The organism is Salipiger mucosus DSM 16094, from assembly GCF_000442255.1.
Lineage (GTDB): Bacteria > Pseudomonadota > Alphaproteobacteria > Rhodobacterales > Rhodobacteraceae > Salipiger > Salipiger mucosus.
The window spans coordinates 66,467-119,808 of sequence record NZ_KE557274.1 but is presented as its reverse complement, the minus strand read 5'-3'; the positions used below and the strand labels follow the sequence as shown (position 1 = coordinate 119,808).

At 60.8% G+C, this 53,342-nt stretch carries 63 protein-coding genes (1 of these 63 cut by a window edge); 32 read left to right on the top strand and 31 right to left on the bottom strand.

Translation table 11 applies throughout. The features are described from left to right. Positions 1 to 298: the 5' portion of a helix-turn-helix domain-containing protein gene (locus tag SALMUC_RS06695; RefSeq protein ID WP_020038352.1), read on the bottom strand. 122 nt of this gene lie to the left of the window's left edge; 298 of the gene's 420 nt are visible here — the first part of the coding sequence; the start codon lies at positions 296 to 298; its stop codon lies off the left edge, out of view. Next, complete coding sequence (locus SALMUC_RS06690) at positions 298 to 594, bottom strand: type II toxin-antitoxin system HigB family toxin (protein WP_020038351.1); 297 nt, start codon at positions 592 to 594, stop codon at positions 298 to 300. Before SALMUC_RS06690 ends, SALMUC_RS06695 begins: the two co-directional genes overlap by 1 nt. 189 nt (positions 595 to 783) lie before the next feature. On the opposite strand from SALMUC_RS06690, the gene SALMUC_RS06685 reads away from it, so the two are divergent. Continuing rightward, entirely contained in the window at positions 784 to 1,221 is a 438-nt protein-coding gene (locus SALMUC_RS06685; RefSeq protein ID WP_020038350.1) for a hypothetical protein, read from the top strand. 261 nt (positions 1,222 to 1,482) lie between these two features. Here SALMUC_RS06685 and SALMUC_RS29580 read toward each other — a convergent pair whose 3' ends face one another. Beyond that, complete coding sequence (locus tag SALMUC_RS29580; protein ID WP_156883405.1) at positions 1,483 to 1,731, bottom strand: hypothetical protein; 249 nt, start codon at positions 1,729 to 1,731, stop codon at positions 1,483 to 1,485. A gap of 99 nt (positions 1,732 to 1,830) precedes the next feature. Further along, the gene (locus SALMUC_RS28050; RefSeq protein WP_021119943.1) at positions 1,831 to 3,936 is read right to left on the bottom strand and encodes a helicase-related protein; all 2,106 of its coding nucleotides are present in this window, start codon (positions 3,934 to 3,936) and stop codon (positions 1,831 to 1,833) included. Positions 3,937 to 4,296: 360 nt separating this feature from the next. Here SALMUC_RS28050 and SALMUC_RS06670 point away from each other — a divergent pair, with 360 nt between their 5' ends. After that, positions 4,297 to 4,704 (top strand): phasin family protein, encoded by a 408-nt coding sequence (locus tag SALMUC_RS06670; protein WP_020038347.1) that lies wholly within the window; start codon positions 4,297 to 4,299, stop codon positions 4,702 to 4,704. 76 nt (positions 4,705 to 4,780) lie between these two features. On the opposite strand, the gene SALMUC_RS06665 is transcribed toward SALMUC_RS06670, so the two are convergent. The 6 genes from SALMUC_RS06665 to SALMUC_RS06640 form a co-directional block, all read right to left on the bottom strand. Beyond that, entirely contained in the window at positions 4,781 to 5,167 is a 387-nt protein-coding gene (locus SALMUC_RS06665) for a hypothetical protein (protein ID WP_020038346.1), read from the bottom strand. Between the two features lie 139 nt (positions 5,168 to 5,306). Continuing rightward, positions 5,307 to 5,651, bottom strand: a complete 345-nt coding sequence (locus SALMUC_RS06660) for a hypothetical protein (RefSeq protein ID WP_020038345.1) — start codon at positions 5,649 to 5,651, stop codon at positions 5,307 to 5,309. An 18-nt stretch (positions 5,652 to 5,669) separates the two neighbouring features. Beyond that, complete coding sequence (locus SALMUC_RS06655; protein ID WP_020038344.1) at positions 5,670 to 6,044, bottom strand: hypothetical protein; 375 nt, start codon at positions 6,042 to 6,044, stop codon at positions 5,670 to 5,672. Beyond that, the gene (locus SALMUC_RS06650) at positions 6,028 to 6,576 is read right to left on the bottom strand and encodes a hypothetical protein (protein WP_020038343.1); all 549 of its coding nucleotides are present in this window, start codon (positions 6,574 to 6,576) and stop codon (positions 6,028 to 6,030) included. The genes SALMUC_RS06655 and SALMUC_RS06650 overlap by 17 nt, the downstream gene beginning before the upstream one ends. A gap of 25 nt (positions 6,577 to 6,601) precedes the next feature. Then, a complete protein-coding gene (locus SALMUC_RS06645; RefSeq protein WP_020038342.1) occupies positions 6,602 to 6,904 on the bottom strand; it encodes a hypothetical protein in 303 nt (100 codons plus the stop codon). A 102-nt stretch (positions 6,905 to 7,006) separates the two neighbouring features. Next, on the bottom strand, positions 7,007 to 7,648 hold the full coding sequence (locus SALMUC_RS06640) for a hypothetical protein (protein WP_020038341.1): 642 nt from the start codon (positions 7,646 to 7,648) through the stop codon (positions 7,007 to 7,009). Between the two features lie 124 nt (positions 7,649 to 7,772). Here SALMUC_RS06640 and SALMUC_RS06635 point away from each other — a divergent pair, with 124 nt between their 5' ends. Then, complete coding sequence (locus SALMUC_RS06635; protein WP_020038340.1) at positions 7,773 to 8,345, top strand: RNA 2'-phosphotransferase; 573 nt, start codon at positions 7,773 to 7,775, stop codon at positions 8,343 to 8,345. A 57-nt stretch (positions 8,346 to 8,402) separates the two neighbouring features. On the opposite strand, the gene SALMUC_RS06630 is transcribed toward SALMUC_RS06635, so the two are convergent. Both SALMUC_RS06630 and SALMUC_RS28730 read right to left on the bottom strand, forming a co-directional pair. Then, entirely contained in the window at positions 8,403 to 9,023 is a 621-nt protein-coding gene (locus tag SALMUC_RS06630) for an ApaLI family restriction endonuclease (RefSeq protein WP_020038339.1), read from the bottom strand. 282 nt (positions 9,024 to 9,305) lie between these two features. Beyond that, positions 9,306 to 9,818, bottom strand: a complete 513-nt coding sequence (locus SALMUC_RS28730; RefSeq protein WP_245584677.1) for a hypothetical protein — start codon at positions 9,816 to 9,818, stop codon at positions 9,306 to 9,308. A gap of 1,038 nt (positions 9,819 to 10,856) precedes the next feature. On the opposite strand from SALMUC_RS28730, the gene SALMUC_RS06620 reads away from it, so the two are divergent. Further along, a complete protein-coding gene (locus SALMUC_RS06620; protein ID WP_020038337.1) occupies positions 10,857 to 11,153 on the top strand; it encodes an integration host factor subunit beta in 297 nt (98 codons plus the stop codon). A gap of 60 nt (positions 11,154 to 11,213) precedes the next feature. On the opposite strand, the gene SALMUC_RS06615 is transcribed toward SALMUC_RS06620, so the two are convergent. Continuing rightward, positions 11,214 to 11,432, bottom strand: coding sequence for a hypothetical protein (locus SALMUC_RS06615; RefSeq protein WP_020038336.1), 219 nt, complete (start codon positions 11,430 to 11,432; stop codon positions 11,214 to 11,216). 33 nt (positions 11,433 to 11,465) lie between these two features. Further along, positions 11,466 to 12,935: a hypothetical protein gene (locus SALMUC_RS06610; RefSeq protein WP_020038335.1), complete on the bottom strand. Its 1,470-nt coding sequence runs from the start codon at positions 12,933 to 12,935 to the stop codon at positions 11,466 to 11,468. 1,049 nt (positions 12,936 to 13,984) lie between these two features. Between SALMUC_RS06610 and SALMUC_RS06605 the strand changes: the two genes are divergently transcribed. Then, positions 13,985 to 14,224 carry a hypothetical protein gene (locus SALMUC_RS06605; protein WP_020038334.1) on the top strand — a complete coding sequence of 80 codons (240 nt, stop codon included), beginning with the start codon at positions 13,985 to 13,987 and terminating at the stop codon, positions 14,222 to 14,224. A 61-nt stretch (positions 14,225 to 14,285) separates the two neighbouring features. Here SALMUC_RS06605 and SALMUC_RS06600 read toward each other — a convergent pair whose 3' ends face one another. From SALMUC_RS06600 to SALMUC_RS06585, 4 genes are all read right to left on the bottom strand, one after another. Further along, positions 14,286 to 14,888, bottom strand: a complete 603-nt coding sequence (locus tag SALMUC_RS06600) for a L,D-transpeptidase (protein WP_084513915.1) — start codon at positions 14,886 to 14,888, stop codon at positions 14,286 to 14,288. A 131-nt stretch (positions 14,889 to 15,019) separates the two neighbouring features. Then, the gene (locus SALMUC_RS28045; protein ID WP_198014509.1) at positions 15,020 to 16,390 is read right to left on the bottom strand and encodes a D-alanyl-D-alanine carboxypeptidase family protein; all 1,371 of its coding nucleotides are present in this window, start codon (positions 16,388 to 16,390) and stop codon (positions 15,020 to 15,022) included. Between the two features lie 468 nt (positions 16,391 to 16,858). Continuing rightward, a complete protein-coding gene (locus tag SALMUC_RS06590; RefSeq protein ID WP_020038331.1) occupies positions 16,859 to 17,170 on the bottom strand; it encodes a hypothetical protein in 312 nt (103 codons plus the stop codon). Continuing rightward, positions 17,170 to 18,138, bottom strand: a complete 969-nt coding sequence (locus SALMUC_RS06585) for a hypothetical protein (protein WP_020038330.1) — start codon at positions 18,136 to 18,138, stop codon at positions 17,170 to 17,172. Before SALMUC_RS06585 ends, SALMUC_RS06590 begins: the two co-directional genes overlap by 1 nt. A 208-nt stretch (positions 18,139 to 18,346) precedes the next feature. Between SALMUC_RS06585 and SALMUC_RS06580 the strand changes: the two genes are divergently transcribed. The 13 genes from SALMUC_RS06580 (at position 18,347) to SALMUC_RS06520 (ending at position 26,499) form a co-directional block, all read left to right on the top strand. Next, a complete protein-coding gene (locus SALMUC_RS06580) occupies positions 18,347 to 18,730 on the top strand; it encodes a DUF6750 family protein (protein ID WP_020038329.1) in 384 nt (127 codons plus the stop codon). A 271-nt stretch (positions 18,731 to 19,001) separates the two neighbouring features. Further along, positions 19,002 to 20,762 carry a hypothetical protein gene (locus SALMUC_RS06575; protein ID WP_156883404.1) on the top strand — a complete coding sequence of 587 codons (1,761 nt, stop codon included), beginning with the start codon at positions 19,002 to 19,004 and terminating at the stop codon, positions 20,760 to 20,762. A 270-nt stretch (positions 20,763 to 21,032) separates the two neighbouring features. Next, positions 21,033 to 21,281, top strand: coding sequence for a hypothetical protein (locus SALMUC_RS06570; protein ID WP_020038327.1), 249 nt, complete (start codon positions 21,033 to 21,035; stop codon positions 21,279 to 21,281). 101 nt (positions 21,282 to 21,382) lie between these two features. Then, on the top strand, positions 21,383 to 21,667 hold the full coding sequence (locus SALMUC_RS06565) for a hypothetical protein (protein ID WP_020038326.1): 285 nt from the start codon (positions 21,383 to 21,385) through the stop codon (positions 21,665 to 21,667). Between the two features lie 81 nt (positions 21,668 to 21,748). Further along, positions 21,749 to 22,555, top strand: a complete 807-nt coding sequence (locus SALMUC_RS06560; protein WP_020038325.1) for a hypothetical protein — start codon at positions 21,749 to 21,751, stop codon at positions 22,553 to 22,555. Continuing rightward, the gene (locus SALMUC_RS06555) at positions 22,524 to 22,820 is read left to right on the top strand and encodes a hypothetical protein (protein WP_020038324.1); all 297 of its coding nucleotides are present in this window, start codon (positions 22,524 to 22,526) and stop codon (positions 22,818 to 22,820) included. The genes SALMUC_RS06560 and SALMUC_RS06555 overlap by 32 nt, the downstream gene beginning before the upstream one ends. After that, a complete protein-coding gene (locus SALMUC_RS06550; RefSeq protein ID WP_156883403.1) occupies positions 22,813 to 23,127 on the top strand; it encodes a hypothetical protein in 315 nt (104 codons plus the stop codon). Before SALMUC_RS06555 ends, SALMUC_RS06550 begins: the two co-directional genes overlap by 8 nt. A gap of 192 nt (positions 23,128 to 23,319) precedes the next feature. Beyond that, positions 23,320 to 23,613, top strand: a complete 294-nt coding sequence (locus SALMUC_RS06545; protein ID WP_020038322.1) for a hypothetical protein — start codon at positions 23,320 to 23,322, stop codon at positions 23,611 to 23,613. A gap of 17 nt (positions 23,614 to 23,630) precedes the next feature. Further along, positions 23,631 to 24,032, top strand: coding sequence for a hypothetical protein (locus SALMUC_RS06540; protein ID WP_020038321.1), 402 nt, complete (start codon positions 23,631 to 23,633; stop codon positions 24,030 to 24,032). Positions 24,033 to 24,044: 12 nt separating this feature from the next. Further along, positions 24,045 to 24,311, top strand: coding sequence for a hypothetical protein (locus tag SALMUC_RS06535; RefSeq protein ID WP_020038320.1), 267 nt, complete (start codon positions 24,045 to 24,047; stop codon positions 24,309 to 24,311). Positions 24,312 to 24,395: 84 nt separating this feature from the next. Further along, the gene (locus tag SALMUC_RS06530) at positions 24,396 to 25,070 is read left to right on the top strand and encodes an SOS response-associated peptidase (protein ID WP_021119933.1); all 675 of its coding nucleotides are present in this window, start codon (positions 24,396 to 24,398) and stop codon (positions 25,068 to 25,070) included. 148 nt (positions 25,071 to 25,218) lie between these two features. Next, on the top strand, positions 25,219 to 25,431 hold the full coding sequence (locus tag SALMUC_RS06525) for a DUF1127 domain-containing protein (RefSeq protein ID WP_020038318.1): 213 nt from the start codon (positions 25,219 to 25,221) through the stop codon (positions 25,429 to 25,431). A gap of 111 nt (positions 25,432 to 25,542) precedes the next feature. Continuing rightward, positions 25,543 to 26,499, top strand: a complete 957-nt coding sequence (locus tag SALMUC_RS06520; protein ID WP_156883402.1) for a hypothetical protein — start codon at positions 25,543 to 25,545, stop codon at positions 26,497 to 26,499. 30 nt (positions 26,500 to 26,529) lie between these two features. Here SALMUC_RS06520 and SALMUC_RS06515 read toward each other — a convergent pair whose 3' ends face one another. After that, on the bottom strand, positions 26,530 to 26,751 hold the full coding sequence (locus SALMUC_RS06515; protein WP_020038316.1) for a hypothetical protein: 222 nt from the start codon (positions 26,749 to 26,751) through the stop codon (positions 26,530 to 26,532). A 142-nt stretch (positions 26,752 to 26,893) separates the two neighbouring features. On the opposite strand from SALMUC_RS06515, the gene SALMUC_RS29575 reads away from it, so the two are divergent. The 9 genes from SALMUC_RS29575 to SALMUC_RS06475 all read left to right on the top strand — a co-directional run bounded on the left by SALMUC_RS29575 (position 26,894) and on the right by SALMUC_RS06475 (position 37,749). Further along, positions 26,894 to 27,157: a hypothetical protein gene (locus SALMUC_RS29575; protein WP_156883401.1), complete on the top strand. Its 264-nt coding sequence runs from the start codon at positions 26,894 to 26,896 to the stop codon at positions 27,155 to 27,157. 115 nt (positions 27,158 to 27,272) lie between these two features. Then, positions 27,273 to 27,746 (top strand): hypothetical protein, encoded by a 474-nt coding sequence (locus SALMUC_RS06510; protein WP_156883400.1) that lies wholly within the window; start codon positions 27,273 to 27,275, stop codon positions 27,744 to 27,746. Then, entirely contained in the window at positions 27,739 to 28,446 is a 708-nt protein-coding gene (locus SALMUC_RS06505; protein ID WP_020038313.1) for a hypothetical protein, read from the top strand. Before SALMUC_RS06510 ends, SALMUC_RS06505 begins: the two co-directional genes overlap by 8 nt. Positions 28,447 to 28,711: 265 nt before the next feature. Next, positions 28,712 to 29,158, top strand: a complete 447-nt coding sequence (locus SALMUC_RS06500) for a CRISPR-associated endonuclease Cas3'' (RefSeq protein WP_084513913.1) — start codon at positions 28,712 to 28,714, stop codon at positions 29,156 to 29,158. Between the two features lie 246 nt (positions 29,159 to 29,404). Then, entirely contained in the window at positions 29,405 to 30,694 is a 1,290-nt protein-coding gene (gene iscB, locus SALMUC_RS06495) for an RNA-guided endonuclease IscB (RefSeq protein ID WP_021119928.1), read from the top strand. A gap of 30 nt (positions 30,695 to 30,724) precedes the next feature. After that, positions 30,725 to 32,911 carry a type I-C CRISPR-associated protein Cas8c/Csd1 gene (gene cas8c / locus SALMUC_RS28040; protein ID WP_020041696.1) on the top strand — a complete coding sequence of 729 codons (2,187 nt, stop codon included), beginning with the start codon at positions 30,725 to 30,727 and terminating at the stop codon, positions 32,909 to 32,911. After that, on the top strand, positions 32,904 to 33,812 hold the full coding sequence (cas7c, locus tag SALMUC_RS06485; RefSeq protein WP_020041697.1) for a type I-C CRISPR-associated protein Cas7/Csd2: 909 nt from the start codon (positions 32,904 to 32,906) through the stop codon (positions 33,810 to 33,812). The genes cas8c and cas7c overlap by 8 nt, the downstream gene beginning before the upstream one ends. A 2,116-nt stretch (positions 33,813 to 35,928) precedes the next feature. Then, a complete protein-coding gene (locus SALMUC_RS06480; RefSeq protein WP_020041698.1) occupies positions 35,929 to 36,996 on the top strand; it encodes a hypothetical protein in 1,068 nt (355 codons plus the stop codon). Between the two features lie 102 nt (positions 36,997 to 37,098). Beyond that, a complete protein-coding gene (locus SALMUC_RS06475; protein WP_020041699.1) occupies positions 37,099 to 37,749 on the top strand; it encodes a class I SAM-dependent DNA methyltransferase in 651 nt (216 codons plus the stop codon). 281 nt (positions 37,750 to 38,030) lie between these two features. Here the strand turns inward: SALMUC_RS06475 and SALMUC_RS06470 are convergent, their stop codons facing one another. Next, entirely contained in the window at positions 38,031 to 38,324 is a 294-nt protein-coding gene (locus tag SALMUC_RS06470; protein ID WP_020041700.1) for a hypothetical protein, read from the bottom strand. Positions 38,325 to 38,496: 172 nt separating this feature from the next. Between SALMUC_RS06470 and SALMUC_RS06465 the strand changes: the two genes are divergently transcribed. Then, on the top strand, positions 38,497 to 39,009 hold the full coding sequence (locus tag SALMUC_RS06465) for a hypothetical protein (RefSeq protein ID WP_020041701.1): 513 nt from the start codon (positions 38,497 to 38,499) through the stop codon (positions 39,007 to 39,009). A 131-nt stretch (positions 39,010 to 39,140) separates the two neighbouring features. On the opposite strand, the gene SALMUC_RS06460 is transcribed toward SALMUC_RS06465, so the two are convergent. From SALMUC_RS06460 to SALMUC_RS06450, 3 genes are all read right to left on the bottom strand, one after another. Next, the gene (locus tag SALMUC_RS06460; protein ID WP_020041702.1) at positions 39,141 to 39,893 is read right to left on the bottom strand and encodes a helix-turn-helix domain-containing protein; all 753 of its coding nucleotides are present in this window, start codon (positions 39,891 to 39,893) and stop codon (positions 39,141 to 39,143) included. Positions 39,894 to 40,462: 569 nt separating this feature from the next. Continuing rightward, positions 40,463 to 41,515, bottom strand: coding sequence for a 2,3-butanediol dehydrogenase (locus tag SALMUC_RS06455; RefSeq protein ID WP_021119926.1), 1,053 nt, complete (start codon positions 41,513 to 41,515; stop codon positions 40,463 to 40,465). A gap of 72 nt (positions 41,516 to 41,587) precedes the next feature. After that, the gene (locus SALMUC_RS06450) at positions 41,588 to 43,387 is read right to left on the bottom strand and encodes an NAD(P)/FAD-dependent oxidoreductase (RefSeq protein WP_020041704.1); all 1,800 of its coding nucleotides are present in this window, start codon (positions 43,385 to 43,387) and stop codon (positions 41,588 to 41,590) included. 428 nt (positions 43,388 to 43,815) lie between these two features. Here SALMUC_RS06450 and SALMUC_RS06445 point away from each other — a divergent pair, with 428 nt between their 5' ends. Further along, the gene (locus SALMUC_RS06445; protein ID WP_020041705.1) at positions 43,816 to 44,787 is read left to right on the top strand and encodes a calcium/sodium antiporter; all 972 of its coding nucleotides are present in this window, start codon (positions 43,816 to 43,818) and stop codon (positions 44,785 to 44,787) included. Between the two features lie 77 nt (positions 44,788 to 44,864). Here SALMUC_RS06445 and SALMUC_RS06440 read toward each other — a convergent pair whose 3' ends face one another. Further along, positions 44,865 to 46,172 (bottom strand): TadE/TadG family type IV pilus assembly protein, encoded by a 1,308-nt coding sequence (locus SALMUC_RS06440; RefSeq protein ID WP_020041706.1) that lies wholly within the window; start codon positions 46,170 to 46,172, stop codon positions 44,865 to 44,867. Positions 46,173 to 46,174: 2 nt separating this feature from the next. Continuing rightward, entirely contained in the window at positions 46,175 to 46,570 is a 396-nt protein-coding gene (locus tag SALMUC_RS06435; RefSeq protein ID WP_020041707.1) for a TadE/TadG family type IV pilus assembly protein, read from the bottom strand. Between the two features lie 445 nt (positions 46,571 to 47,015). On the opposite strand from SALMUC_RS06435, the gene SALMUC_RS06430 reads away from it, so the two are divergent. Beyond that, a complete protein-coding gene (locus tag SALMUC_RS06430; protein WP_021119925.1) occupies positions 47,016 to 47,420 on the top strand; it encodes a cupin domain-containing protein in 405 nt (134 codons plus the stop codon). A 191-nt stretch (positions 47,421 to 47,611) separates the two neighbouring features. On the opposite strand, the gene SALMUC_RS06425 is transcribed toward SALMUC_RS06430, so the two are convergent. The 4 genes from SALMUC_RS06425 to SALMUC_RS06410 all read right to left on the bottom strand — a co-directional run bounded on the left by SALMUC_RS06425 (position 47,612) and on the right by SALMUC_RS06410 (position 50,678). Continuing rightward, positions 47,612 to 48,106 carry a copper-binding protein gene (locus tag SALMUC_RS06425; protein WP_020041709.1) on the bottom strand — a complete coding sequence of 165 codons (495 nt, stop codon included), beginning with the start codon at positions 48,104 to 48,106 and terminating at the stop codon, positions 47,612 to 47,614. Between the two features lie 83 nt (positions 48,107 to 48,189). Beyond that, positions 48,190 to 49,605 (bottom strand): multicopper oxidase domain-containing protein, encoded by a 1,416-nt coding sequence (locus SALMUC_RS06420; RefSeq protein WP_020041710.1) that lies wholly within the window; start codon positions 49,603 to 49,605, stop codon positions 48,190 to 48,192. A gap of 62 nt (positions 49,606 to 49,667) precedes the next feature. Beyond that, on the bottom strand, positions 49,668 to 50,003 hold the full coding sequence (locus SALMUC_RS06415; RefSeq protein WP_020041711.1) for a hypothetical protein: 336 nt from the start codon (positions 50,001 to 50,003) through the stop codon (positions 49,668 to 49,670). Between the two features lie 135 nt (positions 50,004 to 50,138). Further along, on the bottom strand, positions 50,139 to 50,678 hold the full coding sequence (locus SALMUC_RS06410) for a DUF6647 family protein (protein WP_020041712.1): 540 nt from the start codon (positions 50,676 to 50,678) through the stop codon (positions 50,139 to 50,141). 115 nt (positions 50,679 to 50,793) lie between these two features. Here SALMUC_RS06410 and SALMUC_RS06405 point away from each other — a divergent pair, with 115 nt between their 5' ends. Continuing rightward, positions 50,794 to 51,705: a LysR substrate-binding domain-containing protein gene (locus SALMUC_RS06405; RefSeq protein WP_020041713.1), complete on the top strand. Its 912-nt coding sequence runs from the start codon at positions 50,794 to 50,796 to the stop codon at positions 51,703 to 51,705. 120 nt (positions 51,706 to 51,825) lie between these two features. Further along, positions 51,826 to 52,530 carry a hypothetical protein gene (locus SALMUC_RS29570; RefSeq protein ID WP_156883399.1) on the top strand — a complete coding sequence of 235 codons (705 nt, stop codon included), beginning with the start codon at positions 51,826 to 51,828 and terminating at the stop codon, positions 52,528 to 52,530. A 138-nt stretch (positions 52,531 to 52,668) separates the two neighbouring features. On the opposite strand, the gene SALMUC_RS29565 is transcribed toward SALMUC_RS29570, so the two are convergent. Both SALMUC_RS29565 and SALMUC_RS30815 read right to left on the bottom strand, forming a co-directional pair. Continuing rightward, positions 52,669 to 52,845: a hypothetical protein gene (locus SALMUC_RS29565; protein ID WP_020041716.1), complete on the bottom strand. Its 177-nt coding sequence runs from the start codon at positions 52,843 to 52,845 to the stop codon at positions 52,669 to 52,671. 284 nt (positions 52,846 to 53,129) lie between these two features. Beyond that, positions 53,130 to 53,342, bottom strand: a 213-nt coding sequence (locus SALMUC_RS30815; RefSeq protein ID WP_217626327.1) for a hypothetical protein, incomplete at its 5' end; no start/stop codon positions are given.

Below are 53,342 nucleotides of genomic sequence, written 5' to 3'. Positions count from 1 at the left end.
CTACAGTCAGCGCGCGCTTGCGGTTCAGTACTTCTGAGGCACGAGGACGAGACCCGAGCAGGTCGGCCAAATCTTTCTGGGTACGTCCCGTGGCTTCCATATGGGCCCTAAGCAAATCCACGGGCTCGAGTTCCGGCATGGGGAAATGGCGATCCTCATAGGACTCGATGAGCTCTGCAAGCACGTCAAAACGGTCAGCTTCTGGCGTTCCCGGCGTGGGTTGATTGTCGAAGTAGGGGGTGATTTCAGCCAGAGCCCAATCCAGATCGTCTTGGGTGCGGATCGGTCGAATGTCCATCAGATCGTCTCCGGGTTGATCTTGTCGTACTCTTTGTGGGTGCCGATAAACTTGATCAGCGCCCGGCGATACGGGTAAGCGAAGTGGACGATCAGGCGGTATTTGTTGCCTCCGATGTCAAAGATAACCCGGTTATCTCCCACGAAGTCGACGGACGTTCCGAAGGCCCTCTTCACGTCCGCCGGGCCAGCCCAATCGGCCTTGTCAGCGATTGCATACCATGCCTGCAAAGGAGCTTCGGCCCTGGGCTCGCGCAACCAAAATGCCCGAAGGGTCGACTTGGCAATGACCTGCATTCCTGCTCCACTGTTCCCATATTGGGAATATGGTGCATGGAGGTGCTCTAGTCAACCGCTTGTTGACCGCACACCCTCTCTGAACGGAGGTCTGGAGCCTGAGTGCCAAGTCGGAAAACAGCACTGAGGTCCACTAGAGAATTGCATGCGGGCGACCATCTCCGTCAGCAACAGACAAGGATATCCACCATGACCAAGATGACCGCAGAGCAAGCCTTGGAAGGCATTCGGGCCCGGATGCAAGGCGAGTGGGACAACCCGTGCCTGCAGGCGCTGGGCCCGCTCGGAGAGAAGGAGGACGATATCCAGCGCCTGCTGGAGATGCCGGAAATGGCACCGGAGGCTGAGAAAGACCTCGACCCCGACACCCTTTTCGTCGTGAACTTCAATAACGACTTCCGTGAGACCGCGATGACATTCCCAAATCGCCGGGACGCGGTTGCCCAGGTCGCGACGGAACTCGGGTACGATGGTGATGCGGACCTGAATTCCGCGGAGTTCTGGGACGAGATCGCGGAGAACTATAACGAGGGTTCCTGGAAGGGCCTGAACGTCAGCGAGTTGAACACCCGGACGCTGGAAATGCAGCCCATCGAGCGGCCGGAGCCCGCGGCGCCGGCGCCCTGATTGGGGGTCATTGCGATGCATCGAGGACCAGGCCCAGCGCCTGGTCTTTTTTGTGGTGATGCCGGAAAGATCAGTCCGAGGCTTCGAGGGATCGTCGCCTCTCCGCGTTTCGAAGTGCATCGTCGAAAGCCTCAAAGGCGTCCAGAAGACTCGTGTCTCCCAGTTCTTCGAGAGTGCTGTGGAGCTGGGAGAGCTGGTCGCTGGCCTGCTCGAGCCAGTCGGGCTCGGCTGCCGAGAAAGCGCGGGCGGATCCCGGGCAGCTCATGAGGCCGGCCGAATCTGAGCCGCTTGGGCATCCATTTCTTCCAGATCCAGGTCGTGATCAACACGTGCGCACAGGCCGGGCGTGAACCGGTTGATGCCGCGCGCACAGCCGACGCAGTAGTAGCCATGAGTGCCGACATTGAAGAACTGGGCATCGTTTTGGTTACATCGCGTGGTGTTGCAGATGCCGCCGAACACGGTGCCTTTGTCACCTGAGTGTTTGGGGTAGCGATTGGGGTGTTTCAAGAGATCTTTGGTCCTTCTTTCTGTTCAATGTCTCTCAACGCGCTGGACGGTGGCAGACTTCCGCTACCGTCCAGCGGAGAATGCTCTTCAGTCCTGTTTTCAGAGATAGTCATCGAAATGATCGGTGAAAAAGCAGGCGTCGCAGAACCTGTGGGGGTGCGACCATGGAAGTGGCTTGTCGCAATCCGGACAGGTTCTCTGGAAGAGGTCCCGCGATGCCATGGCTTCCATGAGGCCGGCCGTGTACTTTTCCCACTGCGTCTCGACTTCTGCCTGATTGATCCGCTGTCCTCGGTCCTGGCGGCAGAACCAGCGCGCAACGGTCAGGCAGCGTCCGATCTCCGTCCATCGGGACAGTTTTGCATCTGTACCCGGTTTCGAAGAGGGCGTTTTCGGAACGGGCCAGGTCCCCTTTTTCCGAAGCGAGGCCATGCCGGCGGAAAGTGCTTTTGTCGCCGGATCGAGGGAATCGTCCCCGATGGGCGCCGTGAAGCAGAAGGGCGCACGCTCATCAGTGGCTGCTTCGTGTTTGTCCGCGATCTCTGCTGCCAGATCGAGATCGGGACCAGTGTCCAGTCGCCATCCTGGCGGGAGGACATTGCGATACGAGCGGATGTCGTGAATGTACGTGCTCCAGCCTGCCGGCTCCGGGAGTTTGGACAAGAACTCAGGGCGAAACCTCACGCCAGGGTTCTCCCAGTCGTAGTCCAGATCATCGTCTTCGAAGTCTGCGTCCAGTGCATCTTGAACAATGGTCTCGTCGAGGCCTGACAAAACTCCGGCGTAGCCGGGGTTGTCGTGGCCACGCCCGGCACGACCCGCAATCTGGCGGATCTCGTGAGGCTCGAGAAAACGGTTAGTGTAGCCGTCGAACTTCACCACTGCGCCGAAGATCACACGTTTGATCGGCAGGTTGAGGCCCATGCCGATAGCATCCGTCGCGACAAGGACCTCTGCTTCTCCGGTCGCAAATCGTTCGGCTTCCCGGCGGCGGACCTCCGGTGGGAGGGCACCGAAGATCACGGCGACGCTCCTTCCTTTCCCGCGCAGTTTCGCGCGGGTGGCCATGATTTGTCGGCGAGAGAAGACGACCACTGCATCACCGGGCTTGCATTTTTTGACAGGTTGGCTGAGAGCATGGAGTTCGGACTTGCGCTCGTACTCGATGATTTCGACGGTTTCACCAGTTTGTTCGAGGACCGCTTCAATCCAGGGCAGGGCATCGGCCGCCCCGGCCAGATGGATTTCCTTTGCTGGTGCTGCCAGTAGCGCCCTGGTCCATGCGGCACCGCGATCAGGATCAGACAACATCTGCACCTCATCGATGACGACGACATCCACTTCCCGATCCGGAGACAATGACTCGATGGTGCATGAGAGGTGCGTTGAGTGTTGGACGCCGATTTCTTCCTCTCCGGTTCGGAGGCCGGTATCCACACCGAGTTCGTTGAGGCGGTCGTATCCCTCCATGGCCAGCAGTCGCAGCGGAGCTGCATAGATCCCGGTCTGCGCGGCGGCGAGCTGCTTCAAGGCCTCGTGGGTCTTGCCGGAGTTCGTTGGGCCAGAATGAAAGACGATCCGACGCTCCATGTTGCGAGCAACCGGATAGGCCTGCCCAGGTGCGTCCATGCAAAGATCTTCCCGGACTTTCTTGCGCCGTTTTTTGTCGGCTTTCCTTTGGGCGCGCTCATCTTCTTCCCATGCCGAGACGAGAGGCATCCAGGAATTGACATCGGCCTCCGAGAACCTTGGCTTATTTTTTGGGGGGTTGGGACGGTTGGGGCGCCCGCTGATGTTACGCCCGCTGATGCCATTACTGGTATGGATGCGCCCAGCGCGCCACCACTTCACAAACTCCTCGTGCGAAATCCCTAGTCGATGACGTACTTGACTTGCTGTGAGAAGAGGACGGCTGCGCCTATCGATGTACTTCTGGATGGACTCCCGGATCCGGTTTTCGGAACGGCTAGGTTTGTGCTTGTTCCAAATATTTAGAATTGCTTTTTGGTTTGGCGTCCACCCGAGCTCGTGAGCAACCTTGAGGATGGTTTCTCCTTCAGGAGTGTGTCTCAGGTGCGGCGGGAGTTCTTTCTGGTCAGTTGAGATGGGAGTGCCCTTCCGTCTTCTGGCAGTTTCGAAAAGGTTAAAACATGACGGTTGGCGCAGCAAGAATAAAGTATCGCTCAGCCCGCGGTTTTCGCTCAATGCTGTTCAGTTCTATTCATGACTTGTGGAGGCTTCGCAGAGGTCGTCAGGTCCCTTGAAGACCAACCGGAGATAGCACGCGGCGACGTGGGTCAGGGTTCGCCTTCCGTCCCGTCCTGCGCGGGAGAAAAGATTGGAGCCCGCTATGGTACCCATGCGGGAAGACCGGTCACTGGGCTGCTGGCGAGACCGCGACGTTCAGGAACGAGACCCTACACTTGGAGCTGCGGCTTTGGTGCCGGTGCGGAGTTTTGGAGGCCTGATGCGCGACCTGGGGGTTGAAATGCTGCACTGCAGCAATCATGTATGATGAGAACTCAGGAACACAGCCCGGAACGGGGCCCCGAAAGGAGACACGACATGGCAAACCAGACCGATTTCACGAAGATGTTCGCCGACATGCCGAACATGATGGACACCAAGGCGTTTGAAGACGGCTTCAAGACTGCGGCCGAATTCAACGAGAAGCTCGCGGGCGTCATGTTCGACAGCGCCTCGAAGGCAACGGACGTCGTGGCCGGATCCGCGAAGGAGGCCTTCGGGAACGTGCGGACGCTGACCGCCGCGCGCAGCGAACCGACGGCCTATGGCCAAGTTTTCAGCGACTTCGTGCAGGCGCAGATGCAGGTCGGCCAGCGCACCACCGAGGCACTTGCCGAGATCGCGCAGTCCGCCGGTGGCGAGTTCACCGGGATCGCGCAGAAGGCCGGCGAGGAGACCGCGGGGAAGGCGGCAACCGCTGCCAAGACTGCCACCAAGGCAGCCTGACAGGCTCGGTATCGGGGACAGGACAGACAGCCTTAGCAAGGCAACTGCGGCGGGTTCGGATCGAGCCCGCCGTTTTTTATGTGTCGGGGTAGGTCTGCCGGCACTGGGAGACGCGCGATTGGTAGGCGACTTGCCGCTCGGCCAGCTGCCCGCGCAGTCGCTCGAGCTTCTTGCGCTCCTCGGAGACATCGATGGCGACGGGTTGTTCGCGCGGGCCGTTGTCCGTCCCGATGCAGGTAGAGACGCCGATCCTGCCGCGACCGCTGCCGGTGCAGATGCCAACCGATGTGCGAGGCTCGCGGGACACGTAGATGGCGTAGCCGCGCTCGATGTTGCCCTCCACGATCTCGATACGTGCTTCCAGCTCGCTCAGACGGGTCCGTGCTTCGGCGGCGCATTTCTCCTGTGGGGAAGCGCATGCGCCCAGCGCGATCAGAAGCAGGATTGCGGAGGTGGATCTCATCTGATGTCTCGCATTCGTTTCACTATGCACCGAGAGCACGCCTGCTCAATTGAATTACAGAGTTCGGTGCCGAGGTACGTCAAGTCGGCTCGATCCATTTCAAGGCGAGCCGCCCCATGGTCCTGGCGCGGATACCGGCTCAGCGGTCAGCCGGCGGGCCGTCTCGATTTGGTCCCGGACAATCTCCCGAACGCGCGCGTGCAGCTCCGGCGTGTCGTCCTCCGCATCGACCGTATAGTGGATCATAGTGGATCGCGGCGCCGAAGTGGCCATCGTACTCAACGTTCGAGATGCCATCGACCTCTGGCTCGCGCCGCGTACCGGCCGGCGGATCCCCGAGGCGTACGAGAAGGTGGTCGTCGTAGTCGATCAGCTCCCCCCATTTCTCCGCCTTGCAGAGGATCCGGAAGGACTCGGTGTCGACCTCGATGCAGTAAGCCGTGCGCTGGGCCTCAGGCGCTCCGATGGTGATGTCTGTCTGCATGGTGCGTGTCCTTTGGGGTCATGGCGCGGGAGAGAGGTCTTCCTGTTGCGCGATTTCGCGGGCCACCTTGACCTGTTCCCGCACGATGTCCCGGATCCGCTCGTGCAGCTCGGGCGTGTCGTCCTCTCCGCGGACCTCGTATTGGATGAGGCCGTCGCACTCGGAATCGAAAAACAGGCTCTCGACCCCTTCGACTTCGGAATTATCCGGGACCCAGCGTCGTCCCTGGATCCAGCGTGGTCTCTGGACGATGCGGCTTTCCAGGTGATCTGCCGGATCGATTTTTTCCTCGGCCTCGGCCTCCGAGATCGCCTGCAGGTCCGCCTGATCGATCTCGATGACGTACTGGGCACGTTCCAGTTCCGGTTCGCTGATTTCAATATCTGTGGTCATGGATGAGTTCTCCTCGTTTCATGCGCCGACGCGGGGCAGGGCCCTGTTTGGTCGGTCGAAGCGGGTCGGGTGTCTCCGAGACCGAGATCCTGAATTTTCCGGTCCGGGTGCGGTGGGCGCGCAGCGGGAAGTCAACGGCCATGCGCGAGAACAACATGCTGTTGACCAGCGCGTAGTCGGACGGCGTCCTGGCGGCCATCACGACGGTCACGCCGGCGTCCCGGGCGCGTCCGGCATCGATGGCGCCCTGAACGGAGCAGTCGCGATTGATGACGACCAGCGGGTGCCTGTCCGGGGTGGCGCGTTGGTGGCGCCCGGAGATCGAATTCAGAGTGTGGCTCGGATAGTGCGCGCTTCGCAGATCATGAAGGACCCAGGGCAAGTCATCCGCCTTATGGGACCTCGCGACCGCGCGGCGTAGGGCCTCGGCCGCCTTCGGGCATGCGAGACCGGCGGGCTGCACGATGATGTGCTGGCCCACCAGGTTCCGTTTCGCGGGGTCGCGGAACAGTCTGAAAATCGATCTCAGCATTTTCAGGATCTTTCCGGCGCGGCCTTTACCAGAGAGGCGTGTCGTGACGGTCGCTGGAGAGCTCCTGGTTGTAGTCGTGGTCATCCACTTCGATCTCGCCCTCGACCGGAATGGTGAGGTTCATGGGCGCCTCGTGCGACCGGTTGTAGGTGTGCACGCGGACGTGATCGTTCTCGAGCTCGATCCAGACCGAGCGGCCGTCGTCAGTGTGCAGCTCGACCGCGTCGTCCTTCAGCGACAGCTTGGCATCGATGCTGGCCGGCGCACGAGAGTCGCGCGCCTCGTCCGGCTGGTGGTCCTCGAGTCGCAGGCGTGCTTCGGTTGTCATTGGTCTCTCCTCTTTTTTTCTTAAAATCTGATGTGCCGGCCTTCGTGAAAGTGAAAGACATGGATTGTCTTGGTCAGGACGCCATCGGCGCCGGGCCCATGATCACGCCGGCCCCGGGAAGACATCGGCCGTGAGCAGGTCGTGCTCCGGATCCGCCGCGGGGATGTCGTGCTTCAGCGTGCCGGCGAAAGCTTTGAAGTAAAAGCTGTTGCGGGCCTCGCGCCACTCGCGGAGGAGTTCCTTGTCGGTCAAGTTGTGCAGACCGGTGGTGCCCTCGAGCTGCGCGTTGTCGATGAAATCGGTGTCGCCGAAGTCTTCCCAGCTGTTGATCGCTTGGGCCGCCGCGGTGATGACGAGGCGCTCGATGAGATCGTTGCGTTCGATCTGCAGCTCGGCGCCGTCCTTGCCCTCGATCTTGAGCATCGTTGTCGGGCATTCAAGGGGCACGATCTCCGGGTCTTCGTGGTCGAAGACCAGCTTCCCGGCGTCGAGGAGCGCGAAGTAGTCGTCCTTAATGTTGTCCCAGTGATCGGAAAGTTTCGCGTTGTCCCAACGGGCCAGGCCCAGGCCGCGGTTCTCGACCAGGTCCAGCAGTCCGTCGTATTCCATGTCGTCGTTGGCGGCGATCAACATGGAGCTGATCTCGAAATTCGAGGCCATCCGGATGACACTCTCGCGGGCAAATGATGTCAGTTCCCCGTTGGCATCGTATGCCGAGACGGGCGACTTGGGGTGCATGGACATGGGGTCTCCCTTTTCTAATCTATTCATGTGTCACATGCGAAGATTTCGTGCAAGTCATAAGAATAGTGTTGACCGGGTCTGCGTGTTCGGGCACGGATTTCGGCAGGAGAACAGAGAGTGCGTCATGCCAGACCTCGAGAAGAAATCCCGCCTGCTTGCGCGCGTACTGCGCCATGAGCCAGGCCTGATCGGCATAGAGCTCGACCGAGGCGGTTGGGCGGCCGAATCCGACATCCTGAACGGCTGCCGTGGGGTGGGAGTGTCGATGACCCGCTCCGAGCTGCACGAGATCGTCCAGTCCGACGAAAAGGCCCGCTTCACACGCAACAAATTCAGGATCCGTGCCGCGCAGGGTCACTCCTTCCAGGTCGATCTCGGTCTCGAGCCACGTCAGCCGCCCGTCAGCCTCCTTCACGGGACCGCCACGAAGAGACTGGATTCCATTTTCAGAACCGGTCTGGACGGCAGGAAGCGTATTTTCGTTCACCTACATGACCATGCATCCACGGCGCTCAGTGTCGGACGCCGGCATGGCAGCCCGGTCATTCTCCGTGTGGCCGCCCAACGCATGGCCCAGGATGGCCACGTCTTTTACAAAGCCGACAACGGTGTCTGGCTGACCGAAAGCGTGCCTGTCGGCTATCTCGAGGTGCATGGATTCGAGCATGATTTCCCGGCTTTCGACGATCTCGAATAGGCCCGCGACGCGGCGCAAGTGAGAGAGCACCGAAATCAGGATGTCGACACTCCAGCCTCAATGCACGGTGGGCTGCTCCTGAAGGATCGTCCGAAGGTCGATCCCGGTTTGCTCGCGGATGAACCTGAAAGCGTCATCTCCCTTGTGGTAGGACCCGCCCACGCCGCGGTAGTGGGCCGCGAGGTTCTTCTGGATCCGGATCGCGCTCGGGCGCTTTGGCTCGAAGAACATCAGGCGGACCGGCGTGTAGCCGGCATCCCGGGTGGCCTCGACGCGCTGGGCCTCCTTGCGGACGTGATCCCCGTCGGTGGTAGCATCCCGCCACTTGATCTCGATGGCATCGGTGTCCTCGACCAGGCAATCGATCTCGAATTTCTTGGGGCTGTCGCCGACCGTGTTGGGGATCAGGGCACGGCCTGCCCCCGGGAAGGCCCGCTGAAGGCAATGCCGAGCGACCTCCTCCATCATCGTTCCCGTGTGGCGATAGACGAGGCGACTGATACTCTGGTGGAGATCAATGTTCGTCGCATCCTCGGCCGAGACGCCCAGCGCCGCGAAGGCCATGTGATGGCCGGTGCTTTCCTCCAGGAGCTCCGTCTTGCGAGACTGGATACGAGCCTGTAGCGCGTTCCGATGGCGCGCCACGATGGCTTCGATCTCCTCTGTGTAAGACAACATCTATGCTTCGCTCAAATGGTCTCCTCTTCATATTCCAGCGAAGGATAGAAAGTCGTTAACGGGAGATAGGAAGCCGTTGACGTTCGTGTTGGCAGGACGCCGTGGCCACAACGACCCATGAAACCCCGAACGCGGGCCCGGGGGTCTTTGCATTGCATTGTTGGTACAGTGGCGGGATGAACGCTTTGTTGAGAGGTAAAAACGATCTCATGAATTGCTCCATCCAGAGCGCTGGCGTCGGTCTTGGCAGCAAGGTCTCTATTGCTAGATCACGCGCCTAGATCAGGCAGCCATCAAGTCCTGCGCCATTTGGGCACTTACCTCCACCGCATGCTTTTCCTGTAGAAGTGGCGTCGGGATATGTTTCAGTCCCGGTGTCCTGAGTGGCGGGCGAGGTCGCTCTCGAAGGTATGACAGTATCTCCAGTGCATGTTCTCGATTGCGCGCCAGAAGTTCAAACCCTTTGATATTCCATCGCCAGTATGCATCGAGAGGCCAGTCGATAGCCACTTTCTCAAAGCTGTCACATTTCTTGCAGTCAAGCATACCACGGTGGTTCAAGCGATACCCCGGCCCATCATCATCCGTTGACTGCAGAAATCTGGGCTTGGAGATCTCCGGATCTACCCAGGCGAAGTGATCAGGGAACAACTCCTCGACGATCAGGCGCCCCCATCGTTTGAAGTTTTCAGGGAGATCATCTGCCCGAATTCCGTTCGTGAACTTGAAAGGCTCCAGGAAATCAGCGCATCCGCCACATTTTGGGCATTTAATTGAAAGTGTGTCGCTTCGCATTCGTCCCGCTCTCGATATAGGCGCCCCCACCTTTGAGTATAAGATAACATGTAAGTGACAGGCATGTTACCCCGCACTTTTTCACGGGTTGACTCAGGCGAAAAATCACCGGCGACCGGATTGATTTGAGCGGATCTCCGCTTTTCTGCATAAAAATGCATCACAACAGATAAGCTTCAGGTTCGATTCTATTCAGTCAAATGGGGCGAAAATTTATCGTTAGACCGGTCTGCGCGCAAGAAAATGCCACGAAGATGGTTCTGTTCTTGTAGGCTCGCCTTTGCATTTTTCGACGGTCGGCGCGCGGCCTTCTAACGACACCGTGCCGGCCTAGGTGGAAATGATGTGATCGAGGGTGGCGCCGGTGTCTATGAACTCTTCGGAGACACAGGGGCCGGCGTTCTCACCGCGGCGGTTCCCAGCCTCGCGAAGCTTGAGCGTAACGATCCCGGCCGTAGATAGAGCGCAGGAGACAGCCGGGATCGATAGCGTGACGGAAGACACCGGGAGCGGCGCCATGCGACCGCTCCAGTGAAGCGCCGTCTCTAGCCTTGGCTCGGCCTGGTGTTGGGGTGCTTGTAGTATCTATTGAGCTTCTTATGTCGCCTGCGCTTGAACCAAGATTCCATGATCTCGCAGAGGCCGGCAACACCTGCCAGAAACCCTACCAACCCCCAAAACGGCTCCATTGAACACCTCAAAACGTTTACTATTCACGTGACTCCGCGGGGTCCTATCAGCCGATATCTTTCCACGCAATGGATTATCGAAGATTCAACAATAAGTATAAGGCATCTGTTCTTGAGGATCGCGAAGGTTGTGTATGTCGCCTAAAAGTATTGTTGCTCCTCGTCTGAGTACCGTGGTGGTTGTGTTCTTCGGCGAATGCCGCACGACGAGTTACCCAGGTCCGAGGATTCCGCGTCCCTCGGGGGGAGACCTCCGGAAACAACAACGCGCCAAGGGCCCGTCAATGCTGGCAAAATCTGAATTTTGCATGTAGGCTAAACGCCGAATAACCAGCTGTAGGGCGACAACATGATCAAGTCGGAACTCATCCAGAAAATCTGCGACGAGAACCCTCATCTCACGTTGAGAGAGGCCGATGTGATCGTCGACACGATTTTCGAAGAGATCACGGAAACCCTCGCCCGGGGAGACCGGGTCGAACTGAGAGGCTTCGGAGCCTTCTCGGTTCGGCATCGACCCGCTCGGGAGGGCCGGAACCCCCGCACCGGTGAAGCAGTGAACGTCGAGGAAAAATTCGTGCCCTTCTTCAAGGCCGGGAAGGGCCTGCGGGAGAGGGTCGACGAGAGCCACAAGCCACAAGGCTGATCAGGACCCGGTCGAGACTGCCGGATCCTGATTTTTCAGGGCTACAGTGAGCGCGGACGGTCAGGCGAACGCCTCCGCCATGTCGCGCAGATCCCGGTAATCCACCAGCCACTGGTTCAAACGCTCATAGATTGTTTTCCGTTCGACGACTCCGGGCTTGTTGTTCAGGGCGTCGATCACCTGCTTCTGCTCCGGCGGCTTCCCGTGAAAATCATGATGCCTGATGAGGTTTCGCAGGTTCTGGGGCGAATAGCTGCGGCGGATTGCCAGCTCCACCATGGCGTCTGACACGCGGGTGGAACTGGAGGAACTTCAGCGGCCGAGACCAGGTGATGCGTCCGGTGTTTCCGGCTTGTTCGCGTCATAGTACTTGCGGTCGAGGTCCAGCTCGACCGAAGGCAATTCGATGTATCGGCCACGCGGGTAGTCACTGGTCTGCTTGTCTATGTAAGATTGGTGTGACCACTGCATCTCGACCAACTCCAAGGCGATCCGCATCTTTCTTTCCAGGACGTCTTGCAGATCGTCGTCGCTGTTGTCGAAAGTGTAATCTTCGAGGTCGCCTTTCCCAGCCATCTGCACGGGAGCCTGCTCGGCGAGGTAGTCGGCTTGGGAAACAGGATCGGCCAAGAGTTGGTTGCCGGTGTGAGTGACTGTGATGGCGTCGTCGGCAGCGAGCAATGTGAGTTCGACCCTTGCGGGCCGGCCTTGCTTCTCACGCCATTCCGCCTGCACTTCCATGACATCTTGTAGTCCCATCACCACGTGGTCCGGGTCCAGGCCGTCAACCCGTGCCGCGACATTGGACGCAATGTTGGTTAAATAGGAGTTCTTGGTGGTCGCCCGCATCGTCTCAAACGAATTTCTGGTGCCGAGGTCGCGCATGATGGAGATTTCATTGCCATCGACGACTGCGAAATCGACATGACCAGTGGCCGAATTGTACAGGACCTGCGCCCGAGGTTCTGATTTTTCGGCAGGCTGTCCCATGTCGGCCAGGGTCGTTGCCATCATGCCCGCGCCGATTACTGCGACGGCCGTCGTGGCGCCTGCAGCGGCCATCACTGCAGGCTTCGACTTCAGCCGGTCCACGGAGGCCGAAATATTCGTCATGGCGCCTTTGACGGCATTGGTGATGGCCGCCATCGGCCCGGACATGTTGGAGGCCGCGTGCGGCGCGTTGTCCTCGGCACGCTTGACGATGGCGACCTTCTCGTCGCCGTGTTTCGCGGTCATCCGGACGGTTGGCGCGTTCTCGCGGCTGCCGTAGTGGGCGGCCGCGAACCCCTCTGTCAACATGGCGGAAAGCTTGTCGGCACGAAGGCCGGCTTCCACGATCTCGTCGGGCGTCAGCGTTTCCGATGCGTCGATGGCATCCGCGATAGTGTCCCGCAGGTACCGGCGCGCGGTGATGTCTTGAGGATTGTGTCCTTCTGGGTCTAGGACCGCCTGGCGGTTCTTCTGGTCCGCGTAGTCCCGGATCAGAGTGAGGTCCCCATCCGCGGAGAGCTTCAGGCGGTCGATCATGCCGTCTCCCGATACCAGGTACATCTTGCCGGAGGCGGCCAGGAACCCTGTGACCTCCTCGAGGCCCAGGTAACGCTGATGCGCCGGATCCACCTCGGCCCCACAAGACTCCCAGATCTTCGAAGCATCGAAGTAGTGGCCATCCGTTTCTGGCCTGCGTCGCTCCATCGCTTCGGCCGCCTGGTCGCGGGCGTCTTGCGTGTCCGGGTCCTCCTCGAGGAACATGCGGGCTTTCTTGTCGTAATCGGCGTCCATGAAAAATCTCCTGCTTTGAGGGGAAAATGGGCGCCGAGATGCAAAGCAGGGTTTCCGCCGGTCTTTGCACAAGAGGGAACAACGGCCGGCCGGCATGCGTTTTCGGTGACGTCGCGAATTCCGTGACCGGCCACTAGACAGAAAGCAATTTCATGGACGCTGGCATCTTCCTTGCAACCGTCATCGTGTCGGGACCCTTTCTTTTCCTCGGGTGCATCGCGGCCCTCTCAACGGATGTGGTTCCCAATCCAAAACGACTTCTGAGGACTGCGACCCGCCGCACGCGCTAGATTTCTCGATCAGGGCTTCGGAGCGGCATCAGATACGCAAGGCACAGGTCACCGATCCTGATTTTTCAGGAGCAGTGACTAGAGCTGGACTGTCGTCTTGGGAGGTTGAGGGTGCGGCGACCCTCAGGGAGGAGGAGAGAGGGCCGCCGCCAATTCCCAGGGTCCAGGGAGGAGGAGAGGACCCCAAGAAACTCAATGACACGTTGCCGCGTCGTTGCCCCATAGCTAGCTAATGCTGCGATGCAGCGCAATGGTCAGCTATGCAGACCCGTTTTGCAGTGTGTGCATGCCCGGAGCAGGCAGGGTCGGCATGTGTCGGGTGGCCGTGGGAGCGCTTGCATCGGATCCAATTGCGCACACATGCCCGAGGCAGATGGAGTGGCCTCATGGACCGAAAGACAGAGTGCGCCGGGAAAGGCGCTAGTCATGCTCTCGATCCCGGAGCAAATTTTCCGGATTCTCATACGGACTGCGGGCTGTCGCCGCGCGAAGGGGGCCCAAACCTGGAGGTGGTCGCGTCCGTATCCCTGCTCGGAGAGCACACGGGCGTCCTTGAGGATGATCTGTTCGCGGTCCTCGTCAACGTAGCCTGAAAGTCTCGGGAAGTAGGCGCCAAGCACTCTCGATCAGCCCTTCCGGGAGGGAGCCGATCACCACAATTTGCGGCTCGCTGTGCTGGCGCGTGGTAAACTGGTGTGGCCCGCGCCACCGACTCAAGAAAGCGTCGGGAGAGGTCGGGCATAGCAAGGGAGAAGACCAATGCTGATGCGTCCCATTCTCGCCGCCACGATACTTGTCCTCGCCACGCCTGCCTTTGCCTTCGAGTGCCCGAGCCTGATGGCGGAGGTGGACAGCGCGCTCGCCGAAGCCAGCCTCACCGATGCGCAGAGGGCGGAGATCGAAGCTCTTCGCGCCGAGGGCGAGGAGCTGCACGCCGCTGGCGATCACGATGCCTCTGTGGCCAAGCTCAATGAGGCCAAGGCGGCACTCGGAATCTGACTGTCGCGCGCCGCGTGACAGACCGGACGCGGTTCTGCGGGAGACGAATTCAGCCTGACGCTCAACTCGGGCGCTTGGGGTAGAGCACGACCCGCGTATCCATCGGGACCTGCTTATAGAGGCTCACCATGTGGTCGTTAACCAGGCCCGCGCAGCCGTTTGAGACGGCGCGTCCGATTGTGTCGGGGTCGTCGGTGCCGTGAATACGCAGAAATGTGTCTCCGCGGTCTTCGGTGAAGAGATAGAGCGCGCGCGCCCCGAGCGGATTGCCGGGCCCGCCGGGCATTCCCTCGTCCGCATACTTCTCGTATTTCTCGGGCTCTCGTTCGATCATGCCCGGCGTAGGCGTCCAGGACGGCCACTCCTTTTTCGCGCCAACGTAGTATTGACCGGACTCGTATAGGTCATCGCGTCCGACCCGGATCGGGTAGGTCCACGCAAAGCTGTCGGGGAGCGTCCAGTAGAGGCGAAAGGAGTCCGGAAAAACATGCACTTCATAAGGTGGCAGGGGACTGCCCAGATGTTCGACGTGCGGCGCCATCAGGTCTGACACCTGTGTTTTTTCTTGCGGCTCTTGCGCAGGAAGAATGGCTGGGCTTGCGACACCGACGACAGCGGCGCCACCAAGCTTAAGCACGCCTCGACGTGTCTTGCGTGAAGTCATGTTTGCAGGTCCCGTTCCTGTTGCGACTGAGGGAGAACGCCCGATTTAAATTCTCGTTCCTGCATGCGATAGGCGGATTCACGCTCTGGGCTCTTCCACGCTGTTCCGCGCCCTGGCGATCCTTTCCAGCCTCACCGCGCGGCCCTGTCGGCCATCGCACCATAGATCGAGGGGTTGCCCACGGTGACATGCCCGCGGTCATCGATCTCGGCGTCGGCGATGTAGCAGTCCTGCCCCTTGAGACAGTCATCCAGGCTATTGCGCCCGTCGTGGACGGTGAGGTTGGATGTCGTCGATGCCCGGACGCTCTCGTTCACCCCGCCCTCGAAGAGATCCCAGTCCTGCGCCTTGGTGGTCCCCTTGCTCGAGATCGTCGGTGAATTTTCAGGATCCGCACTGGTAAGGGATGCCGTATCCGTAGATACGCTTGCGACGGCCTGCCCGTTTTCAGGGTCTTCCTGGCCCTCCAATCGTGCGAGGTCTGTGAGCATGCGCTGCAAGGCACTCGGGTCCCGCGCAAAAAAGTTGTCCGGCAGCCGCGCCAGGAGCCTCGGCTTGGCCGGCGGATCGATGTCTCCACCAATCGGATCCCGCGGGCGAGGCTTGGGGCGCATGTTCGAGCTCCAGGTGATCCGGACCGGCTCCACCCAGATCTTGCGGTCGAGACGCGCCAGCGTGCGGGCGCCCGTCGTGGTCTGTGCAAAGGTCGTCGACATCAGGTGTCGCATTTTGGCATTCCGCTGCCCGGATGTGCTGGCCCCGACAACCACCGCGATCAGGTGACGGTTGGATTTCTCCAAGTTGGTGACCAGATTGAAGCCGGAGGCGCTGGTGTAGCCCGTCTTGATCCCGTCGACGCCGTGCTGCCCCAGTAAAGGGTTATGACCGCCGATCCAGCGTCCGTGGTAGTCGAACCCGGTCTTGCCGAAGATCTCGTAGCCTTTCGGGAAGCGGTCCTGCAGGGCCAGCCCCAGCCGGTACATGTCGTAGGCGGTGGTCACCTGGGCCTCGTTGTGCAGGCCGGACGCGTTCGTGAAAGTCGTGTCCTGCATGCCGAGCTGGTGGGCCGCCCGGGTCATGGCCTCCGCAAAGGCGCGCTCAGACCCGGAATGGTTCTCCGCGACCACCGTGGCCACGTCGTTGGCCGACTTGATCGCCAGGGCATGGATCGCGTCCCTTACGCTGATCGTCGAGCCGGCCTTGACGTAGAGCTTGGACGCGGGCTTGCCGGCCGCATTGGACGAGACCTTAAGAGGCATGTCCATCGTCCATCGGCCCTGCTCGATGGCATCGAGGGCCATGTAGACCGTCATCATCTTTGTCAGGGATGCCGGGTGACGCAGATCGTAGGCATCGTGCTCCGCCAGGACTTCGCCGGTCTTGGCGTCCACCGAGATCCAGGCAAGGCTCTTGGGTGCAGCAGTGGCCGAGGATCCGGAAAATGCGACAGCCGCGGCCGTCGTTCCCAAAATCAGCATTCTGCGCACCCTGCGTCCCAGCATTCTTGCTCTCCCGTTCGTGAGCGCAACATATCCGGTGCAGGCTTCTGCCGGGTAAATGATGGTGGTGGGATCAGTCTGAGTTGCGAACCCCAAGTGACCGCATGTACCCGGGGACGTTCCCAGATCGCGTTTGTCCTGCGTCCGTAGGGCTCTATCCATTGTGTTCTCTGCAGGGGAATCCGCGATTTCTTAAAAAATGAAGGGTTCGCAGAGCCGAAAGGATTGACGAGCCTATCTCAATAGCTTACAGACTGTAAGTCGCACCTCTTGTGGGTGCGTGGATTGAAACGGCTGATGTGGAAAAGACCAGGCCGAGAAAGGACGTCGCACCCCTTGCGGGTGCGTGGATTGAAACCAGATGCCCGGGTGGCTCGGCGGGAGCACGCTCTGTCGCACCCCTCGCGGGTGCGTGGATCGCAGAACTGGCAGTGCCGGGTTCCCTTTCGTGGGGGATCCGGCACTCGTCTTTCAGGTGTCCGGTTCGGTCACGATCTCCAGCAGCTCTGCCTCCGGGACTGCGGTCATCAGGGCCTCCAGCACCACATGCACGGCTGCCCTCTCGGTCTCCGCATGGCAATCGACATCGAGGGTAATGTGGCCGCCCGCCGACAGACCAACCAGGAGGCCGTCATCGATGGGGCCGCCGACGACGTTGGAATAGATCCGGTCGCAAAGATCGATCTCGAGCTCTTCGGCCTGGGCATGCGCGCCCGTCACCCTCGCTTGGGCGAGTTTGGGAGCGCGCAGTCGCATAGTCAGATTGTAGGTGCTCTGGGACATCAATAGACGATCCTCACGTTGGTGTTGCTATGCGAGCAAACAGCTTCCGGATCCGATCCGGTGACCCAGAGATCCCTGTCGACGGTGATTTCGGTGGCGTCGAACGAAGCGGCGTCCGACAGGAGCGCCAGGCAGACCCCACGTGGCGCAGGGACGGTGATCCGGATGAGCCCGTTGACACCATCGACCGACACGGGGTCGATGGTGTCAGAAATCAGGACGCGCTCCTGCTGCACCGCGAGATCCACCTCGGAGAGAGCCTCCTGCATGCCGGCGACCAGGTCCCCTGACGGGATGTCGTCTCCAAAGGTCTCCGTGGCGGCGTCCCGGATGGCCAGAATGGCGTCCGTGGTTTCGGCGCCGTCGATGGCGGCGGTGTCTTCTGCGACCGATGATCCCTCGGGAGGGCCCGCGGCACCGGTGCCTGAAATATCCGGGATCGTGCCGTAGCGGGCCGGGTCCACCTTGGCGAGACGGTCAAGGCGGCCGTCCTGGTCAAGCTGCAGCCAGCCAAATCCCGCAGCAATCGGCTGCTCGGCCGTGATGTCCACCGCGTGCGGGACGCAGTCGAGCTCATGGGTCTGGGAGCAGGCGTCGACCAGGTTGCCGTGCAGGACCTCCGCGTAGGCCGCCGTGTAGGTGGCGCTCAATGCGTAAATCTGCTTGGCCAGCGGTTCCCGGTAGCGCATCCGGCAGGAGTCATCGAGGCAGCTGTCGTCCTGGAATGCTTCGAGGGCCACGTAGGAGAGCCCGTTCCGGCGCGCCAGGCGGTAGCGAAGGGCACAGGTGTTGACGATGCGGTGGACGTCCCGCCGGCCGAGACCACGCTGATCGTCCAGCGCGGCATTCGCCAGCCCGAAGACGATGTCCACGTCACCGATACACCGCTGCATGACGCCGTCTTTGACCGCGAACACGTAGTCGACCTTCGGGGCAGGGTCGGCCTGTGCCAGACCGGTGGTCAGCATGGCGGCGGTACTGATCGAAAGAATTGTCCTTGTAAACATCATCGGTCCATACATTTGCTGCCTACAGGATTATCAGCGAAATCCTAACGACGAGGAAAAATGAGGTCGGGCGCCCTTCTTAATGCGATTTAAGTAACCGGCGCAAAAGTCACCGACGTAGCCCGATGGCCAGGTGCCATGGATTGATCACACAAGGAGTTTGGAGCAAATGAAGGGCATCTTTTCGAAAATCAGGAACGCGCCGCTGGCGGCCACGACTGGCGTCATGGCCTCGTTCTACGCGGGGCAGGCCGCAGCGCAGGACTCGGACCTCGGATCCATTGCCGACAACATCAACGGCATGATGGATAACTTCGGTTCGCTTGCGCTTTCCGCAGCCTTCGTGGCCGGCGTGGCCTTCGTGGGGCTTGGCCTTGCGCGTCTCAAGGCGGCCGTGGACAGCCAGGGCCAGCAGGTGAAATATGGCGAGGGCGTCTGGCGGATCGCGCTGGGATCCGCACTCGTGGCCGTGCCGGCCGTCATCACCGTGATGGGGAACACCATGGGCGTCGACAACAGCGACACGATCAATTTCACCAGTGGTTTCGAGTGAGGCTCCGAAACTGACCTCGAGATCAGAAGGGCTGCCCTCGGGCGGCCCTTCTTCGTTCCCGGAGTCCTCGAGGCTCTCGGGTCACTGCCCGGAAGAAGGTCGGGGGTCGCCACCCTCCTTCGTTTGGCCGGAATGCGAGGACAGAATCTGGTATCCGATGGATGGTGACATTTTGTTGTCTCCCTGTTTTTTGTTGAGGCACATAAAATAGGGCTCGAAGCCAGATAAATCAAGAATTAATCGCCCCCGGATAATCCTGTGAACAATCTGAATGCACAGGATTGCCATGCCCAAGCTGGAACTCTCGGGCGCCGGGGAAGAGGTTGCCGAAGGCCTCTTTGGCGCGAACATCCTTGCCCACCGCAACTCGCTCGATGAGGCGGTCAACTACGACGAGCTGGTCGACGATGTCCGCGTGCACACGCTGCGCTATCCCGGCGGCTCGGTGACCGAGGACTACTTCGACTTCGCGAACCCCGACCGGGAGGTCGTCTTCGACCGCGAGACGGGGGAACAGAGCGACTTCATCCAGATCTCTGAATTCATGCAATTCGCGGAAGACGAGGATCTCTCTGCGGTCCTGGTGCTCAACACCCGGGATCAGCTCTCCGACGAGACGGATGCCAACGGTGACCGGTACGCGGACATCGATGAGGAGGGCCTCCGGCAGTTCGTGAACGATGCGGTCACCGGGAAATGGGGAGACGTGGACATCGCCGGGTTCGAGATCGGCAACGAGTACTGGGGATCCGGGCGCATGAGCGCCACCGAGTACGGCCGGGTCGCCAGCGAGATGGCGACAATCATCGACGACGAGCTCCGCAGCCTCGAGGGAGACTATGCGCAGGCGGCCGACACCGAGGTCATCGTTCAGATGGGGACCAACTTCAATCACTCGAGCCTCGACGAGGACTACGAGGGGATGAGCCACGCCGAGATCCTCGATGCGGTCAACGACCGCTATGACCTCGATCTCGAAGAGCTCCCTTCGAACGGCTTCACCGGGATCAACAACGAAATCATCATGTCCCACTTCGACACCCCGGAGGAGGTGGACGCGATGGATGCGGTCGTCGGCCACGTCTACTCCAAGGTGGGGGACGACACGGGCGACTGGCAGCGGAGTTACATGCTCGACGCCATCGACGAGACCTGGGGACAGGATCCGCGGTTCGCCGACAAGGAGACCTATGTCAGCGAGTGGAACCAGCACAGCAACACCGGCGCGCACGAAGACCACGAGGACTACGGGCTCAAGAACAGCCACGAGCTGCTGAACATGATCGAGGAGTTCGCCGATCACGGGGTCGACGAGGCCCAGGTCTGGCCGCTGCTGCAGAACTCATCCGCCTCTCTCAGCCTCGGGCGCGAGTACCAGGAGCTCACGCCGACCGGCAAGATGTACGCCATGATGTCCGAAAATCTCCCCGGGAAAAGCGTCCTGGACATGCGCGGGGATGGCGAGATGGCCGACAACGCATCCTTCCCGGACATGGACGTTCATGGCTTCTACGGAGACGGCGAGGCCGTGTTCTATCTCGCCTCAAATAGTGATCAGGCTATCAGCCAGGAGGTGGATGTCTCCGGGCTGTTAAAGGACGCCGGCACCCTCGAGATCACTGTGTTGGGCGTCGAGGAGGGGCAAAATCCCGGCGACCAGGCATCCACGCCAACCGTTCGCCAGCTGGATCCCGAGGAGGTCTATAACGAGGGCTACATCTCGGCAGACCTGGAACCCTACGAGATCATGCAGGTCAAGGTATCGGACTTCGAGCCGACAGAAGCCATGCAGGCCGCCATGGATGAGATCGATGGCGCCGGACAGGGAGATGAGGGCGGCGATACCCCTCCGGAGGATGAAGAGGCCGAAGATTCTGAAAATCCCGAGCCCGACCCGCCGGCGGAAGAGGATCCTGAAAATCAGGATGAGGACGAGGACAGCGAGGAGGAGGGTGGCTTCATGGCTGGCCTGGAAGGCCTCGGTCTGGCGGCCGCCCTGCTGCCGTTGCTGGTGCTGATGGGGGCGGCATGAGGAATCCGTACGGCAATCATGCGTCTCTGGGCATGGCGGAGGAGATCATTGCTTCGCAGAGTGCAAAGAGCTAGCCTTCCGGCAACTTGTGGAGAACAGATCCATGGCGGAATTCATCGGCCGGGCATCACTCCGGCCTGGGAGAGGGCTTGGTGATGGCCGTTCGAACTTGAGCAAGTAGGTTGCCCGCACAAAAGGGGAGACATGTTTATCCTTGCGTTCGTGCGGGCGGAGACCTTATGGTGGCGCCTGAATATAAGGATAGGCAGGATGCCCACACGTTTCGAACCGGAACCGGTCTCCAGCGAGGAGGTACGCGATTACCGAGATAGGACTGGCGCAGGTCTCCACGAGGCAAGAAGAAAGCTTTCCCGCAGGAATGCGAAGGAGCCTTTTCGGAAGCTGCGCGAGGAAGGCACCGTCGAAGAAAAAGTCGAGTGGCTTCTGGACCGGTTCGAGGAAAAGCACTTCCCCGAGATGACCTTTCGGAAATCCTGGCTGTCTGAACAGAAGCCGTAATCCAAAATTCTGGGCCCCTAAAGGCGCTGGGCGCCATGCTTGCATTCGGCATGTTTCCTGCAAGCTGACGATGGAGAGTAATTCTTTGAAGGGAGATCGACATGGCGCAGTTTCTTGTGTCGGCGGACGAAAGTGATTGGGGTGATGCCGTCGACGTGGACGTCGTTGGCCACGAGGGTGATGACGATTATTCGCGCCAACTTGCAGCCGAGGACGCGGCCACCAAGATGTTCGAGGGAGAGAACGGTTTTGAAGCCGTGAAGGATGGCGACGAACTTTACGTGAAAAACGTCGAAGCCGGCGATATCACGCGGCACGAGATCTCAATCGATTGGTCTCCCGTGTTCAATGCAGGCCGCGCGATCTCGAATGAAATGTGTCCTTGAGCTCCGATCCCGTGGGGTTGGATTCTGTTCTTGCTGCGCACCTTCCCGTGAAAGAATAGATGTAAGCGGAGATGACTGCTCATGAAGGTCGAAATCGACTACGAACGCGCCAAGAATCGCCATCCGGACCTCGTTACGAAGCTGACAAGGGACATGGCGCGGAAAACCCGCCGTGCCGGTGGGGTCGCTCCTGGCCCGGATGATTTGTCCTGGAGCTACGACTGGAGCGTCGCGGTCCCATTGGCCAGTCCGGACGAAGTTATCGGACTGGGGCCGGATGTGCCCGAAGAGCCATCACGGGACGCACTAGATACCTGTATCGTCAATTTGAGCGCGACCTGGGGGCGCCGGTCGTCCATCGCACCTCTGTCGCCCGGCGATGGCAATGGCTTGGCTCCTCTGACGCCGCGGGAGGCTGTGCCGCCGGAAATCGTGGATTTCTATGCTCCGCAGCAGGAGGTCGAAGCCGCTTTCTATGCCCACACAGCCGAGCTGACGGTCCACAACGCGCACCTCGATGAGGTTGTCGACAAACTTGCGACCAGTGGCTATCGCGACCGGGACGGGCGGGTCTTCATCCACTTCGTCACCGTGGGAGACCGGCTTGATGAACGGGGCCGTGCCACCGAAATCCTGCACGAAATCAGCGACGACGATGCTGTCTGGAGTGGCGGGCTGACCGGAACGGCTCAGGAGCGCTTTGATGCGACCCCAGAAGGCGGGGTCTTCGGCTACCGCAACAAGCCGCTGACGCGACTTACGTCGAGCGAGATCACGGATCTCGTCGGTGGCCGGCAGTTTGCCCTCCGACTGCCCGGAGACACCGAAGAATGCACAGCAGATGAGGAAATCGAGTATGACGCCGAACCATCTCCATATCGACTATGACGAGGGCGTGCCCGGGAGCTACCGGGGAGTTGTCCTGACCGCGGATGGCAAGGAAACCCAGCGCTGGGCGACCGGTGATCCCCAGTCGGACTGGGCAAGCTACCTCGCGCACGCGAAGGAGAATGGGCTTCTGATCCTTCAGAGCTCCTCGATCACCCACTTCTGTTGGGACAACCCCGAGTGGCGCTTCATCGAGGATGCGGACGGACGCGAAGTCCTGGTGCCCGAGGATCGTCCCGAATGGCTCGAGGCCACGGATGCTTGACTGGCGCACGGAATACAAAATGACTCGCCACAAGGTGGCCACAGAGCAGACCCACACGGCTTGTCTGGTGATGGTCTGCCTGGGCGGGGGGATTCCTCCGATGTGGTACTTCGCGGAGCCAAGCAATCCCGCCTGGTGGGGTGTCGGGGTCCTGTTGAGTATCTTCTCAATCGCTTACATTGCTGCCTTGGCGAACGGCTATCGGTGCATGTGTGCCATGGACCGCTACTACCGGTCGCGGGAGACACTCGTGGAGATGGTTGGCGAAGAAGAGGCTGCGAGGGTCATCGAGGAGCGCTCCGAGTAGGTTGAGCACGGCCGCAAAGCCGTCTTTTCAATACCTGAGCCCGACTTGCACAGTGACTTCCAGAGTGGCGGAATCAGTTCTTGCGCTGTCAACATTGGCGTGCAAGAATAGAGCATCCATCGCGAGGTGCGTCCTTGAGCGGAGATCGATGCTCCTTCGAGCACGCACCCAGACAACAGAAGGACACCTGAGATGACCAAAGAAGTCGAAGCGCCGCACAAGTTCCCGTGGGGCCGTGTGATCGAGGACCACGAGATCGGCCCGTATACGATCCGGGAGTACCATCCGCGCAAGGAAACCGAACACGGTCAGATGTTGCGCGAGATCGATACCGACAAGGCGATGTTCCATGGTTATGTCGATGGCACTGACGTCTGCCAATCCTGGGCGTCGCTCGACGCGGCCCTGGCCGGCGTGATCACCTACCGCGCGCAGGGCCCCAATGCTCAGTCGGCCGAGTATTTCATGAAAATGATCTCGGCCTGAGCTCGAGGAGAGCTAGCATGCCAAGCGCAGACTACCGCCCGGCGATTGGAGAAAAAATCTTCGTTTCTCTGTCGGGAAACATCCCCATCCTGATCACGGTCACGGGGTTCGACTACCACACCTACCTCAAGGAAGAAGTCATGGAGTTCGACCGTCTGAACGGCAGATCGGATTGGTCGAGCTACCAAGGGCAAACCTTCTTTCCGGAGATCTCGGCTGACCATCCCTATCTGTATGTCGTTGTGCAGATCGAAGACCGCGAGGATGCCTGGGGATACCAAATCGAGGAAGGCTTCTTCTTCCACCCTGACGAGGCGTTCGCGCATCTCGACAGCATCACTTCGGGAAATGTGCAGCCGGAGAACGCGCATTCGACCGATCCAGACGACTACGTCGTCGAAATCCGGAAAGTCACCTGACCCATGTCAATAATGGTCGACGGCATCAGGATGGATCACGTGCGCCGCTGCATTTGCGGGCGACGCCCGGAGATCGCCACCTGCTACCATGGCATGGATCCTGGCGACGGGCCCTTCATCATCAAGTGCTACTGCGGCCGCGACCCGGATCAGGAGGACGAGGACGGCCGTTCCCCGCTCCCGACCTTCGTACGCTCGTGGAGCAAGACCCGTGCCGTGCGCGCCTGGAGAAGTCTGCAAAGGCGCCTCGAAGCAAAGAAGCCAGTGGCCGGCGCCTGACGGCGCACCCACTGCTGGCCGAGGCCCTTGCTAGATCCTGAAAATGCAGCATCCTGTGGGTGGACGAAAATCAGGATCTCGCCGATGTGCAACCTCTATGCGAACACAATGCCACAGGATGCCATGCGCAGCCTGTTCGGTGTGGCGGCCGCTAATGACCGGCTGGGCAACGCCGAGCCTAAGGCAGCAATCTTTCCGAAGTACGATGGAGCGGTAGTCAGGATCGGCGAGGGCGGTAACCGAGAACTCCTGGAAATGCACTGGGGCTTCGTCATGCCGCAGAAGAGCAAGAAAACGAACAGGCCGATCCAGCCGAAGGCCGTCAACAACGCTCGAGACGACAAGCTACGCAACTCCGGATTCTGGCGGTCGAGCTTCGAGGAACGCCGATGTCTCATCCCGGCCACCAGCTTCTGCGAGGCCAAGGGCAGGGCGCCGGCGGACTATCATTGGTTCTCCGTGATCGACGACGAAGGGCAGCCGGTCCCGTATGTTTTCGCGGGCATCTGGCGGCGGTTCAAAGGCTACTACAAGGACGAGAAGGTGGACATCGAGACTTACTCGATGGTGACCTCGACGCCCAACGAGGTGGTGAAGCCGATCCACCCCGACCGGATGCCGGTGATCCTCCCGCGGGACAGCTACGAGACCTGGTTGACGGGTGAGCCGGAAACGGCCTTCGATCTCCTCAAGCCGTTTCCCGCTGCCAGGATGAAGATCGTCGGCCACGGAGAGGACATGAAAAGCGAGCCTCTCTGACGCCCGAAGTGGCGCCTCTTCGGAGGAAGAGTTTGGTATCCTTGGCAGGGATGTTTTGCGTGCATAGCGATCATGCACTGTTCTTCGTTGCGGCGGGCTGCAGTGCAGCATAGTTGACCTCTGTCACATAGAATAGAGGGCATGGGCCATGACAACCACAGACCACTTCGCAATCCGTTCCGAGCCACGACTGGTTCCCGCACTCCTCCGCATGACCGCGCGCGTGTCGCAGCGCCGCGCGTACAGGAGGACCGCCCGAGAGCTCAGCTCTCTTACCGACCGGGAGCTGAACGACATCGGCGTCAACCGTGGCGATATCGCGCGCATTGCCGACCAGGCCGCCACGGACTGGGCACGCTGAGCAACCGGACGCAATCCGGCGAAGAATTGATGAAGGCCGCCCGAGCAGGAGCGGCCTTTTGTTTTCCCTGCGAGCGACGCCAGGAGAACGGGGCCACGGGATGTTCAAAAGTTGACGTCTGTTCATAAAACGTGGATAGTCCCCGAGGCTCAGGAGGCGCGTATGAATAGGTCGCTTATTGCGGTGAACGATCTTGCACACGGTGACCATGTCGAGGTCACCTTCGATCCACCTCTGGAAGACGGAACCGCCGGGACGGTCGAGGTCATGCAAGGACAGGTGTCGGTCGCCGCCGGCATGAAATTCGTGGCGGCCACCTCGCACCGGAACGAACTCGGCATGCCGACGGTGGTCGACCTGCCCGACGACGGCCGAGCGCAAGTGCGCCTCGTGGAGACCTCGGCCGAGTACAGCGAGCGCAAGCGAGCCGAGGCTCGCGGCGATCTGGTTTTCCGGCAGCTGCCGCGTGATCCCTTCGAGCTCGCCGAGCAACTCGAGACGCTCGCGTTCATGATCCATCGCGAGGAAGACGACCACGTCATCCACGGTCGCAAAGGGCAGCTCCGGCGGCAATTCGACGAGGTCGCCGACCAAGTATTGCTTGCCCAGCGCAAGCGCACCTATGTGCTGACGAAGGCGCGCCTTGGCGGGGACTTCCATCCCTATGAAACCCGGGATCCCCGCGTTTTCAGGATCGGGACCGTTCGCCCGCTGCCGGTGGATTTCGAATTGGACCCTTGGACCCGCAAGGACCGCCTGCGGCGCAAGGACGAGGCCATCCGCATCTTCGGAGAAGCCGAGCGCGAAACGCGACAGTGGATTAGCCGCCTGCGCGCCGCAGGCTACCATGTTCGGCGTCCGCACCCGAATGCCCAGGAGATCTTGGTGCGCGCCGCGCTGGGCGAGACCGAGCGCTACGACATGCGTGTCTATCCGACGCCGAACGGGCTCTGGCAGGTCGAGGTCCGAGATGCGCAGAGCAAGCGGGAGCGCAAGCTGCGAGACAGGTGCCTCCGCCAGGGGCATTTGGTGCGGCTGAAGGATGTCGTGGAGGGGCCCCTTACCTGACCAGACAACCGAAGTTCACATGTGATGCGCTCAGAAGAGCTCGAAATAGCTGACCGCGTAGCCAACCAAGCCCCAAAAGGGCACCGCAAAGATGAGATTTACGAGCAGTCCTTTCGCGCCGTCCTCGATTTCAAATTTCAGTTCTGCGAGGTCTTCCCTCTGTTGGCTGACGGCGGCATTCAACTCGCTGAGTTCATTTTCGAGCTCTGCCACCTCTTCCTCGAGCTGTTCAATCCGTTCGGTCTTGCTCATTCGCTGCCTCGAAACGTTCGTGAGTTGGTGTGTCTGTTTAAAAGATTTTAGTCGCGGGTTCCACAGAGGCTCCGGCATCGTTCAATTGTTGACGTCAATCTTGTGGCTGGTAAGAATAGATGGGGGTAGTAAGGAAATCACGATGAGCGCAAAGCAAAAGTCACTGCACATGGCGTCCTCGGTACTGCGTGGGCGGCTGGCAAGTCTTCAAGAAGAGTACGAACGCGTCAAAGGTCAACAGGACAAGGACGTGAACGCAGCGGATCGGGCGGCCATGGCTGAGCTTCGTCTGGCGGCCGAACTGGTGGAATGTCTGGCGCTCGGACCGGTCCATGGAGATCCGGCGACTGTTGCCCGGCAGCGTTGGGGTCGCGGAGGTCATGCGAAGTACAAGGCGCCGGTGTGAAATGGTCGTAGCGAGAGGGATCCGTGGGATTCGGAAGCTTTTTGCCCGTGATGGTGAGACCAATCGCCTGGCACATCCAGGGGGCAGGCGGTCTGCCGAGGTGCCCGAGCCATCGTTGTCGGGTATCGAGCATTCCTGGATCGACGGGATCCTGAAATCAGGAGATGCCGAGTTCCGAAATGGCGAGTTGCGCTGCAAGTCCTGCGACGGTGATTGCCGCCGGTGCGGTCTGAGCAGGGCGCTGGGCACGTCCCAACAAGCGTTCCTGGCCGGCCCGATGCCCAAGCCGCCCTACCAGTTCCGCGACCTGTATTTCGCGCTGCACGAGAACGAAATGGATTTCGTCGCCGAGACTTGCCTGGGGGAATTCATGATCATGCCCTACCTCAACCATACCCTGCGACTGGTCACCAAGGATCGCGGACTGGTCCGCTTCTGCCGGGGGCAAGGCGAAGGCAGCTTCGAGGCGGCTGTCGTCAGGGCCCAGCAACATCTCGAGCAGACCATGTCGTCCGACCTGGTGTCCGTCGACAGATTGGCCTGCGCGCGAAGCACAGATACGGAAAGCAGGGAGAAAAGAAATGGCTAGCGCCACGGATAAGAAGCAAAAGTTCGAAGATGGTTTCCAAAGCGGATTCGAACGTGGTTTCAAGTCGGGAGTTGAGGCCGGATGTACTCGGGAGGATGAGCTCAAGGAGGCCATCTGGCAAAAGCTCGGGGAATGCCTTGCCGGGACGGACGTCGATCAGATCTCGAATGCGGCCCGTCGGAAAATCCAGGCGGCTCTTATCGAAGCCACAGGGGAGCGAGGGAAGAAGCCGGAATCGCAAGCGAAAGCCCAACTGATCGCGGCCCGGCAGTCTTACGCGGATGCTCTCGGGTGCAATGTGGGCGACATCCACGAGACGATCCGGGGAATTCAGAAGGACCGGACGGCCGGTTGGATTTTCCGGAACCCCGATACCGGAACCGAGATCTCGTCCAATCACCCTGTCGAGAGCGGGGAGTGCCCTGACGCTGAAGACGTTCGTCCAGCATCTGCTCGAGAGCTTCGGCAGGAAATCGAAGACACCTGGGAACAGGGGGCCGAGGATCAGAAGGTTGCCGAAAGCAACGGATACTCGAAAGGAATCCAGGCTGCTTGCAGCGCTCTGTCTGATTACGAAGAGGAAATCGATAAGGATCCGCTGATGGACGGCAGTGAGTGCTACGTACTGGGGGAGGCCGAAACCCGCATCAGCCAACTTCTGGACCCTCAGGAGACGCCCGAGGGCGTTTTCAAGATGTGACACTCCCAAAGGGGCGTCTCCTGTCGCTCAGGGGGAAGCAAAGCCTTGGGTCATGGATCGAAACGTGCCTGACCCGGCGCGTCCACTGATGGCGCCTTGTCACACCTCTCCTTGGTGCGTGAATTGAAATTCAAAAATTCCAAACGGCCCCGATGTTTCATGCGCCGGGGCCGTTCGGTCTTTGGAAGCTCCCGGATTCCCATTTCTGCAGAATTGTGTCGGGCATGCACCTTGCTAAGAAAGAATTAACGGGGTAAAAGGGGGCATGGCGAAGATCTATGCTCACACTATCCCGGGTCGACCGAAGTCCGAGTGGGAAAGTTACCAAGAACATGCGTGGAATGTGGCGACTGGCGCCGAAATCAATGCGGATCCTTTCGGGGCCGGATGGATGGGGAAGGCCAGCGGGCTTCTCCATGATCTCGGGAAGGCAAAACCATCTTTTCAGGCCTACCTGGAGGGTGGTGAGCAGGTGCCGCATGCGGTGGACGGCGCCCTGAAGGCCTTCGAAATCATCAATCCCAACATGGCACAGATGCTCGCCTACGGGATTGCCGGGCACCACACCGGTCTTCCGAACGGGCGCGGGGATGCCATCGAGGGAGCGAGCCCGACGACACCACTGGATGTCCGCCTCGAGGACGCCGAAGCCGTGGACATCCCGCTCGGGACGGAACCCGGCACCCCAGAACCGCCGCAGCCCTCACCCTAACGCGCAACGAACGCAACATCGCGTTCTGAGTGCCGGGTGAGGTGCAGACTAAGAAAGGAGCAATCCAATCTACGTTAGTGGCGTGATGAAATGCTTTGGTGAACGCCAGCCATTGCCTCTTTCGCCCAGCTTTAAGTCTCTCGCGCGAGCGGGAGGGACTGAAAGGTCCAGTGAGTTGGGCACACGAAAGCGCCAGTAACTTTGTCGAGGCAAACCTAACGGCCTTCGGGCCAGAAAGGGACAGAAATGTCCAACTATGTTTTTGTACTGGATGACGCCCGGCGACCCTTGTCGCCGACGTCGCCAGCACGAGCGCGGCAGTTGCTGCGCAACGGGAAGGCGGCGGTGTTTCGTCGTTATCCCTTCACCATCATCCTCAAGCGAAAGGTGCCGGATGCGGAGCCCGCCCCGGTTGAAGTGAAAATCGACCCCGGCTCCAAGGTCACGGGTCTGGCGCTGGTGCAGGGTGACAAGGTTCTCTGGGGCGGGGAGCTGACCCATCGTGGCCACCAAATCAGGGAGCGCTTGCAGATGCGCCGTGAGCGCCGTCGTGGACGGCGGAACAAGCTGCGCTACCGCAAGCCACGTTACAGGACCAAGGCTCAGATCAACAACGCCGGCCGAAAGCGTCAGAAGGGTTGGCTCGCACCGAGCCTGATGCACCGTGTCGAAACGATCATGACCTGGATGGACAGGTTTCGCCGCTACGCGCCTGCCAGCTCCATCGCGATGGAACTGGTGAGATTCGATCTGCAGCAGATGCAGAACCCTGAAATCAGCGGCGTCGAGTATCAGCAGGGCGAACTGGCAGGCTTCGAAGTGAAGGAGTATCTACTCGCCAAATGGGGGCGCAAATGCGCCTATTGCGGAGCTGAGGGCCGCCCGCTCGAGGTTGAACATATCCAACCCAGGTCGCGCGGCGGCTCGAACAGGGTCAGCAACCTGACGCTGGCTTGCACCAAGTGCAACCAGGCCAAGGGCAACAAGCCAGTCGAGGCGTTCTTGTCGAGCAAGCCCGACCTTCTGGCGCGCATCATGAAACAGGCGAAACAGCCTCTCAGAGACGCGGCATCGGTCAACTCGACACGCTGGGCCCTGTTCACCGCACTGAAGATGACGGGTCTGCCTGTCACGACGGGAACAGGGGGAAGGACCAAGTACAACCGCAAGCGGATGGGCTGGGCCAAGGCTCATTGGCTCGATGCCGCGGCCGTCGGCAACGTGGATGCCCTGACCCTTCGCACCGACAAGCCGTTGGTTATCTATGCCAAGGGTCAGGGTGGTCGCCAGAAGGGCGTGTTTGACAAACACGGCCAGCCCCGCCGCAACAAGGCGGGCGCCGCTCAGATCCGCCCGCTCAAGCCCATCCACGGCTGGCGCTCCGGCGACATCGCCAAGGCGCGCGGGCTAGAGGGTCGCATCTCTCCGCGCACCAGGGGCAATTTTGAACTCCGCGCCGCGGGACAGAAACCCCGCTCGTTCCCACCTCGTGATTTCAAGGCGATCCATCGCAACGACGGATACGCGTATCAATGATGTTGCGTTCGTTGCGGAAAATGCGTGCCGATGCTGGGAGCACGGCCGAGCCATTTCAACATCCATTTCTTCATCCGGATGCTGTTCTCGGCGCTGGTCGATGCGGATTTCCTTGCGACCGAGGCCTTCATGGAAGGTCGAGAGCGCCCGGAAGCTCCGGAACTGGATCCCCTACTGGCGCGGCTGGAAAAAACCATTGCCGGGTTCGGCGAGCCGAAGACCCATGTCAATCGTGTCCGGGATCGCGTGCAACGAGCAGCCGGCGATGCGGCGACTCTGGCGCCAGGGCTGTTTTCGATGACGGTGCCGACGGGAGGTGCCAAAACCCTGGCGTCCATGAAGTTCGCCCTGAAGCATGCTGAGCATCATGGAATGCGTCGGGTGATCTACGTCGCGCCCTACAACGCGATCATCGAGCAGACGGCGAGGGAATTCAGGAAATCCCTCGGAAGCGAGCGGGCGATCCTGGAGCACCACTCCAATTTCGATCCCTCCTCTCTGGAGAACGATTTCGCGCGGCGCCAAGCCATGAACGCCGCCCAGAACTGGGACAGCCCGGTCGTGGTGACGACCGCGGTCCAGCTGTTCGAAAGCCTGTTCGCGAACCGGACATCCAAGTGCCGCAAACTGCACAACATCGCGAACTCGGTGATTGCCCGCCTGGGCTGCGACAACGCAGAATACCTCCTTGGCGTCGGAACGCGGGAAGAGACGACAGAGGCCGGGAGGAAAACCCTGGTGCCGGAACTCTCGAAGAGTGCCGCTGACCGTCACGAGAATTTCGCGACCAAGCATCGAGATCTCATTGGCCGGACGAGCGATCCTCACCTGTCTGCGTTCCTGGCTTTCCTGGAGGCCTGGCGGCCGGAGTCCTATCTTGAGCGGGCTCTGCCGCACGCCGCCCTCGGCCAGACGATCCTGGTGCAACTGGGGGAGGGCGAGGACGCCATCCTGCTCCACGAGCACCCTGCGATCCGGGCCGCGGCGCAGGCGTCGGAGGGCGATGAGGAGATCCAATGCCTGATCACGGGGCGCTGGGCCGCGCTGGCGCGAACGCACCCGGCCATCAAGGGTGTTCGGGGCGGCCAGCCGTCCGGGACCTCAATCGTATCCTTCAATCAGGACGCCTTCTGTTCTCTCGGGAAGACGCAGGGTGCGAACTCTCCCGTCTCTGAAGTTGCCGCGCACAATTACACCTCGGCGCTCAATGCGATCCTCGCCGAACGCGGGCCGTCCCGACGCAATCTGGTCATCGGGGGGACGACGACCGTGTTCTGGGCCCAGGCGCCTGATGCCCCCGCGGCAGAAGAGGGGGACTGGATCATGAGCATGGCGATGGATCCACCGAAAGACGCCGACGAGGCCTCCAAGGTTCGCTCCACGCTGTCACGCCTTGCCCGCGGGAAGCCTTCCGAGTTCAACGGCCTGGATCCCGACACCAAGGTATTCGTGCTCGGCCTCGGCCCCAATGCCAGCCGGCTGTCCATTCGGTTCTGGTACCCGGGCCAGGTTGGTGAGTTCGCGGACAACATTCTGAAATTCTGGAACGACATCGCCCTCGATCCGGACGTCTGGGATGGACGTCCATCCATCCGGGCGGTTCTGGCGCAGACGGTCGGACCGAACGCTGATGGGGCGCGGACATCCGAAAACGCCCGTCCCGGGATGGCGGAGCAGATCCTGAATGCGGTCCTGACCGGCCAGAAGCTTCCACGAACGCTTCTCACCAGCGTCCTGGAACGCATTCAAAAGGAACGGGTGGTGACCGGGAAGCAGGCTGCGATCTGCAGGGCGATCATCAACCAGGATAGCCGAAAGGAGGACGTGCCAGTGGGCATCGACATACAATCAGAAAACTCCGCATACAGGCTCGGGCGGCTGTTCGCAGTGCTCGAGAGCGCTCAGCGGGGCGCCATGCCCGAGGTCGGGTCAACACTCAGGGACAAGTATTTCGCGGCCGCATCCACGCAGCCGGCGCGGACCTTCCCGATGATCGAACGTCACCTGGCCCATTACCTCAAACTTATCCGGCGCAACGGCAATGAGGGTCTGGCGGTCTGGCTCGACAAGCAGATCACCGACATCAAGGTCGGGTTGTCCCCCCGGATGCCGCGAAGCTTTGCGCCGGAGGATCAAGGGCGGTTCAGCGTCGGCTACTACCACCAGAAATCGACCAGGAATTCCAGGAAAGAAAAGGACACGACCAACAATGGCTGAACAAGGGAGAAATCCGATCAACAACCGCTACGAATTCGTTCTCTATTTCGACGTGGCCGACGGGAACCCCAATGGTGATCCCGATATCGGCGGCATGCCAAGGCAGGACCCGGAAACCATGCATGGACTGGTATCCGACGTGGCGATCAAACGGAAAATCAGGAACTACGTGGCGGAGAACTTCGAAGACACCGAGGGACTTGAGATCTATCAGACCGATGGATCGGTGCTCAACGAAGCTCACAAGCGCGCCTACGATGCAGAAAAGGTCAAGCCGACGCCCAAGAAGCCACCGAAGGATAAGGCGACGGCGGATGCCATTACCAGGTGGATGTGCGATACCTTCTACGACGTGCGTGCCTTCGGCGCCGTCATGACGACCGAGATCAATGCCGGCTCGGTGCGGGGACCCGTTCAGGTCACGTTCGCGCGCTCCGTCGAGCCAGTGACCCCGTTCGACATCAGCATCACCCGCGGCAGCGTTACGAACGAAAAGGATCGCGACAAGCAAAGGACGATGGGCTCCAAGTACATCGTGCCCTACGGGCTCTATCGCCTCCACGGATATATCAACGCGAACTGCGCCCGGAAATCCGGCTTTGGTGAAGATGATCTCGAGCTCCTGTGGGCGGCCCTCCGCGACATGTTCGACTTCGACCGGTCGGCCAGCCGCGGCGAGATGGCCGCACGGCGCCTGATCGTTTTCCGGCACGATAGCCCGCTGGGCAATGCCCAGGCCCACAAGCTCTTTGATCGGGTCACAACGCACCGTCGTGCACCGGATAACCCGTTTGCAGGTGGCGCGCTCGACATTCCGCCGGCGCGCGCGTTCTCGGACTACGAGATCCGGGTCGACGATACCAACCTGCCGCAAGGGATCCAGATCTTCGAACCGTTCTGATATCCAGCTCGCGATGAGCGAACCTCAAGCGCCAGCCCAGGCCCCGGGAGGTTCGCAGATGGCAGAAATGCTGCCGGGAAAGGTGTTTGGTCACCATCACGGCGGAAGAGGTCATCGATCTCGTAAGAAAGAATTCTAGGTTCGCAGGGCTGAAAGGATTGACTAAACAATCGCAATGGCTTACAGACTGTAAGTCGCACCCCTTGCGGGTGCGTGGATTGAAACTGGTTGCACTTGGTGCAGGCCAGCGTCAGGTGTCGCACCCCTTGCGGGTGCGTGGATTGAAACCGCCATCATGGCGTACATCTTGCCGGTCGGCGTGGTCGCACCCCTCGTGGGTGCGTGGATTGAAAAGGGCCCCGGGATCTGGTGCTTACTGCACTGGGTCTCGGGGCCCTTACTTTTCCTATAGCCCGTTGGTTCACGGTGTCCTGATTTACTGAAAACGTGTACCAACCTTCCCTGATTTACTGTGAAATCAGGACAACCTGTACGCGGGTCAACATGCTTTGCAGGCACATCGTGGCGACATCAATTCAATTTGCCGTTTCGCGATACTTAACTTACTATCCACGATACAAAACTTGTGTCTTGCGATACGAAACCGAACATTTTCCTTACGTGATTTTTTCACTGGCGCTCAGAACGACGCTCCGAACCTGATTTTGGAGATCCTGAAAATCAGAAGTCTCCGCGAGAACTGCAAGGTAGAGGCGGGGCCGGAATTCAGCCGGCCAAGAGCTCACTTGAGCCAGGTTACGCAATACTGTGGGCAACCATCCGCTGGCTGTTACTGAGCGGTGCGGACCTGTGGAAATCGATCTCGGGGAGGCGGTCGACAAGTCGGAGATGGAGGACACATCTGGATCGCAAGACGAAGTTGGAGCCTGCAGGGACATGCCAGAGACCCTGTCAGGGCAGGGTGGTCTACAGCCCTGAAAAACAGGGCGTTCGCGATGTCGCGAAAGGTTTTTGGTCGGTTTCGTAAGAGAAATGTCAAATTCGGGCGTGGGATCCTTACCCCTGAAGGAGCCGCCGCGGCCCGCTTGATATTTTTGTTACTCATTTAAACATCAGCGATACTTGTTTGCCGAGTAATGGGGGGAGAGCTCTCAAGATCAAGAACAGGACCCTTTCCGAGAAACATACGTTCTCCAATCTCGAAAATCGGGCTCCAGTGCCTCGCACGCCCCTATTTCATGACAGAAGTCATTCAAAGAACGAAAACGATTACTGACCCACAGGCTGACCCACAGGAGGATCAGACGATGCCTGATCACCAGGACAAAAGACACCAAACCCCTCCGGGGAAAAACGGGGACCAATCCCCTGAAACCGGAGCCGACCCCGGTCACCCAGGGGATCCAGGATCCCATCCCGGCTCCACCGGCACCCCGTCCGGCTCCGGCCGCCCAGCGTCCCGTCCCCAAGGCCCACAGGGCCCCGACACCCCCAGGAGCACCACGGGCGCCCCAACCGGCACCGGCAAGGCCGCTGACACACCCGGCTCCACCGGGACCCGGCCCGCTGGCCGTCAGCCACCCGGCCCAAGCCACGGCTTGGCGGCCTCAACATCCGTCCGGCGTCGCCGTCCGCGAAGGGCAGGGCCCACCCCTCCTCCGGAGCTGGCGCCCCAACATCTTCCAATGTTGACACAAAACCCCCGACCAGTGCCGGGCCCCGACACCGCTCCGCCAATGTTGACACCGACACCGCTTCACGGGGTCAGGCCACCTCTTCTCCCAATGTTGACAAGGCACCCGCAGCATCCCGCGGGAACAGCTCCCCGACAGGCTCCCCTGGTCAGGGCCCCGACACCCCCAATGTTGACACCCGAGGCGCTGGGCGCAGACAGGCGTCTTCCAATGTTGACAAAACAGCGGCCTCCTCCGCCGAACAAACGGGATCCCCGGCCCAGGCCAGAGGACCGCGGCCGAGCCTCAAGAACCTGAGGTTCCCGGGCGGTGAACCCGAGGGGGGAACTCCCAAGACACCCATCGATCCCTCTCGTCCCCCGGGGCCGGATCCCGAAATCCTCGACCGGGTCAAGGCCGCCCGCCGCAAGCTGCAGGAGGCCAACAAGGATCTCGATCAGACCGAGGGCGCCACGCCATCAATGCAGTCGCCCAGCGCCTATGCACGCGAGAACACGACCGTCTCCAAGGCGACCTCTTCGCAGTACCTCAACCGCGGCCGGATGCTGATCAATCGCTACAAGCGCGAGCAGGGGATCCCGCAGGACTACGACGACTTCGCGGCCGTCGAATTCGTGGCCTGGCTGATCTCCATCAAACCGGAGCTGCGGTCCTCGACCTGGCGGGTCTACCGGCAGGCCGCCTACCATACCCTGATGGGCAAGCCGGACAGCGACATAGACGTGGCCCTGGACATGCTGGACAACGACATCGTCGAAGGCGATGAGACGGCCGGGAAACGATCCGGGCGCGGGGACCGCCTTGAAAAAAGGACCTCGACCATGAAGGAGAAGAAGTTCCCGAAGGCGGAGCTGGACATGGTTCACGCCTACCTGCAGTACAAGTCGAGATCCAAGTTGGCGCCGATCCTGGGCGACTGGCTCGAGGCCTCGATCCACACCGGCCTCCGTCCCATCGAGTGGCGGGCAACTGCTTTCCAGACCTACCAGGACCCCAAGTCCAGGAGGTGGTACAGCTGGCTTTACGTCCTCAATGCCAAGGCGACCAATGCCCGGGGAAATGGAGTGGTCCGGACCCTGGACCTGTCTGACCTCCGGACACAGACCCTGAACGCGATCCACCGGGTGTCGGAACGGGGTCTCCAGTGGCAGGAGGAAGGGCGCTTCGATGTCGTGAAATCACGGGTCGGCAAGCTCCTTTACACGGTCGGCGAAGACATCTTCCCGCGGCGAAAGAAGCACTTCAGCCTCTACAGTTGCCGTCATCAGTTCGTAGCGAACATGAAATCGGTCCTCGAGCCGGCCGAGGTTTCCGCCCTGTCGGGACACGTGGTGACCAAGACAGCTCGCCAGTCCTACGGCCGGTCCCAGTCAGCCTGGAGCCTGGATGACATCGGTCCGCACGCGCGACCGGTGCCCGACGAGGTGACGACCGTCCGGCAGTCCGCCGATTTCTACGAGGATCGCATCGAGAAGCTGAAGCTGGCCGGCGTTTATCACGGCAATACGAGCTCGGAGTTCCCGAGCTGATCATCTGGGAGCGGTCGGAGTGGCCGCCAGGCGACATCGGTGATACCGGTTCCCCGGGCAACCGCTAGCATGGCCACGGCCCGGGAAATTCAGGAGGGCCGGATGGCTGACGATGACAGAGACCAGGACAAGGCGTTCGACCTCAAGTCAGGGGCGACGGATTCCGGGGCCGTATCGGACTACTATGACGACTGGGCCAAGAGTTACGACGAGACCCTGAAATCCTGGAACTACACGGCACCGATGGATGCGGCAGATCTGATCGCCGGGCATCTCAGGCCAGGGGCCCGTATCCTCGACGTGGGATGCGGGACGGGGCTCTTCAGCATCGCGATGCGGATGGCCGGCGATTTCAGGATCCATGGCATCGATATCTCGGAAGAGTCCCTGAAACTGGCCGAGGAGAACGGTGCCTACCAGCGTCTCATGGGTGTCGATCTGCAGGATGTCCCGCTGCCGATCAAAGACAACTCGATGGATGCGGCCGCCTCGGTGGGGGTCCTGACCTACATCGAGGACTCCGCGGCTCTGCTCCGGGATCTCTGTCGGATCGTGAAATCGGGTGGCGTCATCACGTTCACGCAGCGCACGGACCGCTGGGAACAGCTCGAGTTCGGGAAGACAGTGGAAGTAATTGAGCAGGAGGGGCTCTGGACGATCCTGGAGATCACGGATCCGAAAGACTACCTGCCTGGCAATGCCGACTTCGGTGAAGACATCCGGGTCATCCACACGCTGTGCAGGGTCAATTGACCACGCGGCCGGTGTTGGAAGCCCTACAATCGGGCGTATTCGATCACAATTGCAACATTTTGGAGTTGATGCCTGAGGCATAAAAACGGCCTCAAAAATGGTACCAAACTGTACCCAGATTGCCGACCTGGGTACAGTTACGTACCATTTTTTGGAGCCCAAATCGGCCCTGATTTGGTGTACTGTAACAACTGAAACATTTCGTGAGTTGACGCTGAATTTTCAGAGTTTTGGACCGGTCGAGCTGAGACCCTATGCCTCTCATATGCGAACCGCCATAGCTACATCTCGGCGTCACCGGACCGGATGACATGTGTTTCGATTTCGACCGGGCGGTCGGCTCCACCAGCCTCCTTCGAGAAACCGTCAGCACGTGCTGCGGACACCAATCCCCAGGACCAGGCGCAGAATGTCATCGCGGCACCTGCATAGGGCCCGATGCCTTTCATGGTCAGGATCATGATCCACCCGAGGAAAAAGAGGATGAGCTGCGTGGTGCCGGTGGCGAGCTCACCCAGCCGGATTGAGCCGGTGCCGGGAAGGATGACGTTCAGGAAGATCGAGATTGCTCTCATGTGAATTTTTTTCCTTCGGGCACTGACACAGACATGGCCCGAGGACAGAACCAAGAAGGTGACATCGACGAAATACCTCCATTGTCAGGTATTGCGGCAGGTTTTTCATGGAACGAGCAGGAGACCGGCCGCATTGGGGGGACGAGAACAAGGAAAAAGGAAGAATTGAATCATGACCAACCGGTTTCTCACCGCCACTGCCGCAATCGCTATGATCGCCGCGGGCGTCGCCAGCGCTCAGTCCGACAACGAAGCCAGCGTGACGGCCCAGGCCTCCAATGCCGCCGGAGAGATCGCTGACACGGTCTATGCCATCGGCGAGACAGCAACCGACACGGCCCAGGCAGGCGTCGAGGCCGTGGGTGGCGCGGCCGAGGGCGCCTATGCGGGTGCATCCAACATCTCGGCCCAGCTGGATGCGGCCGTGACCGGCGATGCGGTGGTACACTCGAGTGACGGGGAGGTCCTCGGGACCATCTACGAGACCGACATGGACGCAGACCGCGTGATCATTGACCTCGACGGGGAGATGGAGGGCGCCGACGAGCGTGCCATCGAGAACGCGGCGGTGCAGGTGAGCTCACTTGACGTGACCGAGGATGGCGTCGTGCTCGACATGAGCAAGGCCGAATTCGCCGCGGCGCTGCAGACGGCGGCCGAAGTGGAGATGAGGTCAGACGGTTGAGGGACCGGACATACTTCAATCAGGAGACGGTCGCCTTCGGGCGGCCGTTTTCTTTTTCGAGGCTGATCGAGACAAGGGCCTGCCAAACGGTCTGAATGGCTCCAGTCTGACCCTGACCTTGACCTTGACGATCAGATCTGAACTTGGCCTCTCGCGATGGCCAGGGCGAGCGCCTGGTAGGGCGTGCGGGCCTTCATTTTCTTCGACGTGGCGGCCACGATCCGCCAGACGTCGAACTGTGTGATCCCGAGGCGCTCGGCGATCTCGCCCTCGGTCATTCCGTTGGCGAGGTAGGCCAGCACGTCGCACTCGCGAGGCAGCAGGGCCTGCCACCCGGCCCCGTAGGCCCATCCCTCGTGCAGGTTGTCACCCGGTGCGACCAGGCGACTGGCCATCATTGCCGAGATGGCGGAGAAGGCGCGCGCCGTGCCCGGCCCGAAGAGATCCTGAGGGTCTTCCCGGCAGCTCAGCGCGAGGCACATCCCGGAGCCGTCCTCGAACCAGCTGTGTGTGATCATGTGGTTGTAGTCGTATCCCATCATGCCGTTGTGGAGATCGCGGAGCTTTCCGGCTCGTGGGGCGTGGCGATCCATCCCGGCCACGTCGTACAACGGCGGCGCAGCTGCGGACATGGCAGCCTGCAGCAGGGGGTCGACACCGAACAGGCCGTCGTCCGAGTACTCCTCGAGCCAGAGTGGATCCATGGAGCTGCGGATCCAGGCGATCTCGCGCGAGCTGGTCTGGAAGGCTCCGGCATTCACCGCATTGCCCCCGATACTGGCAGCAACTCGGTTCACGGCCCACCAGGCATCTTCACCGTTCTCTGCCCGCGCCAGGATGTCGGCGGTGTCGATGACCAGATTTCCAAATCGCGTGTTTTGCATGTCGTTCCCTTCCCCCGGACAGGGATATTGGAAAGGAACGTTGACGGTGTCCAGATGTGAGGCAGCCCTGATAGACGAATGCCTACATGGCCCTGCTCGGGGAGCGCTGACGGGCCTGAACGAAGGCGGGCCTTCGCGCGAAGGTGGGGTCTGAATTCCTGCGGAGCGTACGTGAATGGTGGAAAAGGTTACGGTCAGCGAGATCAAGGTCGCGGCCTTCCCGCATGTCCGTGCTCTTGCCCAGCGCCACGGGGTGCTGGGTGAGCTCGGAAGATTTTCAATCGAAGATAACTGGATATTTCTTGCACACGATGTGAGTGCGAGGTGGGCACGCTTCGGACCCGTTCTAATGCGGGAATGGAACCATGGGCTATCCTGGCCACCATGAGACGTGTTCTAAGCGTGCTTCTCGTTGGACAACTTGATCATCGTTGGTTTCCCGTTTTTGGCATCGAGATCGCGCCTGTCTGCATTCCGACGCAATCGATACCTTGGAAGAACGCCACAGCGACGACTGTGGTTAGGATGCTTTGCGGTTGGGCGCGGATCAGGACCGCGCCCAACGTCCTTCAGGCAGGAGCTTCGACGAGGATTTTCACGTGTGATTTCTCGGCCACCAGAGCCTCAAAGCCCTCGGCGACGATGTCATCCAGGGAGATCCGCTTGGTCACAAGCTTGTCGGCACTGAAATAGCCCTGTGTCATCAGTTCCATCACCGCAGGATAGACGTTTCGATAGGCGATAGTGCCTTTCAGCTGGCGTTCCTTGAGAACAGCGGTGTTGGGGTTGAAGGAGGCCTCACCCTCCCAGATCGATACGATCAGTGTTTGCCCTTCGTGCCGCGTGGCGTCGATGCATTGCGGTAGCACTTGCGGGACGCCTGTCACCTCGAACGCAACATGCACACCGCCAGTGGCCTCACGGATCGCGGAGACGGCATCACTGGACGTCGGGTCGATGGCCGTGGTCGCGCCGAGCTCAAGAGCTTTCTTTCGCCGCACGTCGGATGGCTCCACGACATGGATCTGAGAGGCGCCTGCCACGCGCAGCGACTCTACGACGAGTAGGCCAATCGGTCCGGCGCCGAACACCGCGGCGGTGTCGCCAGCCTTTATCTTGGACAGGCGGACGCCGTGAAGCGCGACTGCAGCTGGCTCCACCAGGGCGCCCTGTTCCATCGACAAACCCTGGGGCATCTTGTGGACCATGCGAGCCGGCACCACGGATGAGGCGGAGAAACCTCCGTGACCTCCAGATAGGCCCACGAATCCCAGCGACTCGCAGAGATTGTATTTTCCTTCGAGACAGGCCGGGCAGGTGCCGCAGGCAAAGATCGGCTCGATTGCCACACGGTCCCCCTCGGCGAGGCCTTCGACGCCTTCGCCCAGCTGGGTGACCGTGCCGCAGTACTCATGGCCCATGGTGATCGGCGCCTTGTCGTGGCTCAGAGGGTGTTCCGTGTCCACCGGCACAAAGATCGGGCCGGCAAGGTATTCGTGCAGGTCACTGCCGCAGATGCCGGTCCAGGCAACTTTGACTTTCACCTCTCCAGGGCCGGGAGACGGTTCGGATACATCCTCGACACGGATGTCCTTCACGCCATGCCAACGTGCTGCTTTCATATTTTCCTCCAAGTATTGAAATTGCGGCGCGCCCGGCCGGGGAGCGGGAGAGGTCCGGGCGCGCCGAGTGCATCACGACAGGTGATGCACCTCCTGCAGGCCGTAGACGGGGGTGTCCAATCCCTCCATCCGGGCCTTCAGTTGCAGGGCTAGGTAGAGCGAGTAATGCCGCGACTGATGCAGGTTGCCGCCGTGGAACCAGAGGTTCTCCTGTTGGGTGGGCTTCCACATGTTGCGCTGCTCGCCTTCCCAAGGGCCGGGGTCCTTTGTGGTGTCTGAGCCGAGGCCCCAGACCTTACCGACCTTGTCGGCCACTTCCTGGCTGATCAGATCCGCGGCCCATCCATTCATCGAGCCATAGCCGGTTGCCATGACCACCAGGTCGGCCTCGAGCCGCGTGCCGTCTGACAGGACCACCGCGGTTTCGTCAAAGTGGTCAACCTGGCCGTTCACGAGCTTCACCTCGCCATCGATGATCAGCTGGCTCGCGCCGACATCGATGTAGTATCCAGAGCCACGGCGCAGGTATTTCATGAAAAGGCCCGAACCGTCGTCACCCCAGTCCAACTGGAAGCCGGCCTTTTCGAGTCCGGCGTAAAACTCTGCATCGCGTTCACGCATCTGGTCATAGAGCGGGATCTGGAACTCGTGCATGATCCGGTAGGGAAGCGAGGCAAAGATCATGTCCGCCTTCTCTGTGGTGACACCGTTGGCGACAGCTTCTTCCGAATAGAGCGCGCCGAGCCCGATCTCCATCAGCGTGTCGGACCGAACGATATGGGTCGAGGATCTCTGCACCATGGTCACGTCGGCATCGGCTTCCCAGAGAGCGGCGCAGATGTCGTGGGCCGAATTGTTCGATCCCACGACGACGACCTTCTTGCCGGTCCATGCGTCCGGTCCTTCGTGCTGCGAGGAGTGCTGAATCGTTCCCTTGAAGCTGTCCATCCCCGGGAACTGCGGCATGTTCGGCTTGCCAGACATGCCGGTCGCAAGCACCAGCTGGGTCGGGTTCAGGATCACGGTTTCGCCGTCACGGTTCACCTCGACGGTCCAGTTTCCCGAGGCTTCGTCGTATTCGGCCTTCTTGACCTCGGAGCGGGTCCAGTAATTCAGCTCCATGACCTTGGTGTACATCTCGAGCCAGTCGCCCACCTTGTCCTTGGGTGTGAACACGGGCCAATTGTCGGGGAACTTGATGTAGGGCAGATGATCGTACCAAACGGGGTCGTGCAGGCAGAGCGACTTGTAGCGGCTGCGCCACTGGTCGCCGGGGCGGTCGTGCATGTCGAGCACGATGGCCGGAACGCCCAGCTGCCGCAGGCGAGCACCGAGTGCGATTCCGCCCTGTCCGCCACCAACGATCACTGTGTAGGGCTGGGTGTCGTATCCGAGCGAGGCCTCTTCCGCTTCCAGCCGCTCTTTCCAGCTGCTGCGGTTCTTCTGGGCACCATGCTGGGCACCCAGCGGGCGCCGCTTGCCGCGGTGTTCCTCGTATCCCTTGAGCTCCTGCAGCGCGGTCAAAAGGGTCCAGATCCGGTCGTCCTTCAGGCGCATCAGTCCCCAACCGCGGCCCGCCTTGGTCTCGAAGGTGATCCATGCGGTAACGATACCGTCAGCCTCTTCAGGGAGTTCGCCGTCCTGGATCTGGAAACGTCCCGGCCGGGTCTGCGCCAACTGCTGCGTTAGCATGTCGGCAACACCGGTGGACCCCTCGACCGTTTTCAGGTTCCAGGTCACGGCCACGAGGTCTCGCCAGTAACTGTCGGTGGCAAACAGGGCCGCTGCGCTTTCAGCATCGCCGCCTTCCAGAGCGGCATTGAGCCGATCCAGCACCTCCTGGGTGCGGGTCGTCACGGTTGAATCGAGCATCACGTCTCCTCCTCTGCGCGTCTTGCTGGCGGCCAGTATCCGCGAAGCCAAAGCGCACGGTCCATCGTGGGAAGTGGTCAGGCACGGGAAATTCGGACCTGGAGATGAGCCGCGTTGCGCGCGCAACATCACGCAACAGCATGAGCCCGAATACGCAACACGGCCCGAATTCGGGCCTCCTCGCTCATGATTTTGGACACAGGTCCTGCAAAGCTCGGGCGTACGCCCTCAGCGAAATTTCCGGAAACACATCCTGAATTCTTGGAATGGACCTGCATTGTTTTGGGATCCGGCGCTTCGCGTCTCAGGCTCGGAACACCTTCCGAAGCCTGCATGCCCGACCCGACAAAATGTTTCCTGCGCGCTTGCCAAGAGCCGGATCGCAATCCACGTCGTCTCGTAAATGATCTCACGGAGAAGGCGTCGTGATGGAAACTTGGCTTTCGCTCTTGGGTGGGCTTGCCCTGTTGGTGATCGGTGGAGAGCTGCTTGTCCGCGGCGCCGTGCAGGCCGCAGAGCGGATCGGTATTTCACCCTTGGTCATCGGACTGACCCTGGTGGGGTTCGGCACCTCGATGCCCGAGCTGGTGACATCTGTTCAGGCCGGGCTGGGCGGATTTCCCGGGATCGCGTTCGGGAATATCGTGGGGTCCAACATCGCGAACATTCTTTTGATCGCGGGCGTCTCTGCATTGATCTGCCCGGTCATCGTTGCCCGGTCGGCGCTGCGGAGAGATGCTGTCGTGATGCTCCTCGTTGCCATTTCCTTCGCGGTTCTGGCGCTGGTGGTGCCCATGGGCCGGGCCGTGGGGTCCGGCATGCTCGTTCTTCTGGTCGGCTACATCTGGTTCGTGATCCAGCAGGAGAAATCCACCGCGGATGGCGGCGCAATTCATGACAAGAGCGTCGCCCTGGCGGAGGCTGACCCGGGCATCGCCCCTCCGCATGTCCGGAATGGTCTCCTGATCCCGCTGTTAATCGCCTTGGTTGGCCTTGTTCTTATCGTGGCCGGTGGGTCCTTCCTGGTCAGCGGAGCGGTTGCCATCGCGCGAAGCTTCGGGGTTTCGGAGACGGTCATCGGCCTGACAATCGTGGCGGTCGGAACGTCGATGCCGGAACTTGTCACCTCCGTGATTGCGGCGCTGAAGAGACAGGGAGACGTGGCCTTCGGAAACGTCGTCGGCTCCAACATCTACAATGTCCTCGGGATCGGCGGGACCACGGCGCTGATCGCTCCGTCAAACGTCCCCTCGGAGATCGCGCGGTTCGACGCCCCGGTGATGGTTGCCGTTACCCTGTTGCTTGTGCTCTTCGCGACGACAGGGCTGCGCATTGGACGGCGCGAGGGCGCCATCTTGCTCGCAGGATACATCGCCTATGGCTGGATGCTCTGGCCGTGATTTCTGGTGGATGCCGCCTTGCAGGGATACTTGAGAGCGCGGGACGCCGTCTCGTCGCCCGGAACTCCCCGGGTCACCTATAGAACCATGCGGAACGCCTTCCAGGGGAAGGCACGCTCGGCGTCGCAGAACCCGAAGGCCCCAGAGCTGGTCACCTTGAGCGCGCTGCCCGAAATCACCGAGGCGCCGTTCATGCCGTCGGGCTTGGCCGCGAAGGAGACCGGGCCCTTGGCCGCGAGCGTCGCCCCGTGCATTTCCAGGTCGGAGGCGACCTGCATTCCGCCCTCGGTCACGAGGAGCACATCACCGCTCGGCGCACAGTTGTCGACCGCGCCGAAGCGCACACCATTCGGCGCCGAGATCGCCTGCGACGCGGCGTTGCGCTGCACGATGACGGCATTCTCGAAGGCCGTGCCTTGCCCGAACTTCATCTTGCAGTTGGTCCATAGGACGAGATCGCCATAGGTGCCGGTTTCTAGGTCGAGCGTCCCGTTTCCACTACCGCAGTCGAAGACATGCATCTCGCCCGCCATCATCATGTCCGGCGAAAGCTTCAGCTGGCCGTTGACCGTCGTGCGATTGTTCCAGGAATACCGCACGCCCGCCGGGATGTATTCGCTCTCGCCCGTCTCGACCGCGACGGCGAAGTCCTCGATGATCTGGTTAATGTTCAGCCGGGGCGGCATCTCGGTCAGGGCCTCGGCCAGCCCCGGGTTGGATCCGACATCCCCGCTCGGGATCTGAAGATCGGCCGTGTCGGGCAGCGACACGATGGAGCCGGCACCGAAGTCGTTCCCGATGCTCATCTTGATCGTGTGATCGGAATGGATGCAGTAGTTGATCCCGAACGCGTTGGCCGAGGTCATCTCGACGGAGTCCTCTGCCACCAGCCCGTTTTGACTGCAGAGTGTCGGGTTCCCCGCCAGCACCGTCTCCGCCTCGACCTCGAACCCCCTGATCCCGAGCATGTGCGTCAGGAGCCCCTCGACGTAGTTGCCCCGCGCGTCCGTGCGGTGCGCGGTCACGCGGACAGCCTGCTTGGACAGTGCGTTGACCGTGAAGGTCCGGGCCTCGGGGTCCCAGTGCCCGAACTCGAGATCGCCGGCATGGATCGCGACCGCGGCATCGGTTGCGTTCTTGTGGCTGAAGGCCAGCGCCGCCTGGATGGCCTCGGGCGCCGTCATGGTCTGGCGTGACACCAGCGCGGCATGGGCCGTGGCGTCGGCCAGCACCTGAAGGTCGACGTGCGACGCTTCCTTACGGCTGAAGTCGACAGCGAGGCTGCCGACCGTCAGCGAACTGAGGGTCAGGAACACACCCAGGATGGTCATGTTGCCGCTTTCGTCACGGCAAAATCTGCGGATGAAGAAGCGGGCGCTCCTCATGATCAAGGCTCCAGCAGGTGTGCATAGGACATGGTGATGTTCATCTTGTTGAACATCGGCATCGACGCCATCGCGGCCAGGCTGCTGGCGGGCACGCTGATACTGGTCTCGACCTCGGAAGTGCCGATCAGCACGGACCCCACCGCGTCGGGCGCGACGGTGTCGAGCTTCTTGTTCAGGTCGATCTCGGCGGTCGCCGCGTCGGGATACAGCTTGAGGGCCACGGCACGGTTGGTGTCATGCACGATCCGCGAGATCTCGGCCTTGCGATTGAAGACCATCGAAAAGTCGATGATGACAGCCAGCATCACGGCAAAAATCGGGACCCAGAGCACCGCTTCGACGGTATAGGACCCGTCCTGTTCCTTCCGGAACCTGTTCAACCACTTCAGGAACATGACAATCTCCAATGCTTGAATTGAGACTAAATTGGAAAAAGAATGCGTCCAAAAGCGGGCGTAAATGGGTGAGATGAGTGGCCGCCGACACGGTATTGTCCGGCGCCTGGCTACAGTCGGCTCGTTCCGGGGCTACCGGCCATGTATTTGCCGAGTTCTCGCTTTTTGGCCATGCCTCGCGGGGTCTGGGACGGCACATGGGTGCCGCGATTCCTGCACGAGCACAGGCCGAGCACGCGATTCGCCACTAGCACATCGCAGTCGATCTTGAGGCTCCCTGGTCTCAGCGACCAAGAAGCAGGAAGGCCATGGGGATGAGCGTAACCGCTATCGGTAAGCAGGGCATCTACCCAAGGTATGCAAAATGTCAGGATCCGTGTGATGCGGATTCGTGGTATGATTTCTGCCATTAAGAGAGCACCGGTTGGACCGGGTGGGAGGAACTATGATGAAAAGCATTTTTATCGGAGCTGTCGCCGGATTTTTGACAACGACTCTGGCGGTTGCGCAGGAGCAGGGCGCGGAATATGCGCCTGGTGAACGCGAAGAACTCGCACGAGCAGCTCTCGGCGACGGAAAAGAGATCGCGATCCAGCGGGTGACCTTCCCGGGCGGGTGGTCCGGCGCGCGGCACACCCATGGGGGCCAAGTCTTCGTGTACGTTCTCGACGGCAATCTGCAGGTCGAGACAGATGGATCGGAGCCAAAGATGGTCTCGGGCGGCGAGTTGACCGAAGAACCGATGGACACGCCCATGGTCGCAATGAACGAAAGCGACTCGGAGCCGGTAACGATCCTGCTCATTCAGGTGAGCCAGGAAGGTGTGCCGCTCATGACCCGAGTCGAGTGACGACTGTTCTATAGAGAGGCCGTCGGACATCGCCGTATGGCACCTTGAGCCGTGCAAGCGATGATCCAGTGGCACGGCATCCAGCGACGAAAGTCGCTGGATCGGCCGCGGGCGCAAAAGAAAAAGAGGCCCAGTCGTTTGCCGGCACGGATCTCAAGAAAGGTGCGAAGTTGGCAGGTTTTCCAGCCATGCTACTCCGCACTATCCTCAGCGATGCTGACGATGGCGCGCGCATCTGGATCGATGGCAAACCGGACTTTTGCGCCCGGTGACAAATCTATGATTTGCTCACGCGGTTCGACTGAAAAGCTCATCGTCATGGCACCCATGAACCCCTCAATCTCTTCGTGATCGATCACCACACGGCCGCGTCGGGCATCCACTGATACAAGCGTGCCGACACCCTCGAAGAGTTCTGACGGTGCAGGCCCGTGTGGTGCTGTTTCGTCATGTTCGGGCCCATGTGCCTCGGGGCTACCGCCGCCGACGATGATCCGGCCTACCATGCCCATCTTTTCGTGCGTCTCGACATGGCAATGAAACTCCAAGGTGATGTCCTCATCCGGGGTCAGGAACGTGGTCCGTTGCAAGCCTGGACCGGTGAACTCGACGCTGACCATCGGATTGAGCCCGGGTATCATCAGGGCGTGACGCACATCGTCCGAATTGGCGAAGACGAGCTCCACTTCCTCGCATCGGCCAACCGCGATTTCCCGGGGATGGAACCCGAAGACCTCGCCCTCGTCGGCGTGCTCCGTTCCGCCTCGGATCAGGACACGCCGGGTGGCGTTCGGCGTGCCCTCGCAGCTTTCGGCGACGACACGGTGCGAGGCCAGGATATCCGGAACTTGTTCGATTTCATCGCGCCGCGGACGCCGGGCATACTGCAGGCCCCTGTCGACGCCGTCAGACCATCCATCAAGATAGGTTTCGGCAGTGGCACCGAATATCTCGGGGGGAAGACTGGCACGTCTCCCCGGTAATATGCCGGATCGAAGAACTTGCTCAGGCTGCCTGGCACATCGGGCAGTCCAGTCGCCTCGTCTCGATACCCGTCGTAGACGATTGTCGTTATGTCCCCGCCGGGGTTGATCCCGCGGTTCGAGACAGTCCTTTCGGTGTGATCGTGCATGAGCCAGACGCCCGGACCTGACGAGTATATCGGGTCCGCAGTGGTCCGCAGCTCAAGGTCCAGCCTCTGTGCGGCGCCAACCGAATATGTGTCCCGGCTAATCTCTGGGTCACTGGCCACTGCCATGCCGTCCCGGGCTTTGAGAACGGGATGGTGACCGTGCGTGTGAAGGTTGATCATCCGCTCGCCGGCATTGAGCACACGGAAGAGCGCGTTGCCGTCCTCGGTGACGTTGATCGGCGTGTCGAGCAATGTGAAGGGGAAGGCGCGCCCGTTCAGAAGAAACACGTCCGGACGTGCAGCGGTGCTGTCATAGTCGCGGTGCATCCGCCACTCGAGTTCGCGCGGATCGGCAACCTGAAGCGGAAGCCGGTGAAGGTTGCTATCCACGTCCGAATAGACGAGCGAATGCTCGGTCGCATAGTCTGCAGACACAGCTGCCGAGAGGTCCGAAATTTCTCCCGCGCCAATGACGAGCGGTTGGACAGTATTGTCCGGCCGGTTCGGTTCGATGATGAACATGCCGGAAAGTCCCATCCGGACGTGGACGTCGGCCTGCACATGACAGTGGTAGAAATGAGTGCCCGGGTTCTGCGCAACGAACTCGTAGACGAAGCTTTCACCCGGCAAGACGGGCGGCTGAGTGATCTCGGGCACGCCATCCATGGCGTTCGGATGGACCGTGCCGTGGAAATGGATCGTGTGGGGAAAATAGTGCGTATTCTCGAGAACGATCCGTACATGATCGCCCTGCTCGACGCGAATGGTCGGGCTTGGGAGTCGTGCGACGGGCGTCATGCCCGCGCCGGCGGGCGAGAAGACCCAGAAAGCGAGAACCTCGCCGGGAGAGACTTCTTCGACAACCTCGATGATCTCGAGGCGCATCTCGATCTCGTCGGGGTCACCGTCGCCGTCAAGATCGGCACCGTAGGTGACCGTGTCCTGCGCCAGCCCCGGGATGGATTGAAGGTCCTGTGCGACGGCGGGAAAACCGGCAGATGCCAATATCGCGACCTGAATGCCTCGGCGGAACGCGGATAGGAAAAAGCTCATGAGCTCACCTTTCAGATATCCGGCGGGCAATCCCTGCCGCGATCAATTCAGTGCGTCTGCGTCTATTGCTCCATGTATGAAAAGTGCAGTGCATCGGCGGCGCGCGCATGGCCAAGTGCCGCACCGGCCTTCGCTATTGCCCTCGCATGATCAAAGGGGCTACGGGACATTTCGTGGTCATGCTCGCCACCTGCGAGCAGCATCCTTGCGTCATCGACCAGCGCTTGAACGCGTGCCATGTCTTCGGAGGCCATCATGCCCGACATGCCTTCCATGTCGCCGGACACCTTTTCGATCATTGCACGAGCTTCAGCTAGGTGCTCCGGGCATTCGAACGCGAATGCCGGCATGGCCAGGACGCTTACGATTGCGGCACAAGACAACGATATGTAACGCATTGATAATCTCCATTTGATCAAAAAAATTCAAATCATTTTCTAAAAGGAGGATACCATTGCAAGCTGGATGTGTCAGTTCAAGATTCCACTCTGGGTATCAAGGCACTCCACAATGCTGCTCGGAATGCCTTCATGCTAACCCGGATGGATGTCGCGCGGGGTGCAGCCGGCATCGAGAACCACGGCAACCCAGTTGACGTCGGCGCGGAGACCACGCTCATTCAGCCAGGCGTCCTGCAGGCGATAGGCGGACAATTCCTGCGCGGCGGGACAATACCAGTGTAGCGGCGCCTGGCGGTGGTGGACCAGCTCGTGAAGCAGGACGCTCACGTCCTCGGCCCGACTTGGGTTCCAGGGTCTGACAAGCACAATCACGGATCCGTCCGGATCGTAAAGGCCACGAAGCCGACCGCGCTGAAAGCTCGCCGTCGCGCCCAGCCGGGCGGAGGCCTCCGCCGAACTCGACAGGCGGATCTTTGGTTTCTCTTCGCGCCTTTCCCAAGAACTTTCCGCATCTAGCCAGCTTTCAAGGATCTCGACCAGGGCGTCGAGGTCCTCGGCTTGGCGCCACTGTGGCGCGGGGTCCAGGTGTATCTTGATCTCGGCTCGGGACTGCGTCGGGCAAAGGGTGACCAGGGCCGTGGCGAGCGCCACGGCGATGAGGATGCGGGACATGGGGCCCTCCGAGAACTGATTTCGTGATCTGACGAAAGGATGTTACGGTGATCCCGCATTTGCACCGAACGATCATTTTTCAGGCTCGCGAGAGCTCAATTCAGGGGGAGACCAAATGGGACGCAAGCTTCCTCCCTTCGCCGCGGTTCGCGCCTTCGAGGCGACAGCGCGGCGCATGTCGATTAAGGCCGCGGCCGACGAGCTTTGCCTGACGCCCTCTGCCGTCAGTCACCAGATCCGCGCATTGGAGAGCTTTCTTGATACGCAGCTCTTTGAACGCTCCGGAAACCGGCTTGCGCTCACGCTGACGGGGGAAACCTACGCCGGCAAGCTGACCAATCTTCTCGATAGCATCCAGGACCAGACGGAGGCCGTGCGTGAAGGGCCCCGCGTTCTGCGCGTGTTGTCGACGCCGGGCTTCGCTGCGCGCTGGCTGGTGCCGCGCCTTTCGCGCCTGGATTTCGCCCGGGACATTCGATTGCGGGTCTCGAACGGGGCGCCCTCGCTGGATTTCGCGACGAACGACGCGGATGTGGTGATCCAGTGGTCGGACCGGCCGTCTCCCGGCCTTATCGTCGAACCATTGATGGCCTCGGCGAGGTATCCGGTGATCTCTCCGGCGCTCAGGACGCGCGAAGATGTGAGACGTCCGGAAGACCTGCTGCGTCTCACGCTCATCTATGACGAGACAGACGACGCCTGGTCCGAGTGGTTCGCCGAGGCTGGCCTGATCGACGCGGACCTGCCGCCGGGGCCGACCTTCCCGAATTGCGAACTGTCGACCACGATGGTGGAACAGCAGCAGGGGGTATCGTTGGCCTATGACGCCGTGGCACGTGGGACGATTGCGTCGGGGCGCCTCGAGCGTCTTTTCGACATCGAGCTCCTTCCGATCTCAATCTACTCGGTCGCCTGCCAGGAGACGCGAGCGAACGACCCGCGGATCTCGGCCTTCCGCGAATGGCTCCGGCAGGAAGCCGACGCGGAGGGCATCCTACCGGAGCCTCATGCGCGGGCAGCGGAATAGTTCTCGCATCCAAGCCGACCTGAGCAGGTACGGCGGAAAGGTCATCATTGATGCAGATCAGTGAATTTCTGAATGCAAGACGATAAAATCGCGGACATCAGCATAGGAGGGCTGACAGTCATGCGTACAACTTTCAGAAATACAACGTTCAAGTTGGCCCTGAGCGCCTCGGCATTGGCCTTGGCGGTGGGCATGGTTGGCCTCGCCGGAGGGGGTGATGTCTTCGTGGCGCCTGCCCAGGCAGCCGGAGAAAATGCTGGCGGCAACGTCAATGCCGGTGGCTCGGGTGGACCTCAGGGCGATATCGATGGTCGTGGACCGCAGGCAGATGCCGGTGGTGGCGGTAGCACGGGCGGCCAACCCGTCTGGTCGGACGAGGGCATCCCGGAGGTCGAGCTCGGACGCCTCAGCGTGGCGCGGTCGCCGGACCGGGTGATCGAGATGGCCTACGACGAGGCCTTGGTGACCCTGTCCTCCGACATGCTGGACTTCTATAACCAGAGCCTGTCCGAGATCCTCGACGACCTTGCGAACGAGTGGGATACCATCTCCCTCATCGACTCGCCCCTGCAGAACCTCGCGCTGATGCAGGACGCGCTCGACGGCTCCTCGGTACTGGCCGAAAACTACGGGGTGACGACGGACAACGATACACTGCTCGCCGTCTTCCTCGGGGTCGCCTCCGACAAGGAGTTGCCGATCAGCGCCGACACGGTGATCGCCGTGACCACGATCCTGGGCACACCGGTGACGGGTGAGGATGCCGAGGCCCTTGCAGAGGCCGCCGAGGACGTGCGCGAGGCGGTGGTGCTCGGGCACGGGTGACCGTGCTTTCTGAAACAAGCACGAAACGCCGGGCCGCTCAGATACTGGGCGGCCCGGCAGCTTTTCACGCATCGCGTCGGTCGCGTTCAGGTCGACTGGTGGTGGGTCCGAGAGGCCCATCTTCAGTGGCCGTCCGTCTCAGCCCATTGGCAAGCGTCCGGCCCGCTCGGCAGACAGAAGCACGCGGTCATCCTCACTGGCGAGGGCATCCATCGGTCTGCCTCCACCGATTTCAGGCTTCGGACTGACCATCCAGAAGGCGATCTGCCAGGGTGTCAGGTCATCCGGGAGCGAATTCAGGATACGTTCCATCATTCGATAGGGCTGGCCCGCATCGTCGAACTGAAATGTCGGATGCCAGTATTTCCCCAGACTGGGTAAGCCGAGGATGTGACGGTTCTTACATGAACTACTCCACCCGAGCCTACGGCTCTGGGTGATAGTTTCCTGGAGAATCCAGAGGCCTGCACCCGACCCACGGGATTGACTGTCCCGATTTTGCTAGCATCCAACGCAGCTGCGTGGCTCCGGACGCGTGATCGCGACCGATGACACGCCCGTCCGGGAGCCGGTGTTTCCGGTCGCCCAGCCCCTTTTTCTCACAGGTCCATGCAACGGGACATCGTTGCGATGGTTTTACCTGGCGCGTTGGTATCTCGATGTAATCCGCACCAGTCTCTTCCACTTTGTAACGGATCATTTTCAGAAGATCGGCAGGCGCGGTATCCAGCGCCTCCCGATTGTTTCCCGCCTTCTGCCTGACGTTCTTGCCAGGATTTTCGACGGATCCCTTTGCTGACCGCGTCATGTTC

What these genes read in the sequence shown, in the direction of transcription:
- SALMUC_RS06545 (WP_020038322.1), top strand. Translation starts at nt 23,320, where the DNA reads ATGACCAAAGAAGTCGAAGCGCCGCACAAGTTCCCGTGGGGCCGTGTG.
- SALMUC_RS06535 (WP_020038320.1), top strand. Translation starts at nt 24,045, where the DNA reads ATGGTCGACGGCATCAGGATGGATCACGTGCGCCGCTGCATTTGCGGG.
- cas7c (WP_020041697.1), top strand. Translation starts at nt 32,904, where the DNA reads ATGGCTGAACAAGGGAGAAATCCGATCAACAACCGCTACGAATTCGTT.
- cas8c (WP_020041696.1), top strand. Translation starts at nt 30,725, where the DNA reads ATGCTGGGAGCACGGCCGAGCCATTTCAACATCCATTTCTTCATCCGG.
- SALMUC_RS06670 (WP_020038347.1), top strand. Translation starts at nt 4,297, where the DNA reads ATGGCAAACCAGACCGATTTCACGAAGATGTTCGCCGACATGCCGAAC.
- SALMUC_RS28730 (WP_245584677.1), bottom strand. Translation starts at nt 9,818, where the DNA reads ATGCGAAGCGACACACTTTCAATTAAATGCCCAAAATGTGGCGGATGC.
- SALMUC_RS06460 (WP_020041702.1), bottom strand. Translation starts at nt 39,893, where the DNA reads ATGCAAAACACGCGATTTGGAAATCTGGTCATCGACACCGCCGACATC.
- SALMUC_RS06500 (WP_084513913.1), top strand. Translation starts at nt 28,712, where the DNA reads ATGGCGAAGATCTATGCTCACACTATCCCGGGTCGACCGAAGTCCGAG.
- SALMUC_RS06560 (WP_020038325.1), top strand. Translation starts at nt 21,749, where the DNA reads ATGAAGGTCGAAATCGACTACGAACGCGCCAAGAATCGCCATCCGGAC.
- SALMUC_RS06585 (WP_020038330.1), bottom strand. Translation starts at nt 18,138, where the DNA reads ATGCTGACCACCGGTCTGGCACAGGCCGACCCTGCCCCGAAGGTCGAC.
- SALMUC_RS29565 (WP_020041716.1), bottom strand. Translation starts at nt 52,845, where the DNA reads ATGATGGAACGTATCCTGAATTCGCTCCCGGATGACCTGACACCCTGG.
- SALMUC_RS06525 (WP_020038318.1), top strand. Translation starts at nt 25,219, where the DNA reads ATGACAACCACAGACCACTTCGCAATCCGTTCCGAGCCACGACTGGTT.
- SALMUC_RS06415 (WP_020041711.1), bottom strand. Translation starts at nt 50,003, where the DNA reads ATGCGTTACATATCGTTGTCTTGTGCCGCAATCGTAAGCGTCCTGGCC.
- SALMUC_RS06580 (WP_020038329.1), top strand. Translation starts at nt 18,347, where the DNA reads ATGAAGGGCATCTTTTCGAAAATCAGGAACGCGCCGCTGGCGGCCACG.
- SALMUC_RS06540 (WP_020038321.1), top strand. Translation starts at nt 23,631, where the DNA reads ATGCCAAGCGCAGACTACCGCCCGGCGATTGGAGAAAAAATCTTCGTT.
- SALMUC_RS28045 (WP_198014509.1), bottom strand. Translation starts at nt 16,390, where the DNA reads ATGCTGGGACGCAGGGTGCGCAGAATGCTGATTTTGGGAACGACGGCC.
- SALMUC_RS06470 (WP_020041700.1), bottom strand. Translation starts at nt 38,324, where the DNA reads ATGAGAGCAATCTCGATCTTCCTGAACGTCATCCTTCCCGGCACCGGC.
- SALMUC_RS06435 (WP_020041707.1), bottom strand. Translation starts at nt 46,570, where the DNA reads ATGTTCCTGAAGTGGTTGAACAGGTTCCGGAAGGAACAGGACGGGTCC.
- SALMUC_RS06630 (WP_020038339.1), bottom strand. Translation starts at nt 9,023, where the DNA reads ATGTTGTCTTACACAGAGGAGATCGAAGCCATCGTGGCGCGCCATCGG.
- SALMUC_RS06575 (WP_156883404.1), top strand. Translation starts at nt 19,002, where the DNA reads ATGCACAGGATTGCCATGCCCAAGCTGGAACTCTCGGGCGCCGGGGAA.
- SALMUC_RS06475 (WP_020041699.1), top strand. Translation starts at nt 37,099, where the DNA reads ATGGCTGACGATGACAGAGACCAGGACAAGGCGTTCGACCTCAAGTCA.
- SALMUC_RS06605 (WP_020038334.1), top strand. Translation starts at nt 13,985, where the DNA reads ATGCTGATGCGTCCCATTCTCGCCGCCACGATACTTGTCCTCGCCACG.
- SALMUC_RS06640 (WP_020038341.1), bottom strand. Translation starts at nt 7,648, where the DNA reads ATGTCCATGCACCCCAAGTCGCCCGTCTCGGCATACGATGCCAACGGG.
- SALMUC_RS06445 (WP_020041705.1), top strand. Translation starts at nt 43,816, where the DNA reads ATGGAAACTTGGCTTTCGCTCTTGGGTGGGCTTGCCCTGTTGGTGATC.
- SALMUC_RS06480 (WP_020041698.1), top strand. Translation starts at nt 35,929, where the DNA reads ATGCAGTCGCCCAGCGCCTATGCACGCGAGAACACGACCGTCTCCAAG.
- SALMUC_RS06590 (WP_020038331.1), bottom strand. Translation starts at nt 17,170, where the DNA reads ATGTCCCAGAGCACCTACAATCTGACTATGCGACTGCGCGCTCCCAAA.
- SALMUC_RS06550 (WP_156883403.1), top strand. Translation starts at nt 22,813, where the DNA reads ATGCTTGACTGGCGCACGGAATACAAAATGACTCGCCACAAGGTGGCC.
- SALMUC_RS06570 (WP_020038327.1), top strand. Translation starts at nt 21,033, where the DNA reads ATGCCCACACGTTTCGAACCGGAACCGGTCTCCAGCGAGGAGGTACGC.
- SALMUC_RS06650 (WP_020038343.1), bottom strand. Translation starts at nt 6,576, where the DNA reads ATGCTGAGATCGATTTTCAGACTGTTCCGCGACCCCGCGAAACGGAAC.
- SALMUC_RS29575 (WP_156883401.1), top strand. Translation starts at nt 26,894, where the DNA reads ATGAGCGCAAAGCAAAAGTCACTGCACATGGCGTCCTCGGTACTGCGT.
- SALMUC_RS06615 (WP_020038336.1), bottom strand. Translation starts at nt 11,432, where the DNA reads ATGGTGGAGCTGGCAATCCGCCGCAGCTATTCGCCCCAGAACCTGCGA.
- SALMUC_RS06530 (WP_021119933.1), top strand. Translation starts at nt 24,396, where the DNA reads ATGTGCAACCTCTATGCGAACACAATGCCACAGGATGCCATGCGCAGC.
- SALMUC_RS06645 (WP_020038342.1), bottom strand. Translation starts at nt 6,904, where the DNA reads ATGACAACCGAAGCACGCCTGCGACTCGAGGACCACCAGCCGGACGAG.
- SALMUC_RS06620 (WP_020038337.1), top strand. Translation starts at nt 10,857, where the DNA reads ATGATCAAGTCGGAACTCATCCAGAAAATCTGCGACGAGAACCCTCAT.
- SALMUC_RS06665 (WP_020038346.1), bottom strand. Translation starts at nt 5,167, where the DNA reads ATGAGATCCACCTCCGCAATCCTGCTTCTGATCGCGCTGGGCGCATGC.
- SALMUC_RS06600 (WP_084513915.1), bottom strand. Translation starts at nt 14,888, where the DNA reads ATGACTTCACGCAAGACACGTCGAGGCGTGCTTAAGCTTGGTGGCGCC.
- SALMUC_RS06565 (WP_020038326.1), top strand. Translation starts at nt 21,383, where the DNA reads ATGGCGCAGTTTCTTGTGTCGGCGGACGAAAGTGATTGGGGTGATGCC.
- SALMUC_RS06430 (WP_021119925.1), top strand. Translation starts at nt 47,016, where the DNA reads ATGATGAAAAGCATTTTTATCGGAGCTGTCGCCGGATTTTTGACAACG.
- SALMUC_RS06420 (WP_020041710.1), bottom strand. Translation starts at nt 49,605, where the DNA reads ATGAGCTTTTTCCTATCCGCGTTCCGCCGAGGCATTCAGGTCGCGATA.
- SALMUC_RS06515 (WP_020038316.1), bottom strand. Translation starts at nt 26,751, where the DNA reads ATGAGCAAGACCGAACGGATTGAACAGCTCGAGGAAGAGGTGGCAGAG.
- SALMUC_RS06505 (WP_020038313.1), top strand. Translation starts at nt 27,739, where the DNA reads ATGGCTAGCGCCACGGATAAGAAGCAAAAGTTCGAAGATGGTTTCCAA.
- SALMUC_RS06555 (WP_020038324.1), top strand. Translation starts at nt 22,524, where the DNA reads ATGACGCCGAACCATCTCCATATCGACTATGACGAGGGCGTGCCCGGG.
- SALMUC_RS06450 (WP_020041704.1), bottom strand. Translation starts at nt 43,387, where the DNA reads ATGCTCGATTCAACCGTGACGACCCGCACCCAGGAGGTGCTGGATCGG.
- SALMUC_RS06455 (WP_021119926.1), bottom strand. Translation starts at nt 41,515, where the DNA reads ATGAAAGCAGCACGTTGGCATGGCGTGAAGGACATCCGTGTCGAGGAT.
- SALMUC_RS06655 (WP_020038344.1), bottom strand. Translation starts at nt 6,044, where the DNA reads ATGACCACAGATATTGAAATCAGCGAACCGGAACTGGAACGTGCCCAG.
- SALMUC_RS06660 (WP_020038345.1), bottom strand. Translation starts at nt 5,651, where the DNA reads ATGCAGACAGACATCACCATCGGAGCGCCTGAGGCCCAGCGCACGGCT.
- iscB (WP_021119928.1), top strand. Translation starts at nt 29,405, where the DNA reads ATGTCCAACTATGTTTTTGTACTGGATGACGCCCGGCGACCCTTGTCG.
- SALMUC_RS06610 (WP_020038335.1), bottom strand. Translation starts at nt 12,935, where the DNA reads ATGGACGCCGATTACGACAAGAAAGCCCGCATGTTCCTCGAGGAGGAC.
- SALMUC_RS06410 (WP_020041712.1), bottom strand. Translation starts at nt 50,678, where the DNA reads ATGTCCCGCATCCTCATCGCCGTGGCGCTCGCCACGGCCCTGGTCACC.
- SALMUC_RS06690 (WP_020038351.1), bottom strand. Translation starts at nt 594, where the DNA reads ATGCAGGTCATTGCCAAGTCGACCCTTCGGGCATTTTGGTTGCGCGAG.
- SALMUC_RS06635 (WP_020038340.1), top strand. Translation starts at nt 7,773, where the DNA reads ATGCCAGACCTCGAGAAGAAATCCCGCCTGCTTGCGCGCGTACTGCGC.
- SALMUC_RS06405 (WP_020041713.1), top strand. Translation starts at nt 50,794, where the DNA reads ATGGGACGCAAGCTTCCTCCCTTCGCCGCGGTTCGCGCCTTCGAGGCG.
- SALMUC_RS29570 (WP_156883399.1), top strand. Translation starts at nt 51,826, where the DNA reads ATGCGTACAACTTTCAGAAATACAACGTTCAAGTTGGCCCTGAGCGCC.
- SALMUC_RS06465 (WP_020041701.1), top strand. Translation starts at nt 38,497, where the DNA reads ATGACCAACCGGTTTCTCACCGCCACTGCCGCAATCGCTATGATCGCC.
- SALMUC_RS06685 (WP_020038350.1), top strand. Translation starts at nt 784, where the DNA reads ATGACCAAGATGACCGCAGAGCAAGCCTTGGAAGGCATTCGGGCCCGG.
- SALMUC_RS06440 (WP_020041706.1), bottom strand. Translation starts at nt 46,172, where the DNA reads ATGAGGAGCGCCCGCTTCTTCATCCGCAGATTTTGCCGTGACGAAAGC.